Origin of the sequence: Empedobacter sp. UBA7611 (assembly GCF_002484365.1) — a bacterium.
GTDB lineage: Bacteria > Bacteroidota > Bacteroidia > Flavobacteriales > Weeksellaceae > Empedobacter > Empedobacter falsenii_B.
Map to the genome: position 1 here is coordinate 1 of NZ_DLJR01000055.1, position 46,214 is coordinate 46,214.

Below are 46,214 nucleotides of genomic sequence, written 5' to 3' on the forward strand. Positions count from 1 at the left end.
AAATTCAGGGGGATATCCAATGTTAGATGTTAGATGTTAGATGTTAGATGTTAGATGTTAGATGTTAGATGTTAGATGTTAGATGTTAGATGTTAGATGTTAGAAAGCTAAAATTTTTACATAAAAAAGCCATCTCAAAGAGATGGCTTTTTTATATTATTTTTATAAATTCGATTATAAATCTTTCGCTTCCATAATCAATTCAGCTAAGTCTTTTACCATAACCGTTGATTCTTTTTCGAAGTGTTTTACACCGTCTGTCATCATTGTATTACAAAATGGACAACCTGTTGCGATAATGTGCGGCTCTTTCTCTAAAGCCTCTTCTGTACGTTCTACATTGATGTCTTTGTTTCCTTTTTCTGGTTCTTTGAACATCTGCGCTCCACCAGCACCACAACATAATCCACGTGTTTTGCAACGTTTCATTTCGACTAATTCGGCATCTAATTTTTCGATTAATTCGCGAGGCGCTTCGTACACATCGTTACCGCGACCTAAATAACAAGGATCGTGGAAAGTGATTCGTCTTCCTTTGAACGTTTCAGAACCTTCTAATTTCAATTTACCTTCGTTGATTAACTGCTGTAAATATTGAGAATGATGCAAAACTTCATACTCTCCACCTAAACTTGGATATTCATTTTTCAACGTATTGAAACAATGTGGACAAGTTGTAACGATTTTTTTCACTTCGTAAGCATTCAGAACTTCAATATTCATCATAGCTTGCATTTGGAAAACAAATTCGTTACCAGCACGCTTTGCAGGATCACCTGTACACGATTCTTCTGTTCCTAAAACGGCGAATTCTACGCCAATATTATTTAAAATTTTAACGAATGCTCGTGTTATTTTTTTAGCTCTGTCATCAAAACTTCCGGCGCAACCAACCCAAAACAAAACTTCTGGTTGTTTGCCTTCGGCCATATATTGAGCCATTGTTTTAACTGTAATATTTGACATATTTTTTTGTAGTCTTTGTGTTATTTGAATGGATTTGGTTTAATGTTTTCCATCATCAAAAACTTGAATCGAAACATTTTTTTCAACCAAATCTGTAAATTTACCATTGTATCGTGTCGCTTTTACTAAATGGTTGTCAACCCAATGATAATTTCCTCCACGAGGTTTTCCCATTAAAAGTCCATGGTATTTGAAACCATGTTTTTTCAACCAAATTTCTGTGTACTCACGATGTTCTTCTGTACGTGATGTAAAAAATGTGATAATATGTCCTTCGTCGTACCATTTGTTTAATGTTTCTAAAGCATCTGGATATAATTCTGCTGTTAGCATACGTTCTGGTTCTTCGTTTGGAATATCATCGCAAATTGTTCCATCAATGTCAATTAAATAATTTTTAACATTTTCTGGTAAAATAGGACTTACTCTTTCTCCGTTTTCAATTTTTTCCTCTAAGAAATTTTCCATGTGTGCTGTGTTTGTGTGTTATGTACAAAAATTAATAGTTCTTTGAGAATGAGTAATTGTATTTTACAATTTTAATCGTTTGCCCAATTCAATCTATCCGCATTGTTAAATTGCCAAGGAGCTCCATTGTTTTCGACATTTGTCATCATCATGTTCAACTCGTTTGGTGCAGCAGATTGTTCCATTACCAAATAACGACGTAAATCAACAATAATTGATAACGGATCGATATTTACTGGACAAGCCTGTGTACATGCATTACAAGATGTACATGCCCATAATTCTTCTGGTGAAATGTAATCGTTGACAAGCATTTTACCATCATCCACAAAACTTCCGTTTGCATCGATGTTTTTACTTACTTCTTCTAAACGATCACGAGTATCCATCATAATTTTTCGAGGAGATAATTTTTTCCCTGTCAAATTTGCTGGACATTCAGATGTACAACGCCCACACTCCGTACATGTGTAGGCATTCAATAATTGTACTCTGTTTAAATCAAAAATATCTTTTGCTCCAAATGTTTCTGGCTCTCCCTGTGGTTCGGCAGGTGCTGCGTAAGGATCTGCATTTGGATCCATCATCATTTTTACCTCATCTGTTACAGATTGTAAATTATTGAATTCTCCTTTTGGTTCTAACTTAGAAAACCATGTATTTGGAAAAGCCAAAATGATGTGTAAATGTTTTGAATAATACAAATAATTTAAGAAAAAGAAAATTCCGATGATATGAAACCACCAAGCTGCTCTTTCTATAATTGTAATAAATGTGATGTCGTTGAATTGACTAATAATTGGCGCCGTTAACCAAGATGAAATTGGAAAAGATCCTGCTTCGATATAATGAGGCGCACCCATTTTTTGTAACACTTGATCTGCACCGTTCATTGTAAATAAAGCCAACATAAATGCAACCTCCATAATTAGGATATAATTAGCATCGTCTTTTGCCCAGCCTTTCATTTCTGGCTTCCAGAAACGTCCAACTTTTACAAAGTTTCTTCTACAGAAGAAAATGATACACGAAACCATCACCAAAAAGGCTAAAATCTCGAAAAATCCAATCATTCCGTTATAGAAACCTCCTAGGAAACTTAAAATACGGTGTGTTCCGAATACACCATCGATGATAATTTCTAATACTTCGATATTGATTAAAACAAATCCTACATAAACAAAGATATGCAGAATACCAGCAAGAGGACGAACAGTCATTTTACCTTGTCCTAAAGCTACACGAGCCATCGTTTTCCACCTTTCTGCAGGATGATCGAAACGATCGATTTCTTTCCCTAATTTGATGTTACGTATAAGTTTCTTTACGTTTTGTGCAAAGAACCAAATACTTCCTATCATAATTAGAAGAAAGATTACATTTGGAATGTACTTCATCATTTTTTATTAGTCTTTTTGTGAGTTTTGAGTATTTAATTTTAGTTTTGATCTTATGGCTGAACTGGTTGCTTTTTACCAAAAACAGAGATATTAACATAACGACTTGGGTTTTTCTTTAAGTCTGTTACCAATTCATTCATATTTTTGATTGTTGCTTCAAGTTCGTTGGCAAGCGTTTCATCTTTTGCTAATTTTCCTAAAGAACCTTTTCCATTGTTCATATCTTCTAACAATGTATTTAAGTTTTTAGACGCATTTTCGAAATTCTTAATCACTTGATCTAATTCTAACGCGTTTAATTTATCCGCAGTTTTTCCAAATTTGTCAACCGTAGCTTTTGCAGAAGCCATTGTAGCACTTGCATTGTTAAGCGTTGTGTTCAATGTTTTCTCGTTTGTTTTGATCAAATTATTTGCACTATTTGATGTTGCAGTCAACGATTGCGCTGTTTTGTCGAACGAATCAATTGTATGATTCAAATTTCTCAACATTGCTTTAATATCTTGTTGAGTTGACGGATCTAATACGTTATTTACACTTCCTAATGTTTGATTAAAACTTAATAAAACACTGTCTAATTTTGCTTGAGTTGGTGTTAATTGTTTCGTCAAACCATCTAACATTCCGCCTGCAATACGACCTTGTAAAAAGTCTCCATCTTTTGCTACATCTGGTCCATAGTCTAATAAAAGTCTAACTTCTGGTCCAGACATAATTCCTGGTTCGTAAATTTCTGCAATTGTTTTTTTCGAAAATTGAATATCTTTTTCGACAGAAATCACGACTTCAAAATAGATAGGTTTTGCAGTATCTATAATTTTAATTTCTTTCACCTGACCAACTCTCAAACCGTTTACAGAAACAGGTTTAGAAGGAGCTAATCCGCTTACATTTTCGTATTTTACAGTAAACAAACGTCCTGATGAAAAAATATTTTGACCTTTTAAGAAATTGAATAGCATGAAAAAACCTACTAAGGTTAAGATGGTAACAACTCCTATTTTTAATTCTTTAGATAACTTCACTTGTTATGATTTTATGCAAAAATAAAATTTAATTTGTAAAGAAACATTTTATATTACGTTTACATTGGTTCTTCACCATTAAATGTAACGATAAAGGCGTTTCTAAAACCTTTGTCTTGTACTTGTTTCAATGTTTTTTGAGCAGATTCCATTGTTTTATCAGAGCCATAATAATATTTCTGAAGTCCACCTTCTTTTACTCGCAACACATTTGTCAATCCATTAAATTTTTCGTCTTTGTCTTTATATTTTTTATTTGATGTCATAAACTGAACACGATAATTTTTACCACCTTCTAATTTTTTATTCGTTTCAAATTCTACAATTTTTGCACCAGAAAATCCTTTACGTTTTACCGTTTGCAACAAATCATCTGCACGAGATTGTAAATCTGTTTCTCCGTAATAATACACGTAATTATCACCTTCCTGAATTACATCTAAATCTGTTAAACCTCTTAATTGCGGCGAAGTTGAAGAAAATTTCATTTTAGACTCCATTACCCTTACCTTCAATTTTTTTCCTTCTACAGGTTTTTCAACTTTTTTAACTGGTTTAGGTTTTTCGTCCTCGTCCTCTACTCCACTTCTACGATCATATTCTTTTTTGAATTGTTTAAAAGCTTCATAAATTGTAGTCGTCGTTTTATCTTTTCCTTCGTCTGATGCTAAAAATGTTCCTTCATCATAATTCGAAATAAATCCTAACTCTACCAAAACAGAAGGAGAAGCATTTCCTCTCAACACGTGAAAATTTGCTTGTTTAACACCTCTACTTTTTCTGAAATCACGATTTACGAAACCTTTTTCTACCAAATCTGCAAAACGAATAGATTGTTCTTTATAAGCTGCATTCATAATCTCAAAAGCGATAACCGCTTCCGGATCATTTGGATTAAATTTTTCGTAACGTTCTTGATCTTTCTCTAAAAACACAACCGAGTTTTCACGTTTAGAAACTTCATCTGTTTCGTTAGATCGTTTCAATCCCATTACAAATGTTTCTGTTCCCGTTGCGCTTTTGTTATCAGCCGAATTACAGTGAATCGAGACAAATAAATTCGCATGATTATCATTTGAAATTCGTGTACGTTCCCATAATTCTAAAAAAATATCTGTATCACGTGTTAAAACAACTTTAACATCTTTGTGATTTTTCTTAATTAATTCCGCCAATCTTTTCGAAACATCTAACGTGATATTCTTTTCATAATCAGCGACTCCCCTTGCTCCAGCATCATGTCCACCATGACCAGCATCAATAACAATTACAAAATTTTGCTTTTTTTGTGCAAATGAAAATGTAGAAAATACCATCATCATCGCAAAAAATAAATACTTTTGTATGTTAATCATTTTTAAACTCATACTATAGGTTTGTTTTTTTGATTAATTTTGACGCAATTTATAAAAAATAAGTTTTTCAATTTGTTTACAAAGGCAATTAAATCGATTTTATTTTTTAGTCCAGTTATGGTTTGCACCGTTTCTTTTGGACAAGTTAAGCAAAATAATAACGATAAAGATCACTCTAAGATAGTTTCTGATTCAGTAAAATTAGATACTATTATCCCTGTAAAAGAGAAATTAGAGTTTGTGGTAGAGCACAATTCCGAGGACGAAATACATAATCGTAAAAAACGTATGACTTACCTTTTGCGTAAGGCACATGTAGTTTACGGCGATATGACTATTGATGCAGATTATATCGAACTAAATTGGGATACAGGTGATGTATATGCCGAAGGTAAGCGCGATTCTATTGGGAATATTATTGAAAAAACTAAGTTTACACAAGGTCAACAAGAAATTTTGCAAGATGCTTTCAAAGTAAATTTCAAAACGAAAGTTGGAATTGCATATAACATTCGCATGACGCAAGAAGATGGAATCATCATTGCTGATAAAGCGAAGCGTGTCAATGATTCGGTAATGTTGTTAAAACGTGCCGATTTTACAACGGATACTTATTTTAAAGAAGGAAAAGATACTCGACCAGATTATTTTCTTCGCGCCAAAGAAGGAAAAATGATTGATAAAAATGGTAAGAAAACATTAATTACCGGACCTATCAATATGTGGATTTATGACGTACCAACGCCCTTAGCATTGCCATTTGGTTACATCCCAGCGATGGGTGCAAAACGTGCCGCAGGTATTTTGATGCCTCGCCCAGGTGAGCGTACAAATCTTGGTTTCTTTATCGAAGATTTAGGGTTTTATGTTCCATTTGGAGATAATTTTGATTTAAAACTTTCGGGAGATATCTATACAAAAGGTAGTTGGGCTACTAGAGCCGAGTCTACCTATAAAAAACGTTACAAATACAATGGGCGACTTGCAGCGAATGTAGAAAATCGCTTAACTGGTATCAAAGGTCTTACCGAAGGTTCTAATGCCTTTTCTAAACAAAGTATGTTTGGTGTTATGTGGTCACATAGCCAAGATCCGAAAGCAAATCCATATTGGTTATTCAATGCCAATGTTAACTTTTCGAGTTCGAAATATTACCGTGAATCTGTACGAAATCAATACATTAATACTGGACAAGTTTTTACAAACAACGTTAACTCGTCTATTAACTTAACAAAAAACTTTGAGAATGCTCCACTAACAGCTCAGTTGAGTATGTCGCACTCTCAAAATTACAATACTGGAGATATTAACATTGCATTTCCTCGTTTCAACTTGACGATGTCTCGTATTTTCCCATTTGCAAAGAAAAATATGCCAAAAGAAGGTTTAATTCAGAATCTTGGTTTAACGTATAGTATGCAAGCTGGAAATGAAGTTAACACCAACGACAAAGACATCTTTACAGACAAAATGTGGAAAGATCAAATGCGAATGGGTGCGAATCACAAAATTGGTTTGCAGACAGGTATTACACTTGCTAATTATTTCCCATTAACACTTTCTTCTGACTATAATGAAGTTTGGGGTGATAATCGTTTGATTAAAAACTACAATTCTGTTAACGGAAAAATAGAGGACACAACATTGAAAGGATTCAATTCATATCGAACATTTAATTTCAATGCTTCTGTTTCAACTAATATTTATGGATTATATCTTAATCCAAATAAAGATGCTAAGATTTTAGGAATTCAGCACGTGATTACACCATCTATTGGTTATAGTTATACGCCGGATTTCCAAAGTCAATCTTGGGGATATTACAAAGCTTATCAAAACCAAAATCAAGAAGAAGTTTGGTACAATCAATATCAAAACATGTTGTATGGTGTATCAATTCCTGGTTTGACAAATTCATTAAACTTTGGAATTTCGAACAACTTAGAGATGAAAGTAAAAGATGTAAATGACCCGAAAGGTTTCAAAAAAGTAAAGATTTTTGAATATTTACGTTTGAGTTCTTCTTATAATTTCTCTGCGGACGAATTTAAACTTTCTCCAATTAGTATTAATGGAATGACATCTTTGTTTGATAGAAAAGTTAATGTGCAATTCTCGTCAACTGTTAATCCATATAAAATTCAACGTTATATAAATGCTGAAGGAAATGAAGTTGCGCAATACATTGATGAACTTGGCTTAGGAAATCTTCGTATTTCGAATATGACATTAGGAACTGGTTATACATTTGACAATAGTACATTTGGTGGAAAACGTTTCGATGCCAAGAACTATAAAAAACGTGGAACAGTTCGTGATGAAAATTTCTATTATGACAGCGATAATTATGCGCAATTTGCTATTCCTTGGAGTTTAACAGCTAATTTAAGTTATAATTATAGCAAAGGAACAGAACGAAAAGGAAGTAGCACAGGTTCTATTGCAATGAATGGTAAAATTTCGCCAACACCATATTGGGCAATTTCTGCAAATGCAACTTACGATTTCATCAAAAGTGAAATAACTTATGTACGTTTTGGTTTTGAAAGAGATTTACGAAGCTTTACCTTATCATTCAACTGGACACCAATGGGAACATATAAAAGTTATGATTTCTTTATCGGAATCAAAGCATCAATCTTACAAGATTTAAAATACAACGATAGATCAAGACTTAATTACTAAAAAAATATTAATATGAAAAAACAAATCGTTCATACAGAAAAAGCACCACAAGCAATTGGACCTTATTCACAAGGTGTAAAATACAACGGATTTATTTACACATCAGGACAAATTCCTTTCAATGTAGAAAAAAATGAATTGGTTACAACAGGTATTCAAGATGAAGTTCATCAAGTAATGAAAAATGTAATTGCAATTTTAGAAGCTGGCGGAACAACAATTGACCAAGTTGTAAAAACAACAATTTTTGTTAAGGATTTGAATGATTTCAACGCAGTTAACGAAGTTTATGCTTCTTATTTTAATGACGAAAATTATCCTGCACGCGAATGTGTAGAAGTTGCTCGTTTACCACGCGACGTAAATGTTGAAATTTCTGTAATCGCTATTGCAGACTAATAAAATATTATGCTAAAAGACAAAACTGTATTAAGAAACACAATTGCTGTAATAGTAGGATTAGCTGTTATCTACGCTATCATACAATTTGGTCTTATATACAACGCGGATAGATTGGGATGGGACAACAAAGTTTTTCCGGAATGGAGACACATCATCAAATACTTTTCGCACCAAGAAGGAAAAAAATTCGAAGTTCAATTTTTTGGATCAATGCTCGCAATTAGTGGAATTGCAGCTTTAGTTGGAGGTGTTATAACAGCACTTATCGTAAGAAGAGCTAAACAAGCTTACACGATGTTTGTAGGTTTTATTGTGTTAATCGTTGCATTAGGCGACGTTCTTATCACGCCTTATCACCCAACTTGGTACGAAATTGCGATCTGTCCAGTTTTATTCTTTTCATCATGGATTGGAGGTTTAATTGTAGATTTAATTTACAAAAGATTTTTAAAAAAATACAAACCATCCAGCCAATCATATTAAACTAACATTATGTCTGAAAAAGATAGAAAAATTAGAGTTGCCATCTCGATTGGTGATTATAACGGAATCGGAATTGAGGTTATCTTAAAAACCTTACAAGAAAAAGAAATAACAGAGTTTTTTACGCCTGTTATTTTCGGTTCAACCAAATTATTATCGTATCAAAAAGATCGTTTAAAATTTGACCGAATCAATTTTCAAGGTATTCAAGATGCGAATCAAATTGTAGACGGAAAAATCAATGTGGTTAATCTTTGGAAAGATCAAATTGATGTACATTATGGTAAAGTAACCAAAGAAGCTGGTGAACACGCTTATCAATCATTAAAAGCGGCTGCAAAATCTGTTTCAGATGGTTTTACTGATGTTTTGGTAACGGCTCCAATTAATAAAGATAATATTCAGTCCGAAGAATTTCATTTCCCAGGTCATACCGAATATTTAGGAGAAATTTGGGGAGGAAAACCTTTGATGTTCTTAGTTTCAGAAAAATTGAGAGTTGGTTTAGTAACGCAACATATTCCAATTAGCGAAGTTGCAAAACAAATTAATCCAAAATCTGTTTATGCAAAAATTCAACAAATTCATAAAAGTTTGATTGAAGATTACGCCATCGAAAAACCAAAAATTGCAGTTTTAGGTCTTAATCCTCATGCAGGTGACAATGGTCTGTTAGGATCAGAAGAAAAAGAAATTATTTCGCCAGTTATCGAGCGTTGCATTAACGAAAATCAATTAGTTTTTGGACCTTATTCGGCAGATAGTTTTTTCAATCCAAGTAATTTAGACGCTTTTGATGCGGTTTTGGCCATGTATCACGATCAAGGATTGGTGGCATTCAAAACAATTAGTTTTGATGAAGGCGTTAATTATACAGCTGGATTAAAATTTGTACGAACTTCGCCAGATCATGGTGTGGCTTACGACATCGCAGGAAAAGGAATTGCAAACGAAGAATCATTTAAGGAAGCTATTTTTTCAGCGATCGAATTATATAAAAATCGAAACGAATACCAAGAGCTAACAAAAAATGTATTGCAACATATCCATCTAAAATTAGAAAAAGGCGATAATAAAGAATAAAAATTTAAAATAAGTTGCAAAGAGCTATTAATTTTAAATAAATTAGATTATCTTTGCACACCTTTTTGTGGTATGGACAAGTTAAAAAATTATAATATTGTATTTACAAGCTTGCCTTTTGGTAAGAGTGATTTTACATTCGAATTATCACAATCGTTCTTTGATTTATTTGAAATTGAGCAAGATTTTGACAATCCTAATTTAATTGCAACAATTATTTTAGATAAAAAATCTACAATGCTTGAGTTAGAAATCAGCTTAAAAGGGAACATTACAGTTCCTTGTGATTTGACTGGAGAATTGTTTCAGCAAGAAATTTCGAATAATGCAGAATTAATTGTTAAATTTGGCGACGAGTTTGACGATACTGATTTTGAGATGTGGGTAATTCCAAGAGAAGAATACCAAATCAATGTTGCACAAGTTTTTTATGAATTAGCAATGCTATCAGTACCAACAAAACGAATTCATCCCGATGTCTTGAATGGCAAAAGCGATTCTGAAATGATTGAATTGTTAGACCAATACAGCATTTACGAATTAGACGAAGATGCAGAAGACGAGCATGACGATGACGATAACAATGATGACGATGACGATAATAACGACATTGATCCTCGTTGGGCAAAATTGAAAGATTTAAAACCTTAATTGGTTTTTATTATTAAAATAAATTATAGAAATAAAGAAAAAAAAGTAGTTAGATATGGCACATCCTAAGAGAAGACAGTCGTCAACAAGAAGAGATAAACGTAGAACACACTACAAAATCGAAGCTCCACAATTAGCAATCGATAAAACAACAGGTGAAGCACATTTATATCACAGAGCTCACTGGTCTGACGGAAAATTATACTACAAAGGTAAAGTAGTATTAGAGAAAGTACAAGAAGTTACTGAATAATATAATCTTCGAAAGATTTTGAAGCTGTTTCTAAAAAGAAACAGCTTTTTTTATTTTTTTTTCAATACCTTTGAAATCGTTTTATAAAAAACAAACATAAAAGGTCAAATAAAAAACCGCATTATATGGACATTAAAGACATTCAAAATTTAATTAGATTCGTATCAAAAGCAGAAGTTGCTGAAGTAAGCATCAAACAAGATGACATCGAAATCAAAATCAAAACTTTAGCAAGCGTACCTGCACAAGTTGCATCTCAACAAATTTATGTACCACAAGCTCCTGTAGCTCCAATTGCCGCTCCTCAAGCGTCTGCAGCTGCACCAGCAAATAACTCTACAACATCAACAGAAGAAGAAAATAGTAATTTAATTACAGTTAAATCTCCTATGATTGGTACTTTCTACCGTGCTGCAGGACCAGGTAAAGAACCTTTTATCAATGTAGGTGATGCTATTGCTCCAGGTAAAGTTTTATGTATTGTTGAAGCAATGAAGCTATTCAACGAAATCGAATCAGAAGTTTCTGGAAAAATTGTAAAAATCTTAGTGGACGACGCTAGTCCAGTTGAGTACGATCAACCATTATTCTTAGTTGATCCAGCTTAATCAATTACATCTAAAAAATTATGTTTAAAAAGATATTAATCGCTAATAGAGGTGAAATTGCAATGCGTATTATACGTACTGCAAAAGAAATGGGAATCAAAACGGTTGCCGTTTACTCTAAAGCAGACGAGACTTCATTACACGTACGTTTCGCTGACGAAGCTGTGTGTATTGGTCCTGCTCCAAGTAAAGATTCGTACCTAAAAATGGCTAACATCATCGCGGCTGCAGAAATTACTGACGCGGATGCTATTCACCCAGGTTACGGGTTTTTATCTGAAAACTCAACTTTTTCTAAAATCTGTGCTTCTAACGGAATCAAATTCATCGGTGCTTCTGCAGAAAATATCGAGCGTATGGGAGATAAAGCCAATGCGAAAGCTACTATGAAAGAAGCTGGTGTTCCTGTAGTACCAGGTTCTGATGGTTTATTAGAAAGCTATGAGCAAGCCTTAGAAGTTGCGCGCGAAATTAAATACCCAGTTATGATGAAAGCTACTGCCGGTGGTGGTGGTAAAGGTATGCGTGCAATTTGGAAAGAAGAAGATTTATTACACGCATGGGAATCTGCTCGTACAGAAGCTGCTGCAGCTTTTGGTAACGACGGAATGTATATGGAAAAATTAATCGAAGAACCACGTCATATCGAGATTCAAGTTGCAAGTGACCAAAACGGTAAAGCTTGTCACTTATCAGAACGTGACTGTTCTATTCAACGTCGTAATCAAAAATTAGCAGAAGAAACCCCTTCTCCAATCATGACAGACGAATTACGTCAACGTATGGGAGATGCAGCAGTTAAAGCTTGTGAATATATAGGTTATGAAGGTGTTGGCACAATTGAATTCTTAGTTGACAAACACGGAGATTTCTACTTTATGGAAATGAATACTCGTATCCAAGTAGAGCATCCAATTACTGAGCAAGTAACAGGTTTCGATTTAATTCGTGAACAAATTATGTTAGCGGATGGTGAGCCAATCTCTGGTCAAAACTATTATCCAAACGGACATTCTATCGAGTGTCGTATCAATGCAGAAGATCCTTATAACGACTTCCGCCCTTCTCCAGGGAAAATTTCAAATATTAATATTCCTGGTGGTAACGGTGTTCGTGTTGATACACACGTTTATGCTGGATATACAATTCCACCAAATTACGATTCTATGATTGCAAAAATCATTGTTACTGCACAAACGCGTGAAGAAGCAATAGCAAAAATGAAACGTGCGTTAGGGGAATTTTATATCGAAGGTATCAAAACAACGATTCCTTTCCACTTACAGTTGATGGATAATCCAGATTTTATCGCGGGTAATTACACAACTAAATTTATGGAGGATTTTGTTTTTGACGAATCTTACGCAAATTACGGAGAATTATAAGAAATTAAATTTTCGAAATATTGAAAATCCAGAACGTATATTCTGGATTTTTTTATGTCATTGTGTCAGCAAAAATCAAATGGCTTAATTGTTGAAAATATCACCTCAGAAAAGTAGTAAATAATCAATTCAATCATTCCATCTAAAATCAAAATATCAAGTATTTGATAAGATTCCATCCGAATTGTTAATTTATAGTGAATGAATTGATTGTAATATTACTTTTTACTATTAAAAATCATTAATAATTTATACATTTGCACTCCAAATTTAAGGTAGATGAATATTACTAAAAATACAACAGACAAATTAAACGCAGTATTAACTGTAACTGTTGATAAGGCAGATTATCAAGAAAAAGTAGTTGACGTATTGAACCAATACAGAAAAACAGCTAACATCAAAGGTTTCCGTAAAGGACAAGTTCCAATGAGTTTTGTAAAAAAACAATACGAACAAGCTGTTATTTTTGATACAGTTAACGAAATTTTACAAAAAAGTGTATCTGAGTACATCAACACAGAAAAATTATCAATATTAGGAAATCCAGTTCCAGTAATGAAAGATGTTGATTGGGATGCTGATCAATTATCATTTGATTTCGAATTAGGATTAGCTCCAGAATTTGATGTTGATTTATCTAAAGTAGAAGTTGAAAGCTACAAAGTAAAAGTTGCTGACGACGAAATCCAAAAATATGTAGATAATTTCGCTGCTCGTTTTGGATCATTAAAATCTTTAACTGAAGCTGAAGCTGAAGCTGTATTGAAAGTAGAAGCTGCTGTAGAAGGGCAAGAAGCTAAACCAACATTTATCCGTTTAGAAGAATTGAAAGATGCTTCTGCATTTATCGGTAAAAAAGCTGGTGATGTTGTAGAAGTAAATTCTAACGATATTTTTGACACTGCTGAAGAAGCTGCACAACAATTGAACACAGAAGTTTCTGAAGAAGGAACTAACGTTACGTATACAATCAAAGAAATTAACAAAGCTGAAAAAGCTGAAGTTAACCAAGAATTATTTGATAAAGTTTATGGAGAAGGAGCTGTAGATTCAGAAGAAGCTTTCCGTAACAAAATCAAAGAAGAGTCAGAAAACATGTACAACAAAGAATCTGACAAACAAATTATCAATGATGTTGTAGCTAAATTATTAGATACAGTTCAATTTGATTTACCAACAGAATTTTTAACAAAATGGTTAATCACTTCTAACGAAAATGTAACTTCTGAAGAGCAAGCGAAAGAAGAATTGGTAAAAATGGACAAAGGTTTACGTTACCAATTAATCGAAGCTAAAATTGCTGAAGTTAACAATGTAGAAGTAAATGCTGAGGAAGTAAAAGAAGCTGCTTTTGCTGCAATCAAAGATCAATTAAAAATGTACGGTCAAACTTCTATTCCAGAAGAAACATTACAACAAATTGCAATGTCTGCTTTACAGAATCAAGAAGAATACAACCGTTTATCATACCAAGTGTTTACAGACAAAATGTTAGACATCTTCAAAAACAATGTAAAATTGAACGAGAAAGAAGTAACATTTGACGAGTTTGTTGACATTATTACAGAAAAAAATAAAGAATTAGCAGAAGCTTAATCACTTCTAAAAAATTCTTTATACCTTTCATTTAAAATCTAAATTTAATAATGAAAAACGTAGGAGAAGAATTTAAAAAATATGCGCTGTTAGACAAAGGAATTAGCTCTTTACATATGGAGAGTTACATCCAAAATACAACGCCTTACATCGTTGAAGAAAGAAAATTGAACGTTGCACAAATGGACGTTTTCTCTCGTTTGATGATGGACAGAATCATCTTTTTAGGAACAGGTATCGATGATCAAATTGCCAATATTATTCAAGCGCAATTATTGTTCTTAGAAAGTGTGGATGCAACAAAAGACATTCAGATTTATGTTAACTCACCAGGTGGTGGTGTTTATGCAGGATTAGGAATTTACGACACAATGCAGTTAGTAAAACCTGACGTTGCAACAATTTGTACAGGAATGGCAGCTTCTATGGGAGCAGTTTTATTGTGTGCAGGTGCAGCAGGAAAACGTTCGGCACTTAAACATTCTCGCGTGATGATTCACCAACCTTTAGGAGGAGCTCAAGGACAAGCAACTGATATGGAAATTACATTGAAGGAAATCTTGAAATTGAAAAAAGAATTATATGATATTCTTGCAACTCATTCTGGTCAAACTTTCGAGCAAATCGAAAAAGATGGTGAACGTGATTACTGGATGACGTCTACAGAAGCAAAAGAATATGGAATGATTGACGAAGTTTTATTGCCTCGTAAATAATTTTAAATTCAATACAAATACAAAAAAAGGATACTCAAAATTTTGAGTATCCTTTTTTTCGTTTACAAATACTTAAAAATTTGTAAAATCATAAGAATGAAGCATAAAAAACAATAGTCTAAAATAGGATAATTTAATCCTTTATTTTACCATAATTTATACTGATAGAAATTAACAAATAAATATTTTCTATCTAAAAGAAAATAAATACCTTTGCATCTTAATTAAGTATAGAAAATTGGAAGAAAATAAGTGCTCTTTTTGCGGAAAAAGCAGAAACGAAGTAAATATTTTAGTGTCTGGAATCGACGGTAATATTTGTGATAATTGCATAGAACAAGCGCATGGTATAGTTTTAGAGGAATCGAAATTTAACGAAAATAACGATTTGATAAAACCTTTAACGCTAAAATCTCCGAAAGAAATTAAAGAGTTTTTAGATGATTATGTGATTGGTCAAGACCAGGCAAAAAAAATATTGTCGGTTGCCGTATACAATCATTACAAAAGAATATTATTAGACAAGGATAATGATGTAGAGATTGACAAATCGAATGTTATTTTAGTCGGAGAAACAGGAAGTGGAAAAACATTATTAGCAAAAACAATTGCTAAATTATTGAATGTTCCATTTGCAATCGTTGATGCAACTGTACTTACAGAAGCTGGATATGTAGGAGAAGATGTAGAAAGTATTTTGACGCGTCTTTTACAATCTGCTGATTACAATGTAGAGCTTGCCGAAAAAGGAATCGTTTTTATTGACGAAGTAGATAAAATTGCACGTAAAAGTGACAATCCATCTATTACACGTGACGTTTCTGGAGAAGGTGTACAACAAGCTTTACTTAAAATTTTGGAAGGAACTATTGTTAATGTACCACCAAAAGGAGGACGTAAACATCCTGATCAAAAATTTATAGAAGTTAATACAAAAGATATTTTGTTTGTGGCTGGTGGAGCTTTTTCTGGAATAGAAAAACACATTGCAGATCGTTTGAAGAAACACGTAATTGGTTTCAAGAATGAGGATCACAAAGAAATCGAAAATCTTTTGGATGAAGTAAATGCACAAGATTTGAAAAACTTTGGTATCATTCCAGAATTAATTGGACGTTTACCAATTATTACGTATCTTAAAGCATTAGATAAAGAAGCGATGAGAGCTATTTTGACAGAACCAAAAAACTCTCTAATGAAACAATATACAAAACTTTTTGCCCTAGACGGAAAAGAGCTTGTAGTGACGGACGAAACCCTAAATAGAATTGTAGACCGTGCCAATGAACTGGGTTTAGGAGCTCGAGGATTGCGAGCAGTTACGGAGGAAATTTTTACTGATTTGATGTATAATATTAAAGATTTACCTGAAAAAGTTATAATATAATCTATTGTATAGTAACTTTTTAATAAATATTTTTATTTTTGTAATGAAATTATTTTATAATTTTAAAAAGAAACCTACCAAAATAATATAATTTATGAAAAAGAATCTACTTGCTTTATTCGCATTAGGTGCGATATATAGTGCTTCTGCGCAAGATACATATATCAAAGACGCTGTAATAGTCAAAGTTAATCCAAACACTCTTTTTTACAACGGAGGCAATGTTAGTGTTGATACAGATGCTGCTGGAGGTACTACTGAAAAAATAATTAATGAAGGGAATATCCAAATTAAAGGTGGTTTTAGTAATGCTAATACCATTGGAAAAAACTTTGTTAATAGATACGCTGTAGGAACTACTGGAACTCAATATGGTCAATTAATAATTGATGGAGCTTCTACTGTTTCAGGTCGAGTGTCTATTGAGCGCTCAAAAATAGACGTTTCTTCTAATGATTATTTTCCATTTGGTTTACCATATCAAGGAGATAATGTCGATAAAATTTTCGAAAATATTATTGGAAATTCATATTCATTTAGAGGAGATTGTAAAGTTGATGTTAATTGTGGAACCACAAGATATTTACAGACATTATTAAGTTGGGATATTAAACAAAGTGAATATGACCATGTTCCTACAGGAACACTTGTTACTGCAGGAGCTAACTACACTGTCAATACAATGATTGGACCTTTTAAAACTTTTCTTGAGGGAATTTCTGGTACAAAATTTTCAACATATGGTAAACCTAATAACAAGGCTATCGTATTAAACAATGTTGAAAGTGGAATTAGAAATAAAACAAAAGCCGAATTTTCTGAATTAACTTGGGGGCAATGGAAAAACTTAACTAACAATTATAATGAAACTTATGATTCTTATTTAGGTAATAATACTAATGTAGATACAAATGCTAGATATGCTAAAAATTTACACCGTTTTTCAAATCCTTTCACATCAAATATTGACTTAAGTGATGTTTCTATTGCTACTTCATGGATAAAATTTGTTGTTAATGGTGTAACTAAAGGACCTACAGAAACATTTGAGCCTACTACAATTAAATTTAGGATAAACAAGTTAGCTGATAATTATTCTGTAGATTGGAATGGGCAAACAGGAGGAAGTAATACTAACACTACTAGAATTAGTGCTTACCTTCAAAAAGCAACTTCTGGAACTACTCCTTATTTTTGGGCAGGTAATCCTGATGCATTAATTGTTAAACCATTTGAGTATTTTGAGATAGATTACTATACTATGTTAAAAGCTAATAATGGTGGTAGTAATATAGTTACAGCAAATTTTAACATAACAGATAAACAAAAAACTTTTAGTTATGATTTTGCAACTAAAGGTTCAAATGGATCTTATGCTAGATTAAGTAATTCTTTAGCAAGTACAGATATATTGAATGATGAAAGTTTACAACAAAAAGGATTAATAGCAGGAAATGATTTTACTCAGGTAGAATTTTTCTTATTAGATAACACTAATATATTGGGTGATGCTGCATATCTTGTTAATTCAAGTTTTTATAAAACAGGAAATTCAACAACTAGTAATATAGAAAAAAATCCTATCTTTCTATACGAAGAAAAGAATGACGGAACTGTTGTAATTGACGCTCAAACTTTGTTAAACCAATTTAATTCTAATGATTATGTTGGTAAACCTATTCGTGTTGGATTCAACAATTTAATTGATGGCCATAGTTATACAATTAATTTAAGATTATTTGAACAATCAATTTTAAATAGAGTTGATAATTTATCAATAGGGAAATATTATTTATTAGACAAATCAAAAAATCAATTAATCGAAATAGATTCAAATACAAGTATAAATTTTACAGCTAATTCAAATATTAATAATCAGTTCGAATTATATTGGAATGAAAAACCTAGTAATTTAGGTACTTCTGAAATTGAAAAATCTAATAGTACGTTTATTTTTAAAGAAAATACTAATAAGTATGTACGTTTTGAGAAAAATAATACAAGTGCAAATATTGAAATCTATGATTTAACAGGTAGATTAATTACTCGTAATGTAGATATATCTACAAACTCAGATTATAAATTAAATCTTGGCTCATCATCAGGAGTTTATGTAATAGTAATTACTTACAAAGATGGAAAAGTTATCTCTCTAAAAACAATTAATTAAACCTCTAACCTTATGAAAAAATATAGATTACTTTTAACTTTATTTATTTTTAGCATATTTACTTTAACGATTTATGCACAAGGCTGTGATCCAGATGATCCAGATTGTGGGCCTCCTCCTCCTGATACAAACGTTCCAGGTATACTATCAACTCCAATAGACGATTATGCTCCTCTATTAGTAATTACAGCGGTAACAATTGCCGGAATAATTTCTTATAGACAAAGACAACTAATTAAAAAATAAATTCATAATTTTAAACCTCAATCGTTTTGATTGAGGTTTTTTTTATATCAAAATAAATTATGAAAAATAAATTTATAGTACCATTAGTTGTTTTAGGTAGCTCGGTATTTGGCCAATTTAATGTTTCTGGACAAATAGAAAATTATGCTAACAAACCTGTTTTGGTTAAGATTTTCGAGAATGCCGAAATGAAATTAATCAACAATGCGATTACTGACAACAATGGAAATTTCTCTGTAAAAGTTCCGAAAGCATACAATGGTTTTGTACGTATTGATTTACCAACTGGAGAAAATCTTTCGTTATTAACAGATAACAAAAATCTAAAATTCAAAACGGTAAGTGGACAAGAAATGTCTTCTAAGCTTGAAATTTTAGAGGGAAATACACAAAAAGAATACAATAAAGTTTTAGCTCTTCAACCATTAAATGAAATTCAGAACCAAGTTTTTCCTTATTTAATGCAAATGTATAAACCGACTGACGAGTTTTATACAGCAATGGTAAAAGAAGATAAACGAATAAAAGAGTTGAAACGTAACGAAAATTTCTCACCATTAATTACCTATATTAATGAGTTGAATGATTTGAAACAAAAAGCTCAAACAAATAAAGATACTGAAACCCTAAATGAAATTGTAAATCATTTTGTAAAAGATGATGTACGATTGGAGCAATCTGGAATCTTTAATGATTTAGTTTTTGCTTATATTAATGGAAAATTAGCTGTTGCTAACAATCAAGATGTAGAAGGAAATTTAATTGCTGCTACAGACGAAATTTTGGTTAAAACAGATATCAAAACAACAAGAGGTCAAAATGTATTGACAACTATCTTAAACTTTGTTCCTGAAAAAGAATATGCAAATTTTCATAAAAAATACGTAGATAAAGTAAAAGGTTTGACTTCTAACGTAACAGATCAATTGAAAAAGAAAGTGGAAAAAAGCGCTTCTATGCAAGTGGGAAGTAAAGTTCCTAATATCACTTTTCCTCAACCTGTTAATGGGAAAAAATCATTGTATGATATCAAAGCAGATCAAAAATTAATTGTTTTCTGGGCTTCTTGGTGTCCTGCTTGTCAACAAGAGATCCCGCATATTAAAGAGTTTTATAAGAACTTTAAATCAAAAGGCGGAGAAATTGTTGCCATTTCTTTAGACTACGATCAAACAGCGTTTAATAACGCTACAAAAGATTTACCTTGGTACAATTATACTGATCTTTTGAGATGGGATTCACCAATCGCAGCTGAGTTTGGAATAGAGTCTACTCCTACTCTAATTTTGGTTGATAAAGACAATAAATTAATTAAGAAAGTTCATCATATTTCTGAGTTAGAAGTATCGAAATAATAACGAAAAAGCTACATTGATTTTCAATGTAGCTTTTTTATTTTATTGAATTATTATTCTAAATAAATCCTTGACTGTTCTTGTAATGAATGATTAGGAAAATTCCGATCAGAATAGTGAATCCCCACAACGAACTTCCTCCGTAGCTGAAAAACGGTAACGGAATACCAACCGTTGGGAAAAGTCCAATTACCATTGCGATATTGATAAAGAAGTGAAAAAATAAAATTGACGCAACTGCATATCCGTAAAATCGAGCAAATCTATTTTTCTGGATTTCGGCTAAGAAAAATAATCGTCCTACGAAAACTGCATAAACAATCACCAAGGTTGTACTACCAATGAATCCCCACTCTTCTCCAACTGTTGTAAAAATATAATCGGTTTGTTGTTCTGGCACAAATCTTCCTTTTTTAATAGTTCCTTGATTGTAACCTTTTCCATATAATTCGCCCGAACCAATCGCAGTTTTCGCATACAATAAATTATATCCCGAAGTATCACGATACTTTGCTTCTCCTTCGTACAAAACCATCACACGCTCTTTTTGGTGTTTGGGTAATTTCTCAAAAATGATCGGAGAAATAAAACTAACCGTACTTGCAAATAATAACAACACAACAGACACAATAATACTAAAATTCAGAACATTTGCAGCTAATCCAGATTGTGTTTTGAATGGTGAATCATTAATTTCTTTTTGTTCGGTTAATTTTAAAATTAAAACTGGAATAATTGATATAAAGAATCCAATCAATCCAAAGAAAGTTGTATTAAAAAATATCGGTTCTGAGAAAAATAAGGAACGCATTGGGAATAAATGTCCAAAAGATTCTCTTGTTGTTTCTGATAAATCTTCTACTAAATAACAGATTCCAATCAATAATAAAAAGAAAATTGACAATCCAATCAAAACGCCATGCATTGCATCAACCATATTTTGATTATAATTAAATGCCAAAATTAGTAGCGCAATTGTTAGAATTATAAAACCTAAAATCAGTAAGACATAAAAAGGAATTTGTACAATCGAAATCAAGAAAATGATTAATAATATGATTGGCGCTAAAATTATCCACGGATTAAGTCCTTCTCTGTACAAAGCAATACTTAATGAACAGAAAATAATTACTGATCCTAAATCGGGTTGTAAAAGAATTAAAACTACTGGTATTGCGATAATCAACAATATTTTTCCTATAAAACCTAAGTCTTTTAGATTTGCATTTGAATGATTGATAAAATTAGCAATCAACAAAGCTGTACCAATCTTAGCAAATTCGGCTGGTTGCAAACTCAGAGGACCAAAACGATACCACGCTTTTGCACCATTAATTTCCTTTCCAACAATCAAAACTCCGACGAGTAAAACGAGGGAAATGATATAAAAGACAGGACTATAAATTTCGAAAAAATTACGGTTGTTTCCACTCGCAATTATCAAAATCAATATCATCACCACCCCAAGTCCAAACCAAATTAGCTGTTTTACACCTAAATCTGGATTGACACTATACACATTCATAATCCCGAAAGTTACTATCAGAAACCCTAGGATCAGTACGGCCCAATCAATTCCTTTTAGTAATCTGCTTTGGCTCATGTTTTAGTTTTGTTGAATCTTTTTTTAATTTTAAACTATCTATTTTATTTCCGATAGAATCCTTTTTTACAGGTTCTACGTATAATCCTTTTCTTTTTAGATAATCTATCCATTGACGACGATATTCGCCTTGTAGATTACCATTTTTCATACGTTGCACTAACGCAGGACGTTTTATTGTATCTGTTACATACAATTCAGCAATCAAACTCGCCATTGGTCCAGCATAAGTTGTACCCCAAGAACCATTTTCTACAATTGCAGCAATCGCAATTTTTGGTTTATCTGCTGGAGCAAACAATACAAATAATGAGTGATCTTGTCCATGAGAGTTCTGAGAAGTTCCAGTTTTACCAAATTGTACAAAAGAACTTGTATCAAAACTACGAGCTGTACCCATTGTAAATACATTACGCATTCCGCGTTGAATGATGTCAAAATGTTTTGGATCAACCAATGTATTTTTTTTCACCATATAAGTAGAATCCGTCAATGGTTTTCCATCAATACTATGTACAATATGCGGTGTATAGAAAAATCCTTTGTTGGCAATAATTGCTGTATAATTTGCCATTTGCAGCGGAGTTGTATTGATATCTCCTTGTCCCATACCATTAAAAATAATACGATAAGGATTCCAAACACCTTCTCCAAAACGATTATCGTAAAACTCAGCTGTCGGAATAAGACCTTTGCTACCAACAGGTAAATCTGTTCCCATAAATTTTCCTAATCCGAAACTATTCAAAATGGAAGCCCATTCATTAATTCCGACACTATAATCATTTGGATCTTTACGAACAATATCTCGGTAAGCCTCTGAGAAATAGTTGTTACACGATTTTCCAATCGCATGTTCTAAACCTTGTGGTGCATAATACATTCCACAGTGACAACCAATATGCATACGCCCATAACGGAAACCATGTTTACAAACATACGTTGTCTTTTCTGTCATCGTTCCCATTTGTAAACCAGCCAAAGCCGTTACCATTTTGAATGTAGAACCTGGAGGATAAGTTCCTTGTAAAGCTCTATCATAAGTTGGACGAGCAATAGAATCGTTGATTAATGCACTTCTCAACTTGGTATTCAAATAATCATTTGGATTAATTGTAGGTGCGGATGCTAAAGCCAAAATTTCACCATTATTAGGATCAAGCGCGACAATTGCCCCACGTTTATTTTGAAGCATTTGTTCCGCCAATTCTTGCAAACGATAATCAATTGTCAAATGAACAGTTTTCCCACTTTTTACAGGTCGATCATAATCTCCGTTTTTATATGGACCAACAACATTCATTGTTCGGTCTACAATCCAGTTTTTTACACCTTTTATTCCTCGCAAATCTTTTTCATACGATTTCTCAACACCAGCAATACCAACCAAATCTCCAGGTTGATAATAGGTAGAATCTGTTTTGATATAAGATTGATTGGCCTCATTTATATAGCCCAATATATTTCCGGCAGAATTTACCATGTATTTACGCTCAGGACGTTTGATGATACTAAACGCTGGATACAAGTACAATTGCTCTTGCATACGAGCAAAATTCTCGCGCGAAATATTCTTTAAAAAAGGATATGGAGATAATTTTTTGTAATCTTTTGCAGTAACAATTTTATCTAAAATAGAATCAAATTGTTGTGTAGAAATTCCAATCATTTTAGAGAATTTAGGTTTATCAAAACCATTCATATATTCTCCATAACTGTCAATTAATTTTCCTGGAATAACATCTAATTCGTACGAATAGGTATTACTCACCAACAATTTTCCGTTTCGATCAAGAATATCGCCACGATTGGGATAAATGATTTCTTGTTTGATCGACGTATTGAATGCATTTAACGTATAACGATCTGTAAATAATTGCAAATACGCCAAACGTCCTATAAATAGAAACACTATAAACAGGATGAGTGCATAAACAACCATCAACTTTTTCATACTCCAACTTTATTTTTAAATAAAATTTTATAAATAAAGACAAACACAAAAGTTATTCCCGAACTGATTAATGCTTTTAGCATCAAAGGTCCAATTCCTGATGGTTTAAAATTCTCAAGAAGTAATAAAATAATATGATGTGCAAGAATTAGAATAATCAAATAAAACAACCATTGCGCAAAACTGAACGAATTGAAAGAGAAAAATTCCATTTCGTAATCTTGTTTTCCTGCCAAAAGTTTGATGATTGGATTTCTAAGAAATGCGATAAGTGTTAATGCAAAAGCATGAATTCCTCCTGTGTATTCGAAAATATCTATCATTAATCCTAACATAAATGATAAGATTAGTAAGGCATATTTATTTTGATAAGGCGCATAAAATAATACAAATACAATATAGATATATGGTTGATAACTTCCTAAAAAGTTGATGTGATTAAACACAAAAACTTGTAACAAAGCTAAAACGATAATCTTGATAATATTGATTAAAAAATCTTTATTGAACATTCTGTGGACTTGTTATTGTATCTGATTTTTCTACTTGTTGAATTTCAACTTTATTAAGGTTTGTGACCACATAAGCTTGTGCTAAATTGGCGAAATCTTGTTTCAATCTTACTTGAACTTTCATTTCTCCCGTTTCATCAATTCCTTTGCTTACAACTTTACCTATAATAATTCCTTCTGGGAAAACTGGCGATTTACCATCTGTTTCGATAATATCTCCTTTTTTCACTTCGATGTATTTCGGAATTTCATATAATTGGACAAAACGAGGATCTTTTCCATCCCATTTCACTGTCCCAAAATATTGATTTCCTTTGATACGTGCATTGATATTGATATCCTTGTTTAACAACGAAATTGCACGAGAATAATTTTTCCCAGCAAAAGTTACAATACCAATTACACCATTATTTGTAATGATTCCGTCACCTTTTTCTATTCCATCATTTGTTCCTTTATCAATCGTCAAAAGGTTTTGCGTTTTGATAATCGAGTTATTTACAATCTCTGTAGGTACAAAAGAATACGTTTGATGATAACCTAAGGTATCCGATTTGTAAAACTGTTTAGTTTTCGCATCTTTAATACCTAAATGCACCAATTGCTCACGCAAAAAGGCATTTTCGTCCATCAAATCTTTATTGGCACTCGGTAAATGAATAAAGTTTGTCACCTTCGCAATTTTATCATCCACATAACCTGTAAACGACGTGCTTGCAGAAGCAAGAATAGTTTCGTGATAAATATTTTTCTTAAAGACAAGAAACAACGCAATTAACTCTAAAAAGACAAAAATTAATAGCATTCCATTTCTTCTAATCGCATTCAGAATATATTGCATTGCTCTTTACTCTTCTATTTCATTAAGAAAGTGAATTTATCAATATTTTTAAGTGCAATACCTGTTCCACGAACAACAGCACGTAAAGGATCATCAGCCAAGAAAACTGGTAAACCTGTTTTTTTAGAAATACGTTGATCTAAACCTCTCAACATAGCTCCACCACCAGCCATATAGATACCAGTGTTGTAAATATCTGCAGCTAATTCTGGAGGAGTTTGAGATAACGTTTCCATTACACCATCTTCGATGCGTAAAATTGATTTGTCCAATGCGCGTGCAATTTCGCGGTAATTTACAGTAATTTCTTTTGGTTTTCCTGTAATCAAATCACGTCCTTGTACTGGCATATCCTCTGGTGCATGCTCTAGTTCTTCTACAGCAGCTCCAACTTCAATTTTAACACGTTCAGCAGTTCTTTCTCCGATATATAAATTATGATGGGTTCTTAAGTAATATGCAATATCATTTGTAAAAACATCACCTGCAATTTTCACAGATTTGTCACAAACAATACCACCTAATGCAACAACGGCAATTTCTGTAGTACCACCACCTATATCAATAATCATGTTACCTTTAGGTTGAGTGATATCAATTCCAACACCTATCGCAGCAGCCATTGGTTCGTAAATAAGACGAACATCTTTTGCATTAACGCGTGCACAAGAATCTTTTACAGCACGTTTCTCAACTTCTGTAATTCCAGAAGGAATACAAATCACCATTCGTAATGAAGGTGAAAATAACTTCCCTTGAATTCCAGGAATTTTCTTGATGAACTCTGTCAACATGAATTCTGAAGCTTCAAAATCTGCAATTACTCCGTCTTTTAAAGGACGAATTGTTTTTATATCATCATGCGTTTTACCTTGCATGTGTTTTGCTTGTTCTCCAACAGCAATAACTTTATTTGTTCTTCTATGTATAGCGACGATAGATGGACTATCTACTACAACTTTATTATTATGAATAATTAAAGTGTTAGCAGTCCCCAGGTCAATCGCAATTTCTTGCGTGAAAAAATCAAATAATCCCATCGTTGATTATGTCTCAGTATTATTAAAAATGAATGTACAAAAGTATAATAAATTTAGATGATTATAAAAGAGAATTTAATTTTTTAATCATCTAAATATTTTTACTAAAATAGTAAGATTTTAACAATAAAAAAGGGTTAAAAATATTTTAACCCTTTTTTATGATTTTTATTGAATTTGAATATCGTAAGGTAGCCTAACTTGAATACCTTTTTGTTCATTCATCATCTTTATTTCTTTATAAATTCGGATTCCGTCCGACCCTAATTCTTTTGCAATTGCTGCTTCGGTATTTTTTCCTTGAAGATTATCCATAAATTCTTCGAAAGAATCTTTTCGTTTTGGGTAATTCTCTGTCGAATATTTTTCGATTTTAGCCAATTTAGCAGCTTCTTTTATCGCTGTATCTAAACTTCCAAAATCATCTACCAAACCAATTTGTTTTGCACGAGTTCCAGACCAAACACGTCCTTCTCCTATTTTATCAACTTGCTCGTATGTTAATTTTCTATTTGTTGCAACGTGATTTACGAATTTTCCATAAATCAAAACAATCGATTTTTGCATTGTATTTTTTGCCGTTGCAGACATTGGCGTCATTACATCTTTCAACTGATCTGCGTTTGCATTTGTTTTTACTTCGTCAAAATCTAATCCGAAATTATTGAATAATTTTTGCGCATTTGGGATCATTCCGAAAACTCCAATCGAACCAGTAATTGTATTTGGTTGCGCATAAATTTTGTCAGAAGCTTGCGCAATATAATATCCTCCAGACGCCGCAACATCTCCAAAAGACACAACAATTGGCATTTTCGTTTTCAATTGCATCAATTCATATAAAATTTCTTCTGAAGCATTTGCGCTACCTCCAGGAGAATTTACACGTAAAACTAAAGCTTTGATTTTATCATTTTGACTGATTTTGCGAATCGCATCTACATAAGTTTTTGATTGAATACCATCAAAACCATTTCCTTCAGTAATTGTTCCTGAAGCATACAAAACTGCAATTTTATCTTTTTCAGATTTATTTGATAAGGTCTCAAAATAATCTTCCACTTTTATAGTATGTTTATCAAGAACTTCAAAATCAGTTTTTGATTTTTCTTCTTTCAAACCAAGTTTTGTGAATAACATTTTTTGATATTCATTTTCTTGAGCCAATACATCATAAATCTTGTTTTCTTTTCCTGTTTCTGGAATGAAAGCATACAAACTATCTGTTACTGTAGTGAATTGTTCAGGAGAAATTTTACGTGATTTTGTAATCGAAGTTGAAACATTACCCCAAACATCATTCAATAATTCCGATAATTGCAAACGATTCTCATCAGACATATTTGTTCTCATATAAGGCTCTACAGCACTCTTAAATTGTCCGTGACGAATCACCTGAAAATCTACACCATATTTATCTCCTGCATTTTTGAAGAACATAATATTAGAACTCAAACCTTGTAATAAAGTTCCACCCAAAGGATTTTGATAAATTTTATCAGATACACTACTTATATAATATGACAACTGACTTCCTGAATTAGAATATGAATACACAAATTTTCCAGATTTTTTAAAATCTTCTAACGCATTACGAATATCAGTCGCTTGCGTAGCTCCACCAGAAAATTTATCCAATTTCAGACTAATTCCTTTTATTTTATCATCATTCTTCGCTTCTTCAATTGAATGAATAATATCTTGTAAAAAAACATTTGAACTTTCTGACATATCAAAAATAGAAACGGAACGATCCATATCACTTTCCATAATTGGATCTTCTAACGAAATTTCTAAAACAGAACCATCTTTCACACTTTTTGTTGGAGCAGATAATGCTGAAACAAATATCAAAACGATAAGAAGTATTACAAATACACTAATCGTTAATAGATTTCCTATGATTGTTGAGAATACTCTCCCGAAAAAGTTTTTCATTTTTAATTTATTATTACTTTTGCTCTATATGTCGCAAAATATAGTCATTTTGTTACTTGGTACAAACTTAGGTGACAAAAAAAATAATTTAGAAATAGCTAAAAACCTTATAAACAAAGAGGTAGGTAATATAAAAAAAGAATCTAATATTCTTGAAAATAAGGCTGAAGGATTTACAACGGATCATTTATTCTTAAATCAGAAAATAGAAATTAATACAAGTTATTCTCCATTTGAGGTTTTGAAAAAAATTAAAAATATTGAACAAAAAATGGGAAGAATCTATTTTAAACCCAAAGAAAATGAGAGTTACGTTGATCGTTTAATAGATATTGATATATTATTCTATAATAAAGTTTTAGTTAATTGCAATTATTTGAAAATTCCTCATCCTCAAAATTATTCTAGAGATTTTATCAAAAGTTTATATTTTTATTAAGATATTAACTATTAATTCATTAGTTTTGTGAAATTATATTTAAGATATGTTCTATATTAGTTATAAAAATAATTCTAACCTATGAAAAAACTTTTATCTTTATTAATCTTAGGTGCTGTGGTATGTGCTAGTGCACAAACCAAGTACGATGAAAAACCATTCAACAACAGTAAAAAGGAATTTAACGATTGGTCGCTTTCTGTTTTCGCAGGAGCAAACGCTTTGCATAATAGTGACTTAGTTTCATGGATGGGCGGAGGATACTTCACTCCTGGATACGATTTTCAATTTCAAGTAAACAAACAAATTACGCATGCTTTTGGCTTGAGTTTACAATATCAATTAGGTAAAACAAGACAAAAAGGTACTATATATGATAATACTCCTTGGGGAAATGCCTTCACGGGAAAAGCACATGGAAAAACAGAATATCATGGAATCTCTATTTTAGCTGATATTAATGCTTCTAATTTATTAAGAAGAGTTGACAATAAAACGGAATTCAAATGGGCTATGCACTTATATGGAGGTTTTGGTATTTTAGGATATAAAGCTTACAGACAACACTTCTATGGTTCTGGAAATGATTATGGATTAGTTACAGATCAAAAATTAGCTGACAAATCTGTTTATTCTCAAGTAGGAGCTGGTTTACGCTATAAATTAAGTGACAAATTAGATATTGAATTACGTGGAATGTATGTAATGTCTGGTGACGAAGAATTTGATGCTTCAGGAAAACCTGAAATAGGATATTGGACTGCTGCTGATGTAGAAGAAGGACGCGATGATAACATGATTACATTCTCTTTAGGGTTACATTATAAAATAGGAAAACATAAAGATGCATTACAATGGGTTTCTCCATTAGCATACAAAGCTCCTGTAGAACAAACCCCATTCGAATGTATTGATGAAGACCGTGATGGTGTTTGTGACCAATGGGATAAATGTCTTGGTACTCCAGAAGGTATTCGTGTAGACGGATCAGGATGTTCTTTAGATTCTGACGGAGATGGTATTCCAGATAGTGAAGATAAATGTCCTACAATTCCTGGACCTCCTACAAATGGTGGTTGTCCTGAAAAAGTAATTAGAATTTCTGATGAAGAGGTTGCAACAACTATCAATGCATATTTAGAAGGAATTGAGTTCGATTATAACTCTGATCGTATTAGAGAACAATCTTACGAAAAATTAAATCATGCTTCTGAGGTATTATTAGCAAATCCAGATTTCAAATTCATAGTAGAAGGTCATACAGACGCTGCTGGTGGTGTTGATTATAACCAAAAATTATCTGAAAGACGTGCCGCTTCTGTTGTTCGTTACTTAGCTGACAAAGGTGTTGACACAACAAAATTATCTTCTGTAGGAAAAGGTAAATCTGATTTAAAATGGCAAGAGTGTAATCCTGTTACAAACTGTCCTGCTTGGAAAAACTTAGAGAACAGACGTGTAATTTTCAAAGAAATTAAATAGTCTAAATTTAATCATACAAATAAAAAAGCTCAGTTAAATAACTGAGCTTTTTTATTATTATATATTTTCTTCTTTTAAAGAATATAATTCGAAATAATTATTCAATAATAATGATTTGATTAGAATTAGAAGAAACTTTATACAAAAAGTATTTGAGCATATTTTTTATTTCTTCCGTTTCTTTAATCGGAATTAAGATATTATGAATCTTTTCTAACGTTTTTATTTGATGATGATATTCGTAATAACCATATCCTTTAAATTCTCCATTCTCAACTAAATAAAATGATTTTTCAATTCCTTTTCGTCCTTTATCAATAATCAAAAAAGTTTCGGAAGGATATTCAGTTGTTTTAATAAAACTTTGAATTCGTTCATTGTAAACTTCTTTAGATTCCTCTTTTACACAAGCTCCATTGCATTTATTTACTTTATATTGGAAACAAGATTCATCAGATTTAATTCCAGCATTTACTTGTTGACAAAGATTATAATCGTGAACGATTTTTTCTAAAACCTCTTTTGCACGTTCCTTAGTTTTAAATTTCAAAACAGGTTGTGTCTTTCTAACTTTCCCTATTTCTAATCTCGAATAACCACGTTTAGACTCCAAATAATACAATCCAAAAGGATAAACTTTATTCTCAACTAACTTTACGTTATACATTGGTTGATTATTCAAGACCTCGTTATTTTCTTTAATTGCAGCAAGAAAACCACTTCCAGTTTCTTCGAATTTTATAGAACGTGTATAACGTTTCAGCTTATTAGCTTTTAAAGTTTTTGATGTAAAAATTTGATTAATAGATCGTGCAATATTATTGCTTCGACAAATATAAATAAGTTGTTTTCGGCTATTGTATAAATAATAAACCCCGATAGAATTAGGTAAACCTTCAAGCAGTTTCTGATACTTAGAATGTGCTTTTTTAGGTTGTTTTAAACCTGTTTTCTTCGTGATTATTTTTTCCGAATCTTTATCTAACAATAATTTAAACAAAGAAATTGTCGCTCTTGCATCTCCAGAAGCCCTGTGTCTATCTGTCACTACAATTCCAAGCGATTCGCATAATTTTCCTAAAGAATATGAAGGTAATCCTGGAATCAATTTTTCGCTATATTCGAAAGTATCAATCCATTCTTTTTCGTAATTATATCCCAAACGATCGAACTCTTGTTTTAGCATTCTATAATCAAACATTACATTATGTCCAACTAAAATACAATCATCTGTAATCTCAACAATACGTTTTGCTACTTCGTGAAATTTAGGCGCTGTCAACACCATTTTATCTGAAATATGCGTTAACCTTTGTACATATTGATCAATCTTTTTTTCGGGATTAACTAATGATATAAACTGATCGACAATTTCTTTTCCATCATATTTATACACCGCAATCTCTATGATTGACTCTTCCCCCACTTTTCCGCCAGTCGCTTCTATATCTAAAATCGCGTACACGTGCTTATTTTTTTCCTTTTAAAAAATTAGTTAACATTTTCATTCCAAAATCCATCAATTTTCGAGTTGCAGTACGACTTACATCACGCACAACAGGATTATCTGTCCAATTTTTTTCTTTAGGAATACTTCTTGTTGAAGTTGCTTTTGGAACAGGTTTCTCTATATTTTTTTGTTGTTCTAATTTTTGTGATAAAATTTCATTTGCAGATTCACGATCAATATCTGTCGCATATTTTGTCACTAAATCTGAGTTTGAGGTAATCGTATCGATTTCATTTGAAGTCAAGATATCCATTCTCGAATTTGGCGCTCGCATATATGTATAAGCCAAAGGAGTTGGAATACCTTTTTCGTCTAAAGCAGTCACAAAAGCCTCTCCAATCCCTAATTGAGTGATTACTTCACTTGCTTTATAATAGGTAGTTGTCGGATAATTCTCAATTGCTTTTGTTATTTCTTTACGATCTTTCGCAGTAAAACCTCTTAACGCATGTTGAACTTTAAGACCTAATTGACTCAAAACTGCATCAGGAACATCTCCAGGAACTTGCGTTACAAAATATAATCCCACACCTTTTGATCGAATTAATTTTACCATTGTTTCAATTTGATTCAACAAAGCTTTCGTAGCTTCCTTAAAAATCAAATGTGCTTCATCAATAAAAATCACCAATTTCGGTTTATCAGAATCTCCAGATTCAGGGAATTGAGAATAAATTTTATTCAATAAACTCAACATAAAAGTTGAAAATAAATTAGGTTGATTTTGAATATCAATCAAACGAATAATATTTACAATTCCTTTTCCGTCTTTCGTTTTCAATAAATCCTGAACATCAAAACTTGGTTCTCCAAAAAACTTTGTTGCACCTTGCTGTTCTAATGCAACAATTTTGCGCAAAATAGCTCCCAAAGAAGCTGGCGCAATTGTTCCATAATTCGAATTTAATTCAGATTTTCCTTCATCAGAATCTGTCACATATTGCAAAACACGTCGAATATCCTCCAAATCAATCAAAGGTAAATTACGATCTTGACAATATTTGAATATAATTGAAATAATACTTTCTTGTGTTTCATTCAGTTCCAAAATTTTACTGAATAAAATTGGACCAAAATCACTTACAGTTGCACGAAGTTTTGCACCTGGTTCATCAGAAATAGACAAAAACTCGACAGGAGAAGCTTGCGGATCAAAAGGTAAATTAAGCGCCTCCATTCTTTCTTGCGCATTTTTATCTTCCGAATTTGCAGCAGCTCCAATTCCAGATAAGTCTCCTTTGATATCCATCAACAAAGTTGGAACACCTTTCAGAGAAAGTTGCTCGGCGATAATCTGCAAAGATTTTGTTTTCCCTGTTCCAGTTGCTCCACCAATCAATCCGTGACGATTCATTGTTTTTAATGCTACTGAAATTTCAACTTCTTCTACAATTTCGCCATCTAATTTGGCTTTGCCTAAAATTATTTTATCGTTTTTAAAAGAATAACGACTTTGTATCTCTTGAATAAAGCTTTCTTTCTGGTTCATTTTGATTGATTATTGAATAAATATAGAAAAAATTTATTCTGAAATTTTATATTTTACAGCTACTGGATAATGATCCGAGAATTTTTTTCGAATAACATGTGCCTCAATAGGTTTAAATAATTTAGAATGAAATAAATAATCAATTCTAATTGGAAATTTAAATCCATGAAAAGTTGTCGCATTTCCTTTTCCAACTTCTATATAAGAATCGTGAAGATATTTTTTTAACTTCTCATATTCGTACGAAACTGGAGTCGAATTAAGATCCGTTCCCAAAATAACTGGATAACGTGAAGATGTGATATATGGAATAATCGCTTCTAACTGTTTTTGATGTTTTTGCATTCCTTGCACCAATTTTAACTCAACTTTTCGACTCGAAATTTCGGCAGTTCTCGAATCATCGGATTGAATAATTTCTTTTACCATCGCTTTATCAATGTACATTGGTTCAAGATAAACATTAATTACACGAATCGTATCATTCCCTAAATCGATATCTGCATATGCGGCAAGACCATTCAATTCATCATTATCATCAGGCGTTATTTTTTTGGTTTGAATAATAGGATATTTACTATAAATTGTCAATAAACCATAAAATTCTGAATAGTAATTTTTGAATTCTTTATTTTTTAGACTTTTCTGTTGACCTTCATACGCTTCTTGAAGCAGCATAATATCTGCCTTATTCTTAATCAAAAGTTCTTTTGTTCCTTCTTCTTTAAAACCATGTACATTATATGTCAATACAGATAAATCAGCTTTTTTATCTTTAACTTTATTGAATTGTACAATTGGATATGAAAGATAAATTGGGTAAAATAATCCGGCTGAAAGAACTAAAATTAACAAAAAGTGTCGCCAGCTAAACAGTAACCAATACAGTAAAAACATTGCTCCAAATGCAAATAATATTGGAAAACCAATCGAAATAAAGTTAAAATATGGAATTTCTGTAGGCGTAAAAATTTTATTTAAATAGACACAATAAGCCACTAACAAAAAAACGATATTAATTGTTAGTACTAAACGATTGAAATAATTTAGTTTAAACTTACTGATTATACTCATTTTACCTACCTTCTCTAAACAGAAAGTCTTTTTCTTCTTTGGACAAACTCTCGTAACCTGAACGAGAAATCTTATCTAAAATTACATCAATTTTCTTTTGTTTTTCAACTTTTTGATGATTAAAATCGTAATCATCTTTCGGAACATTTGATCGCGAAGAAGTTGAAGAAGTATTTTTATATGTTTTGAAAGTTGATTTCTCTTTTTTCTTAAATAACTCCTCTATTTTGAAAATAAAGTTACCTAAAAAATCATTTCCTCTCTCAAATTGTTTCATATAAAGATAACCAAAAATAGCACCTCCCAAATGCGAAATACTACCACCGGCATTTTGATTGGCAATAATATTATACACATCGAATGCAATAAATACATAACCAACATACAACAATGGAAATGAAGTTGGAATCAACAACAAACGAACGGGCATTTTCGGATTGTACGAAATCATTGCAAAAAACACCGCATAAACCGCTGCCGAAGCACCAACTAATAAATGTGAATAATTGAAAACATTCTGAAACAATAAAAAGAAAATTCCACCAGCTATTCCTCCAAAAATATAGAATGTAACTAAATTTCGGTTCTGAAATTGTTGCAAAAACATTTGACCAACGAAATACAACAAAACCATATTCATTATCAAATGAAAAAGATTGCCATGTAACCAAGAATATGTTAGGATTTGCCAAGGTCTTACAATCAAATCATTGAAAGATGACAACGCAAACAAACCAGTTGTTGTAATCGTAGAATTTGCTACCGTTCGAAGAACAAAATCAACAATTAACAATGTAAAAAACACCACAACGTTAACGTAAATTAACTTCGTTGCACTATTTCCTGATGAATATTTTAATTTTAAATCGTCTAAGATATTATTTGCCATTTTTTAATTCCATCTATATAAATTCTTTTTCCAATGTCTTGTTAACAAGAAGCCAATCAATCCACCTCCTAAATGTGCAAAGTGAGCTACATTTCCAATGTTTTGATATCCCATATAAAACTCAATTAATACCATAATTGGAATAAAATATTTTGCTTTTACAGGAACTGGGAAAAAGATTAACATTAATTTTTCGTCTGGATATAAAACCGCGAAAGCCAATAACAAACCATAAATAGCACCAGAAGCACCAACCATTGGTGTTACATAATTTGTCAAAAGTTCTGACGCAGCTTGGTTATTTTGAATAATTGAATTCGTATGATATCCACCTTGCATATTTAATTTTGCAGCTTCATAAATTTGACTAAAACCTATTCCTTGCGTTTGAACAGCATCTTTTAACTGCTCTATTTGAAAGTAATTAACTGCATTAAACAATATAAAACCTCCTAAACCAGCTAACAAATAAAGCGTCAAGAATTTTTTTGGTCCAAAAGTTTGTTCAACCACAGAACCAAACATCCACAATGCAAACATGTTAAACAAAATATGTGAAAAATCGGCATGCATAAACATATGCGTCAAAATTTGCCAAAATTTGAAGTTGGGAGATTCTGGATAAAAAGCACCTAAAATCACTCTCAAATCGATTCCTTTTGTGCTAAAAACAAAAGTCGCTAGAAAGAACAAACCGTTTATAATAAGTAAATTCTTTGTAATCGGTGGTATAGATTGTCTCATTCGTTTATTGTAATGTTTTTTTGATATCAGCCGTATTCATCTGCACAAAAATTGGGCGTCCGTATGGCGTATAATTCGGATTTGGTAGTCTTAACAATTCTTCAACCAAAGTTTGCATTTGTTCAGATTTTAATGAAACTCCTTTTTTAACAGCCGCATTTTTTGCTAAAATTTTTGCAAACGTATTTTCTAATTCAATTGATTCTTGGTATTCTAATTCCTCGATAAAATCCATAAAAACAGACACTACATCCTCTTGTTGCACATCAACAGGAATCGCATTAATCTGTATTGCTTCTTCATCCAACGAAATATCAAAACCAAAACTCAACAATTGATGCTCTACATTGATTAATTTCTGACGATCATTTGGCGAAAGTTCCAACTCAATCGGGAAAAGCATTTGTTGTACCAAAGCACTTCCATTATTTGAATGTATAAATTTTTCGAATAATATTTTTTGATGCGCGCGATGTTGATCGATGATTAACAATTCGCCACGATATTCAACAACCAAATATTGATTCATCCATTGAATTACTTCAAAACTATCATGAAAATCTTCAGATTCAAATAATTGATGCGCATGATTATTTTCGATTTCTAACTCAACAGCATCTTTATAAAAATCCATATTCGCACGAATATCAGACGGTTTCGGCGCTCTTGTTTGTTGATGCTCGAAAGGGTTAAAACTAGAATCAACCGTAATTTCTGGCATTTTAATTTCTGTATCTTCCGTCGCAGATGGAATAAATGCCCAGTTTGGATCTTGTTCAAAATCCAACGAAGGAATTACATTAAATTGTCCCAAAGCGTGTTTTACAGCAGCTCTAAGAATAGTAAAAATCAATGCTTCATCCTCAAATTTAATTTCTGTTTTAGTTGGATGAATGTTAATATCAATTTTTGACGGATCAATTTCTAAATACAAAAAATAAGAAGGACTATACCCCGTTGGCAACAAACTCTCAAAAGCATCTACGATTGCATTATGCAAATATCCACTACGAATAAAGCGATTATTCACAAAGAAAAATTGTTCGCCACGCGATTTTTTTGCAGCATCTGGTTTCCCCACAAAACCTTTCACTTTTACAATTTCTGTATCTTCTTCAACGGATATAATTTGTGAACTTAATTTTTTTCCGAAAATTTGAGCAATACGTTGTTTCAGATTTCCGGCTTTCAAATGATAAACCTCTGCATCATTGTGATGTAAAAAGAAACTAATGTTTTCGTGCGCCATCGAAACACGTTGAAACTCATCTTGAATATGACGAAATTCAACCTGATTAGATTTTAAGAAATTACGACGAGCAGGCACATTATAGAAAAGATTTTTGACCGAAATAGACGTTCCAACTGGACAAACAACAGGATCTTGATTGCGAACTTCTCCACCTTCAATCACCAATTGCGAACCAACCTCATCATCTTCTCGACGCGTTTTCGTTTCTACTTGCGCAACAGCAGCAATCGATGCCAAAGCCTCTCCACGAAAACCTTTTGTATGAATATTATAAATATCCTCTGTCTTTCTGATTTTTGAAGTCGCATGACGTTCAAAAGCCATTCGGACATCTGTCACACTCATTCCCGAACCATTATCAATCACTTGAATCAAACTTCTTCCAGCATCTTTTACAATCACCTGAATAGAAGTCGCGCCTGAATCCACAGCATTTTCAATCAATTCTTTTATGACAGAAGCTGGTCGTTGTACAACTTCTCCTGCGGCAATTTGATTGGCTACATGATCTGGCAGTAATTGAATAATATCGTTCATCTTTTCGTATAAATTGATTTAATTTTGACTAATTTTTTAATCAAACTTTACAAATATACAAACAAATCTCTCTTTTGACCTTATTCTCTATAAGTGAAACTTATCAACAATTGTTGAAGTTTTGAGATTTAACTTTTGAATAATAAATTCAGAATTTTCAGCAATAAAAAAGGTAGACAAATGCCTACCTTTTTTTTATATTATTATTTGGATTAATTAATTCTCTTTCAAAACAGCTTTCATTTCATCAAATTCTTTATCAATCTCTTGATTCGGTTTTTGAGTCAATAATGAAACTACATAAATTGCAATAACTGAAGAAATAAATCCTGGAATCATTTCATACCAATCTTTGTAATCATGATTTGCATAAACCCAAGCTAAAACAACAATTCCTCCTGTTAACATTCCAGCCAATGCACCTTGCCAAGAGGTTTTTTTCCAGAAAAGTGAGAAAACAATCACTGGTCCAAATGCAGATCCAAATCCTGCCCAAGCATTTCCAACTAAGTTTAAAATAGAATCTTTAGGTGTTAAGGACAATAATACTGCTATAACTGCTACAATTAAAACCGATAAACGACTTGCTGTTAACAATTGTTTCGGAGAGGCTTTTTTGTTCAAAAATGCCTTGTAAATATCTTCTGTTAACGAACTTGATGTTACTAATAATTGTGAAGAAATTGTACTCATTACTGCAGCTAAAATTGCTGATAATAAAAATCCTCCAACTAATGGATGAAATAAAACACGAGAAAAATAAATGAATATCGTTTCTGCTTCTGTTTTAGAACCATCAAATTTCAGCATAGTTGTTTGATCAAATTTCATCAAATAAGCAATCCCAACTAATCCAACTAAAAGAGCTCCACCCACTGTAAAGATCATCCAAGTAATCCCAATGTTTCTTGCTTTTGCTAAATCTTTCGGATTACCAATTGCCATAAAACGTACTAAAATATGTGGTTGTCCACAATATCCTAATCCCCATGCCATCAACGATAAAATACTAATTGTTGTTGTCCCTTTGAATAAATCTAAATACTTATCACCTTTATCATTAATCAATGAAAAAGTTTCTCCAACTCCGCCAATTTCAGAAATCGCTACAATCGGAACAATAACCAAAGCCAAAACCATGATAGTTCCTTGTACGAAATCAGTTAAACTTACAGCTAAAAAACCTCCTAAAAAAGTATACAATACAACTACAAAACTTGTCATCCAAAGTCCTGTCATATAATCTAATCCAAAAGCAGATTCAAACAATTTCCCTCCAGAAACCATTCCAGCAGATGTATATAATGTAAAAAAGACTAAGATTAATATTGAAGATACAATTCGCAATAAACGAGATTTATCTTTGAAACGATTTTCAAAAAATACGGGTAGTGTAATCGAATTTTGAGCGATTTCTGTATAGATTCGTAATCGCGGTGCGACAAAAATATAGTTCAAAAAACATCCTGTTGTCAATCCAATTGCAATCCAAGCACTCGACAAACCTGTAAAATACATTGCTCCTGGAACGCCCATTAACAACCAACCACTCATATCAGCAGCACCAGCAGAAAGCGCCGTTACAGCCGCTCCCATTTTCCTTCCTCCAATCAAAAAATCTTCGGAATTACTTGTTGATTTTCGGTAGGAATAAATCCCGATTCCAATCATCAGAGCCATATATGCGCCAATAGAAATGTATTCGTAAATGTTCATGTGTTTTAATTTTTATCGAAAATATAATTTTTCATCCACAAAAATTGTACGAACTTTAAATTTCTAAACAAGAATCATGAATTTTCAACAAAATAATCTAAAATCAGCGACAAGTCCGTATTTGAAACAACACCAAAACAATCCTGTTTGGTGGCAAAGTTGGAGTGACGAAGTTTTGAATCATGCAAAAAAAGTCAACAAACCTTTGCTTATTTCAATTGGATATTCTGCTTGTCACTGGTGTCATGTGATGGAACATCAGTCTTTTGAAGACGATGAAGTTGCAAAAGTGATGAATGAGAATTTTGTTTGTATTAAAATTGATCGTGAAGAACGTCCTGATTTAGACGCTTTGTATATGAATGTCTCACAATTAATTCATCAATCTGGCGGTTGGCCACTCAATGTTTTTGCTTTACCTGATGGTCGCCCTTTTTATGGCGGAACTTATTTCCCGAAAGTTCAATGGATTGAATTATTAGAAAATATCAACCATTTATATCATCACAATCAACCAAAAACAATGGAATATGTCAACTCTATTGCTGATGGCCTGAATAAAATGGAAACGATCGAATTAAAATCTGAAAAAACATTTTCGACTTCTAAAATTGATGAAACATTTGAATTTTGGCAACAACAATTTGATGATGAATGGGGAGGTTTTAATCGTGCACCAAAGTTTATGTTACCAAATGCCTGGGAAACCATTTTGCGATATGGTACACAAACAAAAAATGAAAATTGTTTGATTCAAACAAAAATAACATTGGATAGAATGGCTTTTGGTGGAATTTACGACCAACTAAAAGGTGGTTTTTCGCGCTATTCAGTTGATCCATATTGGAAAGTTCCTCATTTCGAAAAAATGCTTTACGATAATGGGCAATTACTTTCGCTTTATTCAAATGCATATAAAGTTTTTGGAGAAGAAGAATATAAAACAGTTGTAGAAGAAACAATTAATTGGTTGAAAGATGAAATGCTTTCGCCTGAAAGTGTTTTTTATGCTGCTATTGATGCTGATTCTGAAGGTGAAGAAGGAAAATATTATGTTTGGAAATCGGATGAATTGAAAACAATTTTGAAAAATGATTTTGACTTATTTCAGCAATATTACAATGTTAATGAATTTGGAGAATGGGAACATGGTAATAATATTTTAATGCGATTGACAGATGACGAAGATTTTGCTACGAAGCAGAACATTAAAACAACAGAACTTCAAACCAAAATTTCTCAATGGAAAAAAATTCTTAATCCAATTCGTGAACAGCGCATAAAACCTCATCGCGACGAAAAAGTTTTAACTTCTTGGAATGCTTTAACCATAAAAAGTTTGTGTGATGCATTTATCACTTTTGAAAATGATGAATATCTTGATTTAGCAAAAAATGCAACCAATTTTATTTTAGAAAATCAATGGAATGGTGAAATTTTGTTCAGAAATTATAAAGACAACCAAACTACAATTCCCGGATTTTTGGATGATTATGCCTTAATGATTGAAGCGTTAATTAAGCTTTATGAAGTCACTTCGGAGATGCATTATTTAGAAACTACTCAAACCTTAACAGAAGAAGTTTTTAATCAATTTTATAATCACAATAATAAAATGTTTGCGTATAAATCACATTACGACACGCCTTTGGTTAATGAAACATTTGAAATTTATGACAATGTTATTTCATCTTCAAATTCGGTCATGGCAAATAATTTGTTCAAATTAGGGAAGATTCTCAATCAAGAAAAATACATTGAACAAGCAAAACAAATGTTAACCAATATCGAAGAAAAAATTCACGATTATCCAACTGGTTTTGCAAATTGGATTCAGTTGTATCTAAATTTCGCTTATCCATTCAAAGAAATTGTAATCATTGGCGAAAATGCATTAAAATTCTCGAAACAAATTCAACAATGTTATGTCCCAAATGCAATTTTTGTTGCTTCAAAAACCGAGAATTTAGAAATCACTCAAAACCGATTCATCAAAAATAAAACTTCCATTCATATTTGCGAAAATTATACGTGTCAATTACCCGTTTATTCGGTTGAAGAGGCTTATAAAAATATTTAGAATTTACAATAAAAAACCATGAAAAAAACACGTTGCGCTTGGGTAAACAAAGACCAAGATTATATCGATTATCACGATAACGAATGGGGAAAACCTGTAAAAGATGATAAAATTTTATTCGAATTTTTGATTCTCGAATCTTTTCAAGCAGGATTAAGTTGGTTCACAATTCTGAAAAAGAGAGAAAATTTTAGAAAAGCTTTTGCTGATTTTAATGTAGAGAAAGTAGCCAAATTTGATGAAGCTAAAATTGATGAATTAGTCCAAAATGAAGGTATTATTCGTCATCGAGGAAAAATTTCGGCAGCAATTAATAATGCAAAATTGTTTATAGAAATTCAAAAAGAATTTGGCTCCTTTTCCGATTTTATATGGAAATACGTTGATTACAAACCGATTATAAATAATTGGAATTCTATAAAAGAAGTTCCTGCAACAACCGAAATTTCAGATCAAATTGCAAAAGATTTAAAAAAACGTGGCTTCAAATTCTTTGGTTCAACCACTATTTATGCACATATGCAGGCGACTGGAATGGTAAATGACCATACAACAGATTGTTTTTGTAAATAACAGCTCAATAAAATCATCTGAAATGTGCATCTTTGCGCAAACTTAGAAAAATGAAAATCGAACTAAAACATTGGATCATCCTAGGCGTTTTAGCGCTAACTTGGGGAAGCTCGTTTATTCTCATCAAGCAAGGATTGGTCGCATACACGCCATATCAAGTTGGAGCATTACGACTAACAATTGCTGGAGGAATTTTGGCAATTTGGGGAATTCCAAGTCTATTTAAAATTCCGAAAAACAAATTAAAATACGTTGCATTGGCTGGTTTCTGCGGAAATTTCATTCCAATGTTTTTATTTCCAATGGCACAAACACACGTTTCGAGTTCAATGGCTGGCATTTTAGACTCTTTAGTTCCATTATTTATTTTACTTTTTGGCGCTTTATTTTTCAATATCAAAGGAACTAAAAATCAAGTTTTGGGAGCAATAATCGGATTTATTGGAGCTGTTTTATTAATTGGTGGCGATGGTTTTTCTGGCGAAAATAGCCTTTTACATTGCTTATTAATTGTATTAGCAACCGCGCTTTATGGAATGAATAGTTTAATCTTAACACGCTATTTAAACGACGTACCTTCATTTCAATTATCATCAGCTTTGTTTACAATTTGGTTATTACCTTCAGTACTAATTTTAATTATTTCAGGATTTTTTGATGTATTCGAAGGAACAGAACAACAATTAAAAAGTTTAAGCTTTGTTGCTATTTTAGGGCTCTTAGGAACAGCTTTAGCTATGATATTGTTTTACAGATTGATACAATCTACAGGTTCGATGTTTGCCTCAATGGTGACTTATTTAATGCCTGTAGTTTCTGTTTTTTGGGGATTTTTAGTTGGAGAAAAAATCTCATGGATCCATTTATTTGGATTCGGAATGATTTTATCAGGCGTTTATTTAACACAGAAAAAAGAAAAAGAAGTTGAAGTAATTTAGATTAAACATTACTTCAACAATAACTAAAAATCTCGTAAACCATTTGGTTTACGAGATTTTTTATTTTATATATTTTTTCAAATCTTTTGCTAATTCTTTTGTAAAAGCATCCGCACCTTCGTAATTCATGTGCGTTGTGTTGTAGAAATATTTTTGATCAAAACTAATCGAATCAGTCGAATAATCTAATAACGGAAGATGATGCTTTTGTAATGTTGTTTGATAACGATTAATCACTTCTTCTCGATTCAACATATAATCTTGACCTTTGTAAAATTCGGGTGCAATTGTAAAAATAAGCTGAATATTTTCTTGCTCACATTTTGCAATTAATTCTTCTAATAAAGTATAATCTGAGAAGTCAAAATCAGAGTTTTTCTTTTTCATTTTTTCCCAATCAACATTCCATTTTCGGTTATATGATTTGAAACCATCATCACGAAAAAGTCCGTCTTTATGCAATTTTTCTTTCTTAGCCCTTACAATTTGATCTTTCCAATACGTTTGATCTCTGTAACGATAAAGCGGTACAATAAAATCAACCAATTTCGTGTCTTTATATTCTTTTAATGCACCATAAAGTTTAAAATTCCATAACATAAATGGCGTATATTGATTTGGTTGAAAAACTTCATCAATGTGTGAAAACGAAAAAGTATCTAAATTCCAAACAACAACTTTCGGTTTTGGATTATGATTCAAATACAAATTGAAACGATACAATTGCATTTTGAATTTACTTCCGTTTAATCCAAAATTATGCGTTGTCAGTTTTAAATCTTGTTCTAAAATATTCGGATTAATTTGAATAAACGCTCTCGAAGAACCAAAAATAGCCAATTCAACATTCGTTTTTCCTTCTCTTATTTGATTCCATTCTTGCACTTCTCCGCTAAACAAAGCCATCTTTTTGAGTTGATTCGAATAATAAACATCAACCAAAACCAATGCAATGAAAGCTGAAAATAGCGTTATGAAAAAGTATTTTAGAAATTTCATTTTCTCAACATTTCGATATGCGGAATATCGTCTTCTAAATATTCTTCCGAAACTTGCTCGAAGCCAAACGAAGAATAAAATTCTTTCAAATAAGATTGAGCAGAAATTCGGATTGAAGACGTTTTAAATTGATTTTCAATTATTTGAACCGAATTTTTCATCAATTGTTTCCCTAATCCATAACGACGAAACTTTTGATTCGAAATTACACGACCAATTGAAGCTTCGTTTTCGTATGAAGTTCCTTTCGGAACAATTCGAGAATACGCTGCAACCTCATCGCCAATCGTTGCCCAAAGATGTCCACAAACCAAATCCTTATCATCGCAATCTTGGTAAATACAATTTTGTTCAATCACAAAAACTTCGTTACGCAATTGCACTATTTTATATAGCTCTTTCGATGTTAAATCGTCAAAAGATTTATAATGCCAAATAACCTTTTCCATCTATTAATCTAATTTTGAATATTTTGCAATAATATTTTCGAACATTTTTTGAGGTAAAATATTTTTCAAGATTACCGAAAATTTCTGCATCGATTTTCCAATATAATAATGTGGTTTCAAATTCTTCTGAGCCAAAATATTTTCAATAATCGGAATCAAATCTTCTGTTGGCGTACCATCTTGCACTTCGTGATCGATATCAGCAACCATTGCATCATATCTTTTTTGATAAAATTTTGACACAAAAGTTTTCACACGACCTTCTGCAATATTGGTTTTGATATCTCCAAAATTCAACGTAGCAATTTCTACTCCTGTGTGACGATTTTCCAAACGAGCCGATTCAACCAAACGATCAATCATCGCTTTCGAAGCTGAATAATAACCTCTAAACGGTAAACCATTGTTACTCGCAATCGACGAAACATTTAGGATATAACCGTTTTTTTGCGCACGCATTGTAGGCAAAACCTCTTGCATTGTATAAATTGGTCCGTATACATTAACGTCCAATAATTTCTCGATATCAGCTTTCGAAGCATCTTCCACAGCGCCTAACATTCCAATTCCGGCATTGTTAATCAACACATCAATTTGGTTATTTGTTTCCGAAAAAATCTGCTGAAAACTACGTTTTACATTTTCTTTATCCGAAACATCTGTCGCAATATGTTTAAATTTTTCTTGACCTTTAGCTGTTCTTGATAAACCATAAACTTGATGTCCTTTATCGTGAAAATAATTTGCCAAAGTCAATCCTACCCCCGAAGAAGAACCTGTAATTACAATAACTTTTGATTGCATGATTCGATTAATTTAAACGCAAAACTACGTAATATCAGACAAATATTGGTAGATAAATAATTTTTTGAATGGTTACTAGAAGATTCTCTAAATTTGTGCGTTAATTATCAAAAGATTTCAATTGAATCCAAAAACTAAAAAATATATTATAACAGGAATTAAATTAACGATTAGTATTGCGTTAATCTATTATATCTTCTTTGTTAAACTACATATTTTTGATATTTTCAGTCATTACAAAAATGCGAATTGGGCGTATATTTTTATTGCTGTTATCCTTTATGTACTTTCGCAAGCATTGTCTGTTTTTCGTTTAGACTATTATTTTCGGGACATCAATCTTGATTTATCATATAAATCAAATGCACGTTTGTATTTTTTAGGAATGTTTTACAATACCTTTGTTCCAGGTGGAATTGGTGGCGATGCATACAAAGTTTATGTGTTGAATAAAAACTATAAAATCAGTCTAAAAGAAATTTCGCAGGCGGTTTTTCTTGACAAAATTATTGGACTTTGCGCAATGTTGTTAATCATCATTTTTCTAATATTTTTCTCAAATTTGACAGATTACCCTTGGATACAATATGGTTCTTTAATCTTTTCATTGGTTGGTTTTGTAGCTGTTCCATTTATTTTAGGAATCATTTTCCCTATTCATAAAAGAACTTTTTACAACTCGATGATTTATTCGATTGTATTACAATTGATACAAGTTGGTATGTTGTATTTTGTTTTGGAAGGATTGAATATTCATCCAGACAATTTCAGTATATATTTATTGATCTTTTTAGTATCAGGAATTTTATCGATTATCTCATTTAGTGGATTTGGAATAAGAGAAGCAGTGTTTATGTATGCTGCACATCGATTCAATTTTGATGAAACTTTAGCTACAAGTGCTGCATTTATTTTCTCTATCATCACCATTTCGATCTCATTTATTGGGATTATTTACCTATTTAAAGGCGTTAAAATTGAAGAAAAAAAGAAAAAGACGAATATTTCTTTTTAAAATCTAAAAAATTATTTCTTTGAAATGAAAAGAGTTAAGTCCTAACATTAAATTTTATTTAATTTTTTTCATTTTAACTATTTGGATTATTCAAAAACA

General features: G+C 31.9%; 41 protein-coding genes. 20 read left to right on the top strand and 21 right to left on the bottom strand.

Going from position 1 to position 46,214, the window contains the following annotated elements; genetic code table 11:
- Window positions 1–174 precede the first annotated feature (174 nt).
- From B3R94_RS09370 to B3R94_RS09390, 5 genes are all read right to left on the bottom strand, one after another.
- Entirely contained in the window at window positions 175–966 is a 792-nt protein-coding gene (locus B3R94_RS09370) for a (Fe-S)-binding protein (RefSeq protein ID WP_038332021.1), read from the bottom strand.
- Between the two features lie 39 nt (window positions 967–1,005).
- Complete coding sequence (locus B3R94_RS09375; RefSeq protein WP_125348737.1) at window positions 1,006–1,434, bottom strand: LNS2 domain-containing protein; 429 nt, start codon at window positions 1,432–1,434, stop codon at window positions 1,006–1,008.
- 71 nt (window positions 1,435–1,505) lie between these two features.
- Entirely contained in the window at window positions 1,506–2,831 is a 1,326-nt protein-coding gene (locus tag B3R94_RS09380; RefSeq protein ID WP_291100377.1) for a (Fe-S)-binding protein, read from the bottom strand.
- A gap of 53 nt (window positions 2,832–2,884) precedes the next feature.
- Entirely contained in the window at window positions 2,885–3,859 is a 975-nt protein-coding gene (locus tag B3R94_RS09385; RefSeq protein ID WP_280036025.1) for an MlaD family protein, read from the bottom strand.
- 59 nt (window positions 3,860–3,918) lie between these two features.
- Window positions 3,919–5,214 carry an N-acetylmuramoyl-L-alanine amidase family protein gene (locus tag B3R94_RS09390; RefSeq protein WP_257467976.1) on the bottom strand — a complete coding sequence of 432 codons (1,296 nt, stop codon included), beginning with the start codon at window positions 5,212–5,214 and terminating at the stop codon, window positions 3,919–3,921.
- 72 nt (window positions 5,215–5,286) lie between these two features.
- On the opposite strand from B3R94_RS09390, the gene B3R94_RS09395 reads away from it, so the two are divergent.
- From B3R94_RS09395 to B3R94_RS09460, 14 genes are all read left to right on the top strand, one after another.
- A complete protein-coding gene (locus B3R94_RS09395; RefSeq protein ID WP_291100323.1) occupies window positions 5,287–7,899 on the top strand; it encodes a putative LPS assembly protein LptD in 2,613 nt (870 codons plus the stop codon).
- A 12-nt stretch (window positions 7,900–7,911) separates the two neighbouring features.
- On the top strand, window positions 7,912–8,298 hold the full coding sequence (locus B3R94_RS09400) for a RidA family protein (RefSeq protein WP_125348731.1): 387 nt from the start codon (window positions 7,912–7,914) through the stop codon (window positions 8,296–8,298).
- A 9-nt stretch (window positions 8,299–8,307) separates the two neighbouring features.
- A complete protein-coding gene (locus B3R94_RS09405; protein WP_125348729.1) occupies window positions 8,308–8,784 on the top strand; it encodes a hypothetical protein in 477 nt (158 codons plus the stop codon).
- A 9-nt stretch (window positions 8,785–8,793) separates the two neighbouring features.
- On the top strand, window positions 8,794–9,867 hold the full coding sequence (gene pdxA, locus B3R94_RS09410) for a 4-hydroxythreonine-4-phosphate dehydrogenase PdxA (RefSeq protein ID WP_125348727.1): 1,074 nt from the start codon (window positions 8,794–8,796) through the stop codon (window positions 9,865–9,867).
- A gap of 72 nt (window positions 9,868–9,939) precedes the next feature.
- The gene (locus B3R94_RS09415) at window positions 9,940–10,518 is read left to right on the top strand and encodes a YceD family protein (protein ID WP_291100326.1); all 579 of its coding nucleotides are present in this window, start codon (window positions 9,940–9,942) and stop codon (window positions 10,516–10,518) included.
- A gap of 55 nt (window positions 10,519–10,573) precedes the next feature.
- Window positions 10,574–10,771, top strand: a complete 198-nt coding sequence (gene rpmF, locus B3R94_RS09420; protein WP_019975824.1) for a 50S ribosomal protein L32 — start codon at window positions 10,574–10,576, stop codon at window positions 10,769–10,771.
- A gap of 125 nt (window positions 10,772–10,896) precedes the next feature.
- On the top strand, window positions 10,897–11,379 hold the full coding sequence (accB, locus tag B3R94_RS09425; protein ID WP_125348723.1) for an acetyl-CoA carboxylase biotin carboxyl carrier protein: 483 nt from the start codon (window positions 10,897–10,899) through the stop codon (window positions 11,377–11,379).
- Window positions 11,380–11,399: 20 nt separating this feature from the next.
- Window positions 11,400–12,764, top strand: coding sequence for an acetyl-CoA carboxylase biotin carboxylase subunit (accC, locus tag B3R94_RS09430; protein ID WP_038332000.1), 1,365 nt, complete (start codon window positions 11,400–11,402; stop codon window positions 12,762–12,764).
- A 279-nt stretch (window positions 12,765–13,043) separates the two neighbouring features.
- On the top strand, window positions 13,044–14,363 hold the full coding sequence (locus tag B3R94_RS09435) for a trigger factor (RefSeq protein ID WP_038331998.1): 1,320 nt from the start codon (window positions 13,044–13,046) through the stop codon (window positions 14,361–14,363).
- Between the two features lie 50 nt (window positions 14,364–14,413).
- Window positions 14,414–15,079 carry an ATP-dependent Clp endopeptidase proteolytic subunit ClpP gene (clpP, locus tag B3R94_RS09440; protein WP_115001487.1) on the top strand — a complete coding sequence of 222 codons (666 nt, stop codon included), beginning with the start codon at window positions 14,414–14,416 and terminating at the stop codon, window positions 15,077–15,079.
- Between the two features lie 238 nt (window positions 15,080–15,317).
- Window positions 15,318–16,466 (top strand): ATP-dependent Clp protease ATP-binding subunit ClpX, encoded by a 1,149-nt coding sequence (gene clpX / locus B3R94_RS09445; RefSeq protein WP_219033628.1) that lies wholly within the window; start codon window positions 15,318–15,320, stop codon window positions 16,464–16,466.
- Window positions 16,467–16,560: 94 nt separating this feature from the next.
- Window positions 16,561–18,636: a T9SS type A sorting domain-containing protein gene (locus tag B3R94_RS09450; RefSeq protein ID WP_291100331.1), complete on the top strand. Its 2,076-nt coding sequence runs from the start codon at window positions 16,561–16,563 to the stop codon at window positions 18,634–18,636.
- Window positions 18,637–18,648: 12 nt separating this feature from the next.
- The gene (locus B3R94_RS09455) at window positions 18,649–18,882 is read left to right on the top strand and encodes a hypothetical protein (RefSeq protein ID WP_291100334.1); all 234 of its coding nucleotides are present in this window, start codon (window positions 18,649–18,651) and stop codon (window positions 18,880–18,882) included.
- Window positions 18,883–18,941: 59 nt separating this feature from the next.
- A complete protein-coding gene (locus B3R94_RS09460) occupies window positions 18,942–20,237 on the top strand; it encodes a TlpA family protein disulfide reductase (RefSeq protein WP_291100337.1) in 1,296 nt (431 codons plus the stop codon).
- A 58-nt stretch (window positions 20,238–20,295) separates the two neighbouring features.
- Here the strand turns inward: B3R94_RS09460 and rodA are convergent, their stop codons facing one another.
- From rodA to sppA, 6 genes are all read right to left on the bottom strand, one after another.
- Window positions 20,296–21,840, bottom strand: a complete 1,545-nt coding sequence (rodA, locus tag B3R94_RS09465; RefSeq protein WP_291100340.1) for a rod shape-determining protein RodA — start codon at window positions 21,838–21,840, stop codon at window positions 20,296–20,298.
- Window positions 21,809–23,794, bottom strand: a complete 1,986-nt coding sequence (locus tag B3R94_RS09470; protein ID WP_291100343.1) for a peptidoglycan D,D-transpeptidase FtsI family protein — start codon at window positions 23,792–23,794, stop codon at window positions 21,809–21,811. The genes rodA and B3R94_RS09470 overlap by 32 nt, the downstream gene beginning before the upstream one ends.
- Window positions 23,791–24,306: a rod shape-determining protein MreD gene (gene mreD, locus B3R94_RS09475; protein WP_115001501.1), complete on the bottom strand. Its 516-nt coding sequence runs from the start codon at window positions 24,304–24,306 to the stop codon at window positions 23,791–23,793. Before mreD ends, B3R94_RS09470 begins: the two co-directional genes overlap by 4 nt.
- The gene (gene mreC, locus B3R94_RS09480) at window positions 24,296–25,147 is read right to left on the bottom strand and encodes a rod shape-determining protein MreC (protein ID WP_115001503.1); all 852 of its coding nucleotides are present in this window, start codon (window positions 25,145–25,147) and stop codon (window positions 24,296–24,298) included. The genes mreD and mreC overlap by 11 nt, the downstream gene beginning before the upstream one ends.
- Before the next feature lie 14 nt (window positions 25,148–25,161).
- Window positions 25,162–26,187: a rod shape-determining protein gene (locus tag B3R94_RS09485; protein WP_019975837.1), complete on the bottom strand. Its 1,026-nt coding sequence runs from the start codon at window positions 26,185–26,187 to the stop codon at window positions 25,162–25,164.
- A 168-nt stretch (window positions 26,188–26,355) separates the two neighbouring features.
- Window positions 26,356–28,125 (bottom strand): signal peptide peptidase SppA, encoded by a 1,770-nt coding sequence (gene sppA / locus B3R94_RS09490; RefSeq protein WP_291100346.1) that lies wholly within the window; start codon window positions 28,123–28,125, stop codon window positions 26,356–26,358.
- 49 nt (window positions 28,126–28,174) lie between these two features.
- On the opposite strand from sppA, the gene folK reads away from it, so the two are divergent.
- The gene (folK, locus tag B3R94_RS09495; protein ID WP_181816325.1) at window positions 28,175–28,564 is read left to right on the top strand and encodes a 2-amino-4-hydroxy-6-hydroxymethyldihydropteridine diphosphokinase; all 390 of its coding nucleotides are present in this window, start codon (window positions 28,175–28,177) and stop codon (window positions 28,562–28,564) included.
- 81 nt (window positions 28,565–28,645) lie between these two features.
- Window positions 28,646–30,046 (top strand): OmpA family protein, encoded by a 1,401-nt coding sequence (locus B3R94_RS09500; protein WP_291100350.1) that lies wholly within the window; start codon window positions 28,646–28,648, stop codon window positions 30,044–30,046.
- 97 nt (window positions 30,047–30,143) lie between these two features.
- Here B3R94_RS09500 and B3R94_RS09505 read toward each other — a convergent pair whose 3' ends face one another.
- The 7 genes from B3R94_RS09505 to putP form a co-directional block, all read right to left on the bottom strand.
- Complete coding sequence (locus B3R94_RS09505; protein ID WP_280045288.1) at window positions 30,144–31,511, bottom strand: exonuclease domain-containing protein; 1,368 nt, start codon at window positions 31,509–31,511, stop codon at window positions 30,144–30,146.
- A 4-nt stretch (window positions 31,512–31,515) separates the two neighbouring features.
- Entirely contained in the window at window positions 31,516–33,045 is a 1,530-nt protein-coding gene (locus tag B3R94_RS09510; protein WP_125348700.1) for a helicase HerA-like domain-containing protein, read from the bottom strand.
- A gap of 33 nt (window positions 33,046–33,078) precedes the next feature.
- Window positions 33,079–34,119 carry an endonuclease/exonuclease/phosphatase family protein gene (locus tag B3R94_RS09515; RefSeq protein ID WP_052217546.1) on the bottom strand — a complete coding sequence of 347 codons (1,041 nt, stop codon included), beginning with the start codon at window positions 34,117–34,119 and terminating at the stop codon, window positions 33,079–33,081.
- Window position 34,120: 1 nt separating this feature from the next.
- Window positions 34,121–35,008, bottom strand: coding sequence for a rhomboid family intramembrane serine protease (locus B3R94_RS09520; protein ID WP_291100354.1), 888 nt, complete (start codon window positions 35,006–35,008; stop codon window positions 34,121–34,123).
- 3 nt (window positions 35,009–35,011) lie between these two features.
- A complete protein-coding gene (locus tag B3R94_RS09525; protein WP_125348696.1) occupies window positions 35,012–35,752 on the bottom strand; it encodes a rhomboid family intramembrane serine protease in 741 nt (246 codons plus the stop codon).
- Window positions 35,753–35,756: 4 nt separating this feature from the next.
- Complete coding sequence (gene mutL / locus B3R94_RS09530; RefSeq protein WP_038331948.1) at window positions 35,757–37,541, bottom strand: DNA mismatch repair endonuclease MutL; 1,785 nt, start codon at window positions 37,539–37,541, stop codon at window positions 35,757–35,759.
- Window positions 37,542–37,757: 216 nt separating this feature from the next.
- On the bottom strand, window positions 37,758–39,257 hold the full coding sequence (putP, locus tag B3R94_RS09535) for a sodium/proline symporter PutP (RefSeq protein WP_280049116.1): 1,500 nt from the start codon (window positions 39,255–39,257) through the stop codon (window positions 37,758–37,760).
- Window positions 39,258–39,333: 76 nt separating this feature from the next.
- Here putP and B3R94_RS09540 point away from each other — a divergent pair, with 76 nt between their 5' ends.
- Genes B3R94_RS09540 through B3R94_RS09550 form a run of 3 tightly spaced genes read left to right on the top strand, consistent with a single transcriptional unit; the run spans window position 39,334 to window position 42,848 of the window.
- The gene (locus B3R94_RS09540) at window positions 39,334–41,337 is read left to right on the top strand and encodes a thioredoxin domain-containing protein (protein ID WP_291100360.1); all 2,004 of its coding nucleotides are present in this window, start codon (window positions 39,334–39,336) and stop codon (window positions 41,335–41,337) included.
- 18 nt (window positions 41,338–41,355) lie between these two features.
- Entirely contained in the window at window positions 41,356–41,910 is a 555-nt protein-coding gene (locus B3R94_RS09545; protein WP_291100363.1) for a DNA-3-methyladenine glycosylase I, read from the top strand.
- Window positions 41,911–41,960: 50 nt separating this feature from the next.
- Entirely contained in the window at window positions 41,961–42,848 is an 888-nt protein-coding gene (locus tag B3R94_RS09550) for a DMT family transporter (protein ID WP_291100366.1), read from the top strand.
- A gap of 60 nt (window positions 42,849–42,908) precedes the next feature.
- Here B3R94_RS09550 and B3R94_RS09555 read toward each other — a convergent pair whose 3' ends face one another.
- The 3 genes from B3R94_RS09555 to B3R94_RS09565 are packed head-to-tail and all read right to left on the bottom strand — an operon-like array spanning window position 42,909 to window position 45,100.
- Window positions 42,909–43,847: a hypothetical protein gene (locus B3R94_RS09555; protein WP_291100369.1), complete on the bottom strand. Its 939-nt coding sequence runs from the start codon at window positions 43,845–43,847 to the stop codon at window positions 42,909–42,911.
- Window positions 43,844–44,296 (bottom strand): GNAT family N-acetyltransferase, encoded by a 453-nt coding sequence (locus B3R94_RS09560; protein WP_280051000.1) that lies wholly within the window; start codon window positions 44,294–44,296, stop codon window positions 43,844–43,846. The genes B3R94_RS09555 and B3R94_RS09560 overlap by 4 nt, the downstream gene beginning before the upstream one ends.
- 3 nt (window positions 44,297–44,299) lie before the next feature.
- The gene (locus B3R94_RS09565) at window positions 44,300–45,100 is read right to left on the bottom strand and encodes an SDR family NAD(P)-dependent oxidoreductase (protein ID WP_291100374.1); all 801 of its coding nucleotides are present in this window, start codon (window positions 45,098–45,100) and stop codon (window positions 44,300–44,302) included.
- 121 nt (window positions 45,101–45,221) lie between these two features.
- Between B3R94_RS09565 and B3R94_RS09570 the strand changes: the two genes are divergently transcribed.
- Window positions 45,222–46,115 carry a lysylphosphatidylglycerol synthase transmembrane domain-containing protein gene (locus B3R94_RS09570; protein WP_286494700.1) on the top strand — a complete coding sequence of 298 codons (894 nt, stop codon included), beginning with the start codon at window positions 45,222–45,224 and terminating at the stop codon, window positions 46,113–46,115.
- The last annotated feature ends 99 nt before the right edge of the window (window positions 46,116–46,214 follow it).

Coding starts and splice junctions, on each gene's coding strand:
- B3R94_RS09370 (WP_038332021.1), bottom strand. CDS start 966: ATGTCAAATATTACAGTTAAAACAATGGCTCAATATATGGCCGAAGGC.
- B3R94_RS09375 (WP_125348737.1), bottom strand. CDS start 1,434: ATGGAAAATTTCTTAGAGGAAAAAATTGAAAACGGAGAAAGAGTAAGT.
- B3R94_RS09380 (WP_291100377.1), bottom strand. CDS start 2,831: ATGAAGTACATTCCAAATGTAATCTTTCTTCTAATTATGATAGGAAGT.
- B3R94_RS09390 (WP_257467976.1), bottom strand. CDS start 5,214: ATGATTAACATACAAAAGTATTTATTTTTTGCGATGATGATGGTATTT.
- B3R94_RS09400 (WP_125348731.1), top strand. CDS start 7,912: ATGAAAAAACAAATCGTTCATACAGAAAAAGCACCACAAGCAATTGGA.
- B3R94_RS09405 (WP_125348729.1), top strand. CDS start 8,308: ATGCTAAAAGACAAAACTGTATTAAGAAACACAATTGCTGTAATAGTA.
- pdxA (WP_125348727.1), top strand. CDS start 8,794: ATGTCTGAAAAAGATAGAAAAATTAGAGTTGCCATCTCGATTGGTGAT.
- B3R94_RS09415 (WP_291100326.1), top strand. CDS start 9,940: ATGGACAAGTTAAAAAATTATAATATTGTATTTACAAGCTTGCCTTTT.
- rpmF (WP_019975824.1), top strand. CDS start 10,574: ATGGCACATCCTAAGAGAAGACAGTCGTCAACAAGAAGAGATAAACGT.
- accB (WP_125348723.1), top strand. CDS start 10,897: ATGGACATTAAAGACATTCAAAATTTAATTAGATTCGTATCAAAAGCA.
- accC (WP_038332000.1), top strand. CDS start 11,400: ATGTTTAAAAAGATATTAATCGCTAATAGAGGTGAAATTGCAATGCGT.
- B3R94_RS09435 (WP_038331998.1), top strand. CDS start 13,044: ATGAATATTACTAAAAATACAACAGACAAATTAAACGCAGTATTAACT.
- clpP (WP_115001487.1), top strand. CDS start 14,414: ATGAAAAACGTAGGAGAAGAATTTAAAAAATATGCGCTGTTAGACAAA.
- B3R94_RS09450 (WP_291100331.1), top strand. CDS start 16,561: ATGAAAAAGAATCTACTTGCTTTATTCGCATTAGGTGCGATATATAGT.
- B3R94_RS09455 (WP_291100334.1), top strand. CDS start 18,649: ATGAAAAAATATAGATTACTTTTAACTTTATTTATTTTTAGCATATTT.
- B3R94_RS09460 (WP_291100337.1), top strand. CDS start 18,942: ATGAAAAATAAATTTATAGTACCATTAGTTGTTTTAGGTAGCTCGGTA.
- rodA (WP_291100340.1), bottom strand. CDS start 21,840: ATGAGCCAAAGCAGATTACTAAAAGGAATTGATTGGGCCGTACTGATC.
- B3R94_RS09470 (WP_291100343.1), bottom strand. CDS start 23,794: ATGAAAAAGTTGATGGTTGTTTATGCACTCATCCTGTTTATAGTGTTT.
- mreD (WP_115001501.1), bottom strand. CDS start 24,306: ATGTTCAATAAAGATTTTTTAATCAATATTATCAAGATTATCGTTTTA.
- mreC (WP_115001503.1), bottom strand. CDS start 25,147: ATGCAATATATTCTGAATGCGATTAGAAGAAATGGAATGCTATTAATT.
- B3R94_RS09485 (WP_019975837.1), bottom strand. CDS start 26,187: ATGGGATTATTTGATTTTTTCACGCAAGAAATTGCGATTGACCTGGGG.
- sppA (WP_291100346.1), bottom strand. CDS start 28,125: ATGAAAAACTTTTTCGGGAGAGTATTCTCAACAATCATAGGAAATCTA.
- B3R94_RS09500 (WP_291100350.1), top strand. CDS start 28,646: ATGAAAAAACTTTTATCTTTATTAATCTTAGGTGCTGTGGTATGTGCT.
- B3R94_RS09510 (WP_125348700.1), bottom strand. CDS start 33,045: ATGAACCAGAAAGAAAGCTTTATTCAAGAGATACAAAGTCGTTATTCT.
- B3R94_RS09515 (WP_052217546.1), bottom strand. CDS start 34,119: ATGAGTATAATCAGTAAGTTTAAACTAAATTATTTCAATCGTTTAGTA.
- B3R94_RS09520 (WP_291100354.1), bottom strand. CDS start 35,008: ATGGCAAATAATATCTTAGACGATTTAAAATTAAAATATTCATCAGGA.
- B3R94_RS09525 (WP_125348696.1), bottom strand. CDS start 35,752: ATGAGACAATCTATACCACCGATTACAAAGAATTTACTTATTATAAAC.
- mutL (WP_038331948.1), bottom strand. CDS start 37,541: ATGAACGATATTATTCAATTACTGCCAGATCATGTAGCCAATCAAATT.
- putP (WP_280049116.1), bottom strand. CDS start 39,257: ATGAACATTTACGAATACATTTCTATTGGCGCATATATGGCTCTGATG.
- B3R94_RS09540 (WP_291100360.1), top strand. CDS start 39,334: ATGAATTTTCAACAAAATAATCTAAAATCAGCGACAAGTCCGTATTTG.
- B3R94_RS09545 (WP_291100363.1), top strand. CDS start 41,356: ATGAAAAAAACACGTTGCGCTTGGGTAAACAAAGACCAAGATTATATC.
- B3R94_RS09550 (WP_291100366.1), top strand. CDS start 41,961: ATGAAAATCGAACTAAAACATTGGATCATCCTAGGCGTTTTAGCGCTA.
- B3R94_RS09555 (WP_291100369.1), bottom strand. CDS start 43,847: ATGAAATTTCTAAAATACTTTTTCATAACGCTATTTTCAGCTTTCATT.
- B3R94_RS09560 (WP_280051000.1), bottom strand. CDS start 44,296: ATGGAAAAGGTTATTTGGCATTATAAATCTTTTGACGATTTAACATCG.
- B3R94_RS09565 (WP_291100374.1), bottom strand. CDS start 45,100: ATGCAATCAAAAGTTATTGTAATTACAGGTTCTTCTTCGGGGGTAGGA.